The 56,627-nt window shown below is 55.3% G+C and carries 53 protein-coding genes and 1 tRNA gene (2 of these 54 running past the window's edge); 23 read left to right on the top strand and 31 right to left on the bottom strand.

Annotation, left to right across the window (positions count from 1 at the left end; genetic code table 11):
* Positions 1-309, bottom strand: the 5' portion of a protein-coding gene (gene rfbC, locus KCG46_RS01700) for a dTDP-4-dehydrorhamnose 3,5-epimerase (protein ID WP_218403621.1). Its footprint begins 237 nt before the window's first position; the window shows 309 of its 546 coding nt (coding positions 1-309); it begins with the start codon at positions 307-309; its stop codon lies off the left edge, out of view.
* Positions 306-1,196, bottom strand: coding sequence for a glucose-1-phosphate thymidylyltransferase RfbA (gene rfbA, locus KCG46_RS01705; RefSeq protein ID WP_218403622.1), 891 nt, complete (start codon positions 1,194-1,196; stop codon positions 306-308). The genes rfbC and rfbA overlap by 4 nt, the downstream gene beginning before the upstream one ends.
* 183 nt (positions 1,197-1,379) lie before the next feature.
* On the opposite strand from rfbA, the gene KCG46_RS01710 reads away from it, so the two are divergent.
* Both KCG46_RS01710 and KCG46_RS01715 read left to right on the top strand, forming a co-directional pair.
* A complete protein-coding gene (locus tag KCG46_RS01710; RefSeq protein WP_218403623.1) occupies positions 1,380-2,537 on the top strand; it encodes a nucleotidyltransferase family protein in 1,158 nt (385 codons plus the stop codon).
* The gene (locus KCG46_RS01715; RefSeq protein WP_218403624.1) at positions 2,534-4,201 is read left to right on the top strand and encodes an ABC transporter ATP-binding protein; all 1,668 of its coding nucleotides are present in this window, start codon (positions 2,534-2,536) and stop codon (positions 4,199-4,201) included. The genes KCG46_RS01710 and KCG46_RS01715 overlap by 4 nt, the downstream gene beginning before the upstream one ends.
* A gap of 9 nt (positions 4,202-4,210) precedes the next feature.
* Here KCG46_RS01715 and KCG46_RS01720 read toward each other — a convergent pair whose 3' ends face one another.
* The 5 genes from KCG46_RS01720 to KCG46_RS01740 all read right to left on the bottom strand — a co-directional run bounded on the left by KCG46_RS01720 (position 4,211) and on the right by KCG46_RS01740 (position 8,571).
* The gene (locus KCG46_RS01720) at positions 4,211-4,492 is read right to left on the bottom strand and encodes a PqqD family protein (RefSeq protein WP_218403625.1); all 282 of its coding nucleotides are present in this window, start codon (positions 4,490-4,492) and stop codon (positions 4,211-4,213) included.
* Complete coding sequence (locus KCG46_RS01725) at positions 4,479-5,339, bottom strand: phosphoenolpyruvate carboxykinase (ATP) (protein WP_218403626.1); 861 nt, start codon at positions 5,337-5,339, stop codon at positions 4,479-4,481. Before KCG46_RS01725 ends, KCG46_RS01720 begins: the two co-directional genes overlap by 14 nt.
* Positions 5,336-6,457 carry a 50S ribosomal protein L11 methyltransferase gene (locus tag KCG46_RS01730; RefSeq protein ID WP_218403627.1) on the bottom strand — a complete coding sequence of 374 codons (1,122 nt, stop codon included), beginning with the start codon at positions 6,455-6,457 and terminating at the stop codon, positions 5,336-5,338. Before KCG46_RS01730 ends, KCG46_RS01725 begins: the two co-directional genes overlap by 4 nt.
* A gap of 71 nt (positions 6,458-6,528) precedes the next feature.
* Positions 6,529-6,666 carry a lasso RiPP family leader peptide-containing protein gene (locus KCG46_RS01735; RefSeq protein ID WP_218403628.1) on the bottom strand — a complete coding sequence of 46 codons (138 nt, stop codon included), beginning with the start codon at positions 6,664-6,666 and terminating at the stop codon, positions 6,529-6,531.
* A gap of 45 nt (positions 6,667-6,711) precedes the next feature.
* Positions 6,712-8,571: an asparagine synthetase B family protein gene (locus tag KCG46_RS01740; protein ID WP_218403629.1), complete on the bottom strand. Its 1,860-nt coding sequence runs from the start codon at positions 8,569-8,571 to the stop codon at positions 6,712-6,714.
* A gap of 260 nt (positions 8,572-8,831) precedes the next feature.
* Between KCG46_RS01740 and KCG46_RS01745 the strand changes: the two genes are divergently transcribed.
* The 3 genes from KCG46_RS01745 to KCG46_RS01755 are packed head-to-tail and all read left to right on the top strand — an operon-like array spanning position 8,832 to position 11,240.
* Positions 8,832-9,119, top strand: coding sequence for a hypothetical protein (locus KCG46_RS01745; RefSeq protein WP_218403630.1), 288 nt, complete (start codon positions 8,832-8,834; stop codon positions 9,117-9,119).
* A 56-nt stretch (positions 9,120-9,175) separates the two neighbouring features.
* Positions 9,176-10,531, top strand: a complete 1,356-nt coding sequence (locus KCG46_RS01750) for an O-antigen ligase family protein (protein WP_218403631.1) — start codon at positions 9,176-9,178, stop codon at positions 10,529-10,531.
* Positions 10,521-11,240 (top strand): tetratricopeptide repeat protein, encoded by a 720-nt coding sequence (locus KCG46_RS01755; protein WP_218403632.1) that lies wholly within the window; start codon positions 10,521-10,523, stop codon positions 11,238-11,240. The genes KCG46_RS01750 and KCG46_RS01755 overlap by 11 nt, the downstream gene beginning before the upstream one ends.
* Positions 11,241-11,492: 252 nt before the next feature.
* Here KCG46_RS01755 and KCG46_RS01760 read toward each other — a convergent pair.
* Positions 11,493-11,578, bottom strand: a tRNA-Leu gene (locus KCG46_RS01760).
* Between the two features lie 167 nt (positions 11,579-11,745).
* Between KCG46_RS01760 and KCG46_RS01765 the strand changes: the two genes are divergently transcribed.
* The gene (locus tag KCG46_RS01765; RefSeq protein WP_439648804.1) at positions 11,746-12,735 is read left to right on the top strand and encodes a complex I NDUFA9 subunit family protein; all 990 of its coding nucleotides are present in this window, start codon (positions 11,746-11,748) and stop codon (positions 12,733-12,735) included.
* Positions 12,736-12,753: 18 nt separating this feature from the next.
* Here the strand turns inward: KCG46_RS01765 and KCG46_RS01770 are convergent, their stop codons facing one another.
* Positions 12,754-13,638, bottom strand: coding sequence for a dienelactone hydrolase family protein (locus KCG46_RS01770; protein WP_218403633.1), 885 nt, complete (start codon positions 13,636-13,638; stop codon positions 12,754-12,756).
* A gap of 116 nt (positions 13,639-13,754) precedes the next feature.
* Here KCG46_RS01770 and KCG46_RS01775 point away from each other — a divergent pair, with 116 nt between their 5' ends.
* The gene (locus KCG46_RS01775) at positions 13,755-15,914 is read left to right on the top strand and encodes a PQQ-dependent dehydrogenase, methanol/ethanol family (protein ID WP_218405242.1); all 2,160 of its coding nucleotides are present in this window, start codon (positions 13,755-13,757) and stop codon (positions 15,912-15,914) included.
* Between the two features lie 9 nt (positions 15,915-15,923).
* On the opposite strand, the gene KCG46_RS01780 is transcribed toward KCG46_RS01775, so the two are convergent.
* From KCG46_RS01780 to KCG46_RS01790, 3 genes are read right to left on the bottom strand one after another with little or no spacing between them, the layout of a single operon-like run.
* Positions 15,924-16,325, bottom strand: a complete 402-nt coding sequence (locus tag KCG46_RS01780) for a VOC family protein (RefSeq protein WP_218405243.1) — start codon at positions 16,323-16,325, stop codon at positions 15,924-15,926.
* Between the two features lie 13 nt (positions 16,326-16,338).
* Positions 16,339-17,205, bottom strand: a complete 867-nt coding sequence (gene purU / locus KCG46_RS01785; protein WP_218403634.1) for a formyltetrahydrofolate deformylase — start codon at positions 17,203-17,205, stop codon at positions 16,339-16,341.
* 1 nt (position 17,206) lies between these two features.
* On the bottom strand, positions 17,207-18,217 hold the full coding sequence (locus KCG46_RS01790; RefSeq protein ID WP_218403635.1) for an NAD(P)H-dependent flavin oxidoreductase: 1,011 nt from the start codon (positions 18,215-18,217) through the stop codon (positions 17,207-17,209).
* A gap of 229 nt (positions 18,218-18,446) precedes the next feature.
* Here KCG46_RS01790 and KCG46_RS01795 point away from each other — a divergent pair, with 229 nt between their 5' ends.
* The gene (locus tag KCG46_RS01795; protein ID WP_218403636.1) at positions 18,447-18,806 is read left to right on the top strand and encodes a UrcA family protein; all 360 of its coding nucleotides are present in this window, start codon (positions 18,447-18,449) and stop codon (positions 18,804-18,806) included.
* Positions 18,807-18,824: 18 nt separating this feature from the next.
* On the opposite strand, the gene purT is transcribed toward KCG46_RS01795, so the two are convergent.
* The 4 genes from purT to KCG46_RS01815 all read right to left on the bottom strand — a co-directional run bounded on the left by purT (position 18,825) and on the right by KCG46_RS01815 (position 23,370).
* Complete coding sequence (gene purT, locus KCG46_RS01800) at positions 18,825-20,003, bottom strand: formate-dependent phosphoribosylglycinamide formyltransferase (protein ID WP_218403637.1); 1,179 nt, start codon at positions 20,001-20,003, stop codon at positions 18,825-18,827.
* A gap of 11 nt (positions 20,004-20,014) precedes the next feature.
* On the bottom strand, positions 20,015-21,004 hold the full coding sequence (locus tag KCG46_RS01805) for a sensor domain-containing diguanylate cyclase (protein WP_218403638.1): 990 nt from the start codon (positions 21,002-21,004) through the stop codon (positions 20,015-20,017).
* Positions 21,005-21,244: 240 nt separating this feature from the next.
* The gene (locus KCG46_RS01810; RefSeq protein ID WP_218403639.1) at positions 21,245-21,913 is read right to left on the bottom strand and encodes a helix-turn-helix domain-containing protein; all 669 of its coding nucleotides are present in this window, start codon (positions 21,911-21,913) and stop codon (positions 21,245-21,247) included.
* A gap of 185 nt (positions 21,914-22,098) precedes the next feature.
* Positions 22,099-23,370, bottom strand: a complete 1,272-nt coding sequence (locus tag KCG46_RS01815) for an aspartate kinase (protein ID WP_218405244.1) — start codon at positions 23,368-23,370, stop codon at positions 22,099-22,101.
* A 77-nt stretch (positions 23,371-23,447) separates the two neighbouring features.
* Here KCG46_RS01815 and ubiG point away from each other — a divergent pair, with 77 nt between their 5' ends.
* The gene (gene ubiG / locus KCG46_RS01820) at positions 23,448-24,188 is read left to right on the top strand and encodes a bifunctional 2-polyprenyl-6-hydroxyphenol methylase/3-demethylubiquinol 3-O-methyltransferase UbiG (protein ID WP_218403640.1); all 741 of its coding nucleotides are present in this window, start codon (positions 23,448-23,450) and stop codon (positions 24,186-24,188) included.
* Here ubiG and KCG46_RS01825 read toward each other — a convergent pair.
* From KCG46_RS01825 to KCG46_RS01845, 5 genes are all read right to left on the bottom strand, one after another.
* Complete coding sequence (locus tag KCG46_RS01825) at positions 24,185-24,616, bottom strand: thiol-disulfide oxidoreductase DCC family protein (RefSeq protein ID WP_218403641.1); 432 nt, start codon at positions 24,614-24,616, stop codon at positions 24,185-24,187. The genes ubiG and KCG46_RS01825 overlap by 4 nt on opposite strands.
* Positions 24,613-25,650: a glycerophosphodiester phosphodiesterase family protein gene (locus KCG46_RS01830; RefSeq protein WP_218403642.1), complete on the bottom strand. Its 1,038-nt coding sequence runs from the start codon at positions 25,648-25,650 to the stop codon at positions 24,613-24,615. Before KCG46_RS01830 ends, KCG46_RS01825 begins: the two co-directional genes overlap by 4 nt.
* Complete coding sequence (locus KCG46_RS01835) at positions 25,629-25,976, bottom strand: ArsC family reductase (protein ID WP_218403643.1); 348 nt, start codon at positions 25,974-25,976, stop codon at positions 25,629-25,631. The genes KCG46_RS01830 and KCG46_RS01835 overlap by 22 nt, the downstream gene beginning before the upstream one ends.
* Positions 25,973-26,470 (bottom strand): crossover junction endodeoxyribonuclease RuvC, encoded by a 498-nt coding sequence (gene ruvC, locus KCG46_RS01840; RefSeq protein ID WP_218403644.1) that lies wholly within the window; start codon positions 26,468-26,470, stop codon positions 25,973-25,975. Before ruvC ends, KCG46_RS01835 begins: the two co-directional genes overlap by 4 nt.
* Positions 26,471-26,569: 99 nt before the next feature.
* The gene (locus KCG46_RS01845) at positions 26,570-27,316 is read right to left on the bottom strand and encodes a YebC/PmpR family DNA-binding transcriptional regulator (protein ID WP_218403645.1); all 747 of its coding nucleotides are present in this window, start codon (positions 27,314-27,316) and stop codon (positions 26,570-26,572) included.
* A 55-nt stretch (positions 27,317-27,371) separates the two neighbouring features.
* Between KCG46_RS01845 and KCG46_RS01850 the strand changes: the two genes are divergently transcribed.
* Entirely contained in the window at positions 27,372-28,181 is an 810-nt protein-coding gene (locus KCG46_RS01850) for a CPBP family intramembrane glutamic endopeptidase (protein ID WP_218403646.1), read from the top strand.
* Here KCG46_RS01850 and KCG46_RS01855 read toward each other — a convergent pair.
* The 3 genes from KCG46_RS01855 to KCG46_RS01865 form a co-directional block, all read right to left on the bottom strand.
* Positions 28,178-28,525: a heavy metal-binding domain-containing protein gene (locus KCG46_RS01855; RefSeq protein WP_218403647.1), complete on the bottom strand. Its 348-nt coding sequence runs from the start codon at positions 28,523-28,525 to the stop codon at positions 28,178-28,180. The genes KCG46_RS01850 and KCG46_RS01855 overlap by 4 nt on opposite strands.
* A 74-nt stretch (positions 28,526-28,599) precedes the next feature.
* The gene (locus KCG46_RS01860; protein WP_142787856.1) at positions 28,600-28,836 is read right to left on the bottom strand and encodes a DUF2312 domain-containing protein; all 237 of its coding nucleotides are present in this window, start codon (positions 28,834-28,836) and stop codon (positions 28,600-28,602) included.
* Positions 28,837-28,930: 94 nt separating this feature from the next.
* The gene (locus KCG46_RS01865; RefSeq protein WP_218403648.1) at positions 28,931-29,266 is read right to left on the bottom strand and encodes a DUF1244 domain-containing protein; all 336 of its coding nucleotides are present in this window, start codon (positions 29,264-29,266) and stop codon (positions 28,931-28,933) included.
* Between the two features lie 66 nt (positions 29,267-29,332).
* On the opposite strand from KCG46_RS01865, the gene pyk reads away from it, so the two are divergent.
* Positions 29,333-30,814 carry a pyruvate kinase gene (gene pyk, locus KCG46_RS01870; protein ID WP_218403649.1) on the top strand — a complete coding sequence of 494 codons (1,482 nt, stop codon included), beginning with the start codon at positions 29,333-29,335 and terminating at the stop codon, positions 30,812-30,814.
* A gap of 22 nt (positions 30,815-30,836) precedes the next feature.
* Here pyk and KCG46_RS01875 read toward each other — a convergent pair whose 3' ends face one another.
* The 3 genes from KCG46_RS01875 to KCG46_RS01885 are packed head-to-tail and all read right to left on the bottom strand — an operon-like array spanning position 30,837 to position 33,026.
* A complete protein-coding gene (locus tag KCG46_RS01875; RefSeq protein WP_218403650.1) occupies positions 30,837-31,217 on the bottom strand; it encodes a nuclear transport factor 2 family protein in 381 nt (126 codons plus the stop codon).
* Entirely contained in the window at positions 31,214-32,539 is a 1,326-nt protein-coding gene (gene gltX / locus KCG46_RS01880; RefSeq protein ID WP_218403651.1) for a glutamate--tRNA ligase, read from the bottom strand. The genes KCG46_RS01875 and gltX overlap by 4 nt, the downstream gene beginning before the upstream one ends.
* A gap of 49 nt (positions 32,540-32,588) precedes the next feature.
* Positions 32,589-33,026, bottom strand: a complete 438-nt coding sequence (locus tag KCG46_RS01885; RefSeq protein WP_218403652.1) for a DNA-directed RNA polymerase subunit beta' — start codon at positions 33,024-33,026, stop codon at positions 32,589-32,591.
* Positions 33,027-33,185: 159 nt separating this feature from the next.
* Between KCG46_RS01885 and KCG46_RS01890 the strand changes: the two genes are divergently transcribed.
* Complete coding sequence (locus KCG46_RS01890; protein WP_218403653.1) at positions 33,186-34,244, top strand: polysaccharide lyase family 7 protein; 1,059 nt, start codon at positions 33,186-33,188, stop codon at positions 34,242-34,244.
* Positions 34,245-34,251: 7 nt separating this feature from the next.
* On the opposite strand, the gene KCG46_RS01895 is transcribed toward KCG46_RS01890, so the two are convergent.
* The 3 genes from KCG46_RS01895 to rpoB all read right to left on the bottom strand — a co-directional run bounded on the left by KCG46_RS01895 (position 34,252) and on the right by rpoB (position 43,648).
* Positions 34,252-34,965, bottom strand: coding sequence for a hypothetical protein (locus KCG46_RS01895; protein WP_218403654.1), 714 nt, complete (start codon positions 34,963-34,965; stop codon positions 34,252-34,254).
* A gap of 129 nt (positions 34,966-35,094) precedes the next feature.
* Positions 35,095-39,375 (bottom strand): DNA-directed RNA polymerase subunit beta', encoded by a 4,281-nt coding sequence (gene rpoC / locus KCG46_RS01900; protein ID WP_218403655.1) that lies wholly within the window; start codon positions 39,373-39,375, stop codon positions 35,095-35,097.
* 70 nt (positions 39,376-39,445) lie between these two features.
* Positions 39,446-43,648 carry a DNA-directed RNA polymerase subunit beta gene (gene rpoB, locus KCG46_RS01905; RefSeq protein ID WP_218403656.1) on the bottom strand — a complete coding sequence of 1,401 codons (4,203 nt, stop codon included), beginning with the start codon at positions 43,646-43,648 and terminating at the stop codon, positions 39,446-39,448.
* Positions 43,649-44,230: 582 nt separating this feature from the next.
* Between rpoB and KCG46_RS01910 the strand changes: the two genes are divergently transcribed.
* The 11 genes from KCG46_RS01910 (at position 44,231) to KCG46_RS01960 (ending at position 54,293) form a co-directional block, all read left to right on the top strand.
* Positions 44,231-44,371: a hypothetical protein gene (locus tag KCG46_RS01910; protein WP_218403657.1), complete on the top strand. Its 141-nt coding sequence runs from the start codon at positions 44,231-44,233 to the stop codon at positions 44,369-44,371.
* A gap of 22 nt (positions 44,372-44,393) precedes the next feature.
* Positions 44,394-44,939 (top strand): DUF2975 domain-containing protein, encoded by a 546-nt coding sequence (locus KCG46_RS01915; RefSeq protein WP_218403658.1) that lies wholly within the window; start codon positions 44,394-44,396, stop codon positions 44,937-44,939.
* Positions 44,939-45,166: a helix-turn-helix domain-containing protein gene (locus KCG46_RS01920; protein WP_218403659.1), complete on the top strand. Its 228-nt coding sequence runs from the start codon at positions 44,939-44,941 to the stop codon at positions 45,164-45,166. The genes KCG46_RS01915 and KCG46_RS01920 overlap by 1 nt, the downstream gene beginning before the upstream one ends.
* Before the next feature lie 112 nt (positions 45,167-45,278).
* A complete protein-coding gene (locus KCG46_RS01925; protein WP_218403660.1) occupies positions 45,279-45,686 on the top strand; it encodes a hypothetical protein in 408 nt (135 codons plus the stop codon).
* Positions 45,687-45,995: 309 nt separating this feature from the next.
* Complete coding sequence (rplJ, locus tag KCG46_RS01930) at positions 45,996-46,511, top strand: 50S ribosomal protein L10 (RefSeq protein ID WP_218403661.1); 516 nt, start codon at positions 45,996-45,998, stop codon at positions 46,509-46,511.
* A gap of 81 nt (positions 46,512-46,592) precedes the next feature.
* Positions 46,593-46,967 (top strand): 50S ribosomal protein L7/L12, encoded by a 375-nt coding sequence (rplL, locus tag KCG46_RS01935; protein WP_218403662.1) that lies wholly within the window; start codon positions 46,593-46,595, stop codon positions 46,965-46,967.
* A gap of 181 nt (positions 46,968-47,148) precedes the next feature.
* Complete coding sequence (locus tag KCG46_RS01940; protein WP_218403663.1) at positions 47,149-48,540, top strand: MATE family efflux transporter; 1,392 nt, start codon at positions 47,149-47,151, stop codon at positions 48,538-48,540.
* Positions 48,541-48,675: 135 nt separating this feature from the next.
* Positions 48,676-48,963: a co-chaperone GroES gene (groES, locus tag KCG46_RS01945; protein ID WP_218403664.1), complete on the top strand. Its 288-nt coding sequence runs from the start codon at positions 48,676-48,678 to the stop codon at positions 48,961-48,963.
* A gap of 51 nt (positions 48,964-49,014) precedes the next feature.
* Entirely contained in the window at positions 49,015-50,670 is a 1,656-nt protein-coding gene (groL, locus tag KCG46_RS01950; protein ID WP_218403665.1) for a chaperonin GroEL, read from the top strand.
* 197 nt (positions 50,671-50,867) lie between these two features.
* Positions 50,868-52,331, top strand: coding sequence for an FAD-binding protein (locus tag KCG46_RS01955; RefSeq protein ID WP_218403666.1), 1,464 nt, complete (start codon positions 50,868-50,870; stop codon positions 52,329-52,331).
* A 120-nt stretch (positions 52,332-52,451) separates the two neighbouring features.
* Positions 52,452-54,293, top strand: a complete 1,842-nt coding sequence (locus KCG46_RS01960; RefSeq protein ID WP_218403667.1) for a DUF885 domain-containing protein — start codon at positions 52,452-52,454, stop codon at positions 54,291-54,293.
* 79 nt (positions 54,294-54,372) lie between these two features.
* Here KCG46_RS01960 and KCG46_RS01965 read toward each other — a convergent pair whose 3' ends face one another.
* Positions 54,373-56,627, bottom strand: the 3' portion of a protein-coding gene (locus KCG46_RS01965) for a DUF305 domain-containing protein (protein ID WP_218403668.1). 52 nt of this gene lie beyond the right edge of the window; 2,255 of the gene's 2,307 nt are visible here — the last part of the coding sequence; the start codon falls outside the window, past its right edge; its stop codon occupies positions 54,373-54,375.

Genomic DNA, 56,627 nt, shown 5'->3' on the forward strand with positions numbered 1-56,627 from the left:
CGCTGAAAGCTCGACACCCGTCCACTTGCCGAAATGGGCCGAAGATTGCCGCAGATCGACCACAACGTCGAACACTGCCCCGCTTGTCACACGGACCAATTTTCCTTGCGGATCGGGGTTCTGGAAATGCAGCCCTCGCAGCACACCTTTTTGCGAGCGAGAATGGTTGTCCTGAACAAATGTCAGATCAAAACCGGCATCGCGAAAATGGCTCTCGTTCCATGTCTCCATGAAAAAGCCGCGCTCATCGCCAAAAACGCGCGGCTCGATAATCATCGGTCCGGGAATGTCGCAAGGCACCAGCTTCATGGTAGTGTCGGATTTTCCAAAAGGGCGAGCAGGTATTCACCGTAACCTGACTTACGCAGTGGTTCTGCAATCCGCGCAAGTTCGGCATCGTTGATGAAATTCTGGCGCCAAGCGATCTCTTCGGGGCAGGCGATTTTAAGGCCCTGACGCTCTTCGGTGATACGAACATAAGTCGCAGCGTCCAAAAGCGAAGAATGTGTGCCGGTATCCAACCAAGCGAACCCTCGCCCCATGATTTCTACCGAGAGCGCGCTGTCATCGAGATACAGACGGTTGAGATCTGTAATTTCTAACTCGCCGCGCGGAGAGGGCTTTAGGCTACGCGCTCGTTCCACAACTGTCTCATCATAGAAATAGAGCCCGGTGACGGCGTAGTTCGACTTGGGCGATTTGGGCTTTTCCTCAATCGACCTTGCATTGCCCTTTCCATCAAAGTCCACCACCCCAAAGCTTTCGGGATTGGTGACCCGGTAGGCGAATACACTCGCGCCGCTCTCTTTCGTATCAGCGTTCTGCAACAAATCCGGCAGACCGTGCCCGTAAAAAATGTTGTCGCCCAGAATTAGCGCGCTTGGCCCGTCAGCAACAAAATCTGCACCGATATGAAACGCCTGGGCAAGACCTTCGGGGTCGGGCTGAACGGCATAGCTAAGAGCCACCCCGAAATCGGAACCATCGCCCAAAACCCGCTGGAATTGGTCAGCATCTTCAGGGGTGGTTATGATCAAGATGTCCTGAATACCCGCGAGCATCAGCGTGCTGAGCGGATAATAGATCATCGGCTTGTCATAGATTGGCATCAACTGCTTTGAGACACCGCGCGTGAGCGGATAAAGGCGCGTGCCTGACCCACCTGCCAGAATGATGCCTTTGCGGGCCGCTGTCATTCTACTTCGTCCCCAGAATTGATCGTAAGCCTATGCTGGATTGCATTGCAGCAGGGTAAGTGGCGGTCAATGCCTATCGCCTGCCTTACGGAGCGCCGCCCACAGCCGTGCAGCACTGGCCAAACCGCGCCGAGTTCATCATAATCGGGTGCTCCGCTTCGGGAATGAGCAGCCACCCTTCACATGATGACGCAAGTCGAAGCTATAGATCGGTACTTTGCAGGGTGCATACGCTGCGTTCTGAATGGCCAAACCGCACCCGCGTGGCCGGTTGGGCTGGACACGCAATCTTCGGCGGCAAAGCAGCGCCTTGAATATCACGGTATTGCACTGCTTCTTGCTCAAAGTGCGCCGCCCTTGACCGGCTGGCCCAAGGACCTGGCTGATACTTTGCAAGACGAAGCTCGGCTTCAGGCGCTTTGGGAAGCTGACCACATTGTTGCAGTTGCCCGATTGATCGAGAGTTTGCATCAAGCGGATATCACCTCGCTGGTTATGAAAGGCACCGCTCTCGCCTATTCAATCTATCCCGAACCGGCGCTTCGCCGCCGCGGCGATACGGATCTTTTGATTGAGAGCGACAAACGAGACGAGGTCCGCGAGGTTTTCCGACAATGCGGTTTCGACCCCGGGGCCGATCGCCGCGTCCTCCAAGAAGACTGGGTGTTTCACTCACCCGCAGGCTTTTCCCATCAAATCGATCTGCACTGGGCGCCCAGTTCGAGCATGGCAATTTCGGGCGGCATTGCGTGCGACCACCCGCGCCAACGCGCGATTGCGCTCCCTTCGCTTTCTCCCAACGCGATGGGGACAGGCCTGATTGATACCTTTGTCCAAACTTGCATCAATCGCACCGCGCACGAAGCATTTGGTTACTTGATCGAGGGCGAAAAGCTTTTCGAAGGGGATAGGCTGATCTGGGCAGTCGATCTGCATAGTCTTGCGCTCCGATTTTCGGCGGCAGACTGGCAGGCGCTTACGCGTATTGCGGCGCGGTGGGGCGCGGCACAATCAGTACTATCAGGGATCAACTTTGCACAAAGGGCATTGGATACTGAAATTCCGCGGACTGTCATTCGTGAGCTCACGAGCAGCGCACAATCTGCGAACTCGGTCTCAACCCATTACAACGAGGCAAGCCCGCTCCGGAGACTTACCGACGACCTGGAAGCTGCGGCGGGTATGTCGCTAAAACTAGCAGTCTTAACCGAGCACACACTACCAAGCCGCCGGTTCATGCAAAGCCGCTATCCCGGTTCTGCATCTTGGCCACTCCCGGCTCTGCACTTAAGGCGCTTTCTTGACGGCACAGTAAGAATGTTGCTGGGCAGTAGGCGATGAAGCTCGCATTTCTTTGGCAACGCGCGAAACAGTTTCGCGGCGAACTGATACTGATCAGCAGTCTGTCGATTGCAAGCTCGCTTGTGACACTAGCAATCCCATGGCTTGCCGGTCAGTTGTTGGGCGGCGTGGTCGGCGGCTTTCAACAGGACCTGAAAGTAACTCTAGGGCTGCTGGTCTCCGCCCTTGTCAGCATGACAGTGCTGAACATCACCTCATCGATAGTCTCGTCCGCGGCCTCGCTCAGAATTCTCGTGCAGCTTCGAGAAGAAGTCTACAACCACGTTAATCTGATGCCGATGGCGTTTCATGACAGGCGCAAGAGCGGTGACGTGTTGGCGCTCATGACGTCAGAAGTCGGCGGTTTGAGCGGCTTTCTTGCCACCACACTTACAAACGTTCCTTCGATGATGCTGACTGCAGCCGGAGCAGTCGTCCTTCTGTTTCTCATCGATCCGACTGTGGCAATTCTGGTGCCTATCCTTGTGCCGCTATTCTTCATCGTGATGAAGCTTGTCGGGCGGAATCTGAGAGTGATCGCGCAGCAGGCGAGAAAAGCCGAGGTGTCTGTTTTTGCGACTGCGGAAAGTGACCTCGGGATGGTTTCCGCAATCAAGGCATTTGCCACAGAAAGATATCACCGCGGCGCCTATTCAAAGGCGGTCAAAACTTCGCAAAAGATATCATTCCGTCAGGCTCGGATAAGAGCTTTCATTGGCCCGATTGTAGCTCTGATCGCGGCACTTGCTGCCATCGCTGTACTCATCATCGGCAGTGACGCGCTTGCAACCGGAGACCGGACACCGGGCGAGCTATTTGCATTTCTCTTATACGCAGCGTTGCTGACACGGCCCGTGGGCGGCCTAGCCGATATATACGGCAGCTATCAGGTGGCACGGGGAACGCTTTCACGCCTTGAGGCGGTCCTCGAATTGGAGCCTGAGCCTGGCCACAACAGCGGATCAAAGCTGGATCGCGCTGCGGGGGGCATCATCTTCGAGAATGTTCAGTTTTCTTACCCAGCGCGACCTCAGGTGCTCAATGGGCTCAACTTATCGATAAAACCGGGCGAAATCGTCGCTCTTATGGGAGACAATGGCGTTGGTAAGTCGACCCTCGTGAAGCTGCTGCTCAGGTACTACCGTGCGGATGGTGGCCGGATCATGCTCGACGGGACAGACATCACCGAAATCCAGATTCAGGATTTGCGCCGCCAATTTGGTTACGTCCCTCAGAGGCCAATGTTGTTCAATGGCACCATCGCGCGCAACATCGCCTTTGGACAGCCAAGCATATCTGGCGACCAAGCAACGGATGCGATGTCTCGCGCCGTGAAACTCTCCCAGGCAGAAAATTTCATCGCCGATCTGCCCAAAGGTCTTGAGACGGAAATTGGTGATCACGGCGTTCGCCTTTCAGGCGGGCAAGGACAGAGGATTGCCTTGGCGCGTGCGCTCTATCGCGATCCGCCGATCTATATTCTCGATGAAGCCACCAGCATGTATGATCTGGATAGCGAAGCAGCCTTTGTAGAGGACTGTATTGACGCCCTTAGAGATCGCACCGTTATCTTGATTACGCACCGCCCTGCGAGCCTCGCTCTTGCTGACAGGGTGCTGGAAGTCTCGTACAACGAGGTCACCGATGTGACAGGAAAATTCTAGCAGTCGCCCTCAAGCAGACTTTAGAGCAACCAATTCTCGCTCTTTAAGGTCGTTAAGAAGAGCAAGCATATCCCGTTCAATCAGATCACGCGATGCGTCAAATTCCTCTTCGATGACGTCACACATTTCCGTCAAGCTGCGAGACTTCTCGCTCAGCAAGGACCAAATGCGCCCGCCTACAGAATCGAGCCCAAAATACTGCCCGCTCTTGAGATCAAGCAGGACTGTCTCGCCGCTAACCTCGCGGGCAACGACATCTTCGGATGCAGAGTATCGATCAGTTAGTTTCATGCGGGGCCAGTCCTTGCGAGACGTTAAATATCGCGCTGATTACGTTAGGCAAAGTCGAATAATCTCGCGGATAGTCCAAACTGAATGTCGGTATTGCTTCAACCAACTCGCCTATACGATTGAAATGTGATTCCAGGCGCTGACGGTCTTCGACATCTAGGATGAAGCCGTGCTGCATCAATCCTTGCAATGCAGCGGACGAAGACAATGGTTCAAGCGCAAGCGCGGCTTCATGGTCTGCGCCCAGCATAAACATCGCACACAGATTGTGCGGCTGATCGGCGAACGGAAGATGATCCGCAGCGTCAATGCGCTGCTTGCCGTCGACGTCAGAGAAACCGACGTCGCTACCTAACAAATATTCGGCACTATCTTTGAAAAGGCGAAGGCCCGCACTGTTTGGCAATAGGCGGTAGCCATTTGCCCTTTGGTCCAGTTCCACGACATCCTCAGCCATGAACGGATAGCCCGATTTTGCAAAGGCACCGGCAAGTGTCGTTTTCCCGCTACGTGAATGGCCGAGAAAGGCAATCGCGCCTGACGGTGTTCGAACGCCGCTCCCGTGGAGGAACACGCCGCCATTATGATTGCCTAGAAGCGGAACGATTGAATTGTCGAACAGCTTTTGAACAAGATTTTCGCTGCCCTCTGAAACGGGAACGGCCGCGACTGCCCCAGTCTCCCCATCAATTTCAAAATCGGCTTCGTCAGGAAATCTAAGTTTGAAACCGCCGCTCGTGCGATGAAACTCGCAAACACAATCACCATTCGGCGAAATCCAGCGATCGTAAGGACTGGTGGCCAATTGTGCTTGCTTGCGAGGCTGCCCCATCGTCAAATGGGTCATGAAACGGCGCAACGTTTTAGAATGTCTCTTACCAGATTGCGGGTGCCCTGCTGACTAGGCATCAAATCAGGGCGGTCGCGCATTACGGTTTCTTCAATTTGCGCCGCAGTGCGCTGGCCATCGACCAGCGATAATATGTACTGGCTTGCCTGTGCGTTGTCATTCAAACGAAGCGGCCCGTCCAGTGTCGCACGATCAGCCTCGGCCAAAATAGTGGTCGCCCAGTTCGATTGCTTTTGCGTTGGGCCGCCGCGCGGTGTGATATCCCACGCCAAGAAGTTGCCCTCAGGCCTCGCTCTGATCGTAACTGAAATGCGATCACCTCTCTGCACATCGAAAGGTCGGGCAATGGGGAAAAATGCCTGAGAACGCTTGATGCCGTTCGGGTCCAGAGGCGAATTCGTCATCCAGACATCATTACCAAGATGCGACTTGAACCATCCCGCCAAACCATCGAAGCGGCCTGACGAGGTAATCTCTATCTCAGCTTCGAAAGAAAAGTATTCTGGCGTGTCAGCGTTCAGAGTTATCTGGCCCAGCTCAACCGGCGCACTGCACAATTCTCCCGGAGCAAACTCATGTGGGTATTTCGTATTTCGCGCCTGCTCATCAATCCAATGAAACACTTTCGGAACGATATCATCAGACCAAGCCGCTGCCTTTTCATGGCAAGCATCCGATGACACACCCGCAATTTGCAAAACCAGTTTGTCCGGCATGATCGCGCCGCCGGGTTTGAGCATGCGCTTTGCTGCATCGCGGACCATGTCGATGATACCGTAATCGATCCCGAAATAGCCGATATGATCACAGATCAGCGCATCGACGGGCTCGGCCAGTTCTGCGCGAAATGTGCTGCTGGCGATACAGGTATAGTGTTTGTCTAGCCCCGCTTTACGCACGGTCTCTTGCGCCAAATAGATCGCGTCGCTGCTGTCTATGCCCCAAACGTGGCTGGCCCCCACCTCAAGGCAAAAAATGCCGAGCACTCCGACCCCGCAGCCCAGATCGGCAACGGTATCATCAGGTGCAATGCAATCTGAAATCGCTGAGCGGTAAAGATCGCTGCGGTTGGCTAAACCAAGGTAGTGGACATGTTCGGCAAGACTATCCGACATAAAGACTCACCCACTCTCAAAATCTATGTCGCTACGGGCAAACTACTGTCCGGATTGAACAGGTGAGAGATTTACATCATCATGTCTACGCCGCCAACCATGCTGCCGCCCGAGTCATTTGAAAGCGTGCTGACGCTTCCGCCGGTCAGATTGCGGACCGAGCCATAGGCATTCAGTTTTGGCGAGGAATATGTGCGCTTTTTTGTCATGGTTAAAACCTTTGCCAGCTCAGTTATTCTACTGTGCAACGTAGTCTATCGTTCATTGGAATTCTGCAAAAAACTTGTAACAAGATAACAGCCCCAATACGGCCAGTCCCAGATATCGTCAAAATCGTGTTCTATCCGTAACGTGTTAAACGCGCTGAACTGTTCAGAATTAACCAGCGGCGCGAGGACACCAGACATTTCTGTCTGACACATCCTCAGTATAGCCTGATCATGCTTCGCCTCTGGAAAAGATGCCTTGTCTGGCCGGTCCACCACAGCATCAGGCATAAATCCTCTCATCGCTTCCCTGTGTAGCCACTTGGTTTGCCCGTTTCGAAACTTCACGTCTTCGGGCACCGAAGCTGCAAACTCGATAAACTGACGGGTGCACATCGGGCTTCTGCCCTCAAGGCCAAGCCGCGCTCTCTGACGCGCCATAAGATCGAATGATCTTTGGTTTAGCTTCGCATCCAGCGTCCGCGCATTGGCGTTAGCAATTTCGTCAAAAGGCAGCGCTGCCAAATAACTGGTCTTGGTCGAGCGGACAGAAGCGGCATACTCCGCATCAAGGTATTGGACCGGATCTACCATCAGGCTGCCGTAGTCAGAACGAGATCGCTTTAATGCCAAGCGAACCGGTTTAGGAAGAGCCGCCAAGATCATTTTGCGCAGCGCAAACCCTACCGAAGAACGCGTGCCATAGGTGGCTATGTCGCGGCGCAGATTCTTGAGAAATCGCCGAACCTGACGCGATTGGATTGTTTGATGATAATATCCGAAACTACCATCCAGCCATTGATCACCGCCCTGCCCATTCAGCGTAACTCTCGCCCCGTCTTTTGCCATTGCTTGCTCCATCAAGATGGAGTGCGAAGCGTTGGTGTAGGTTGGTAGATCACGCTCACGTTTGCCTTCGGCATCAAACCAGTCGAGGTCAGGCCGGAACAACTCACTTTCAGTCAGATCGCTATCTGTGAAATCCGTCACAGACCGGGCAAAGGCGATCTCATCAGATTCAGCGCCCGCCTCACCGCGTAGGGTATAGGCTCTGATTTCGGGTGCAGGCAGCGTACCCATCATATCGTGGGCTAAGGCATAGATTGCCGATGAATCGAGGCCCCCGCTGACTTCGATCGCAAGTGGTAAATGAGTGCGTGATGTTCGGCGGATCGCATCGCGGAGCACATCGCGGTATGCCTCGATATATTCCTCATCAGAGCGATAATGCCTGATCGGCTGTGACGGCAGGCTGTAGTACCGACGGACCTCTATTTGCCCCGGGGAGGTTATGAGACAATGCGATGCATTCAGCCGCTTCACCCCTTTCCAAGGCGTCCTGTCTACCGAATACGTTTCGCCTACCATTGCCTCGGCCAAGTAGTCATAATCGAAGTCAGGCTGGCGATCGAGCCCAGCCAAAACTGCGGCGATGCTAGAGGCCGCAATAAGAGCCTCGCCGTTTTGACAATAGAATAGCGGGCGCAGACCCTGATGGTCGCGGGCACAGAACAAAGTCTGACGGCGACAGTCCGCAATCACAAACGCAAATTCGCCTTCGGTCCTTAGAGCACAATCGTCTCCCCATTCTTCATAGGATCGCAGGACCAGTTCTTCATCTGAGCGGTTTCTTAAGCTGGCACCTCGATCAAGCAATTCTCGGCGCAGTTCTGCGCAATTGGTCAGGAAACCGTCGAACACCAACGCTCGCTGGCCATCTTCGGAGCAATGCGGTTGATTGGCATCTTTGGCTTCAGCAGTTGTGAAAAGGGTGCAAGCTGAAAGCCCCATTTTCCCATTGGACCATTGGTCGCGCGCATCGTGCGGATTGCGGGACAGGACATCTGTCATCGATTGCATCCGCACCGATAGAAGACCGTCTGCAAAGACTGCAGCAATTCCGGTCATTGGAAACCCGATCCTCTCCTTAACGCCGATCCGGCCGGCGTGATCGCTTTAACGAAGCGCGTCGTTGAACTTCCGCATATGCGTCTCAAAAGATTCAGTCCATCTCTGCAGGAATTGCCCCGCTGACTGAATCGCGGCAAACATCACTTTGAACCTCATGACAAAGAACCTCTGTTGTTTTCTGCCTCCTTAGGCTTGCGTTGAGTTCTTCTGTGTATTGCCCTAATGTGATTTTAGTTATCGCAAGAAAGACGTTTACGATGATCAAAACCGCATCTCGTTTGACCCTTACGGTTGCAACCGTAAGCATGGCCTTTCTGCCGGTTGCGGCGCACGCCAACACGCGTGCCGGCGACAATGGCACCGTCTACGGTGCCGAAGCATCATCGGCAGGCGCAATTTTCGGCGCTGTCTATGATGATGAAGAGATTTCTTTCGCTCTCGGTGACGTCTTGGCTGTCGTCGCAGGAATCCTCGCTGGCACTGCGATTATCACGCTCCTTTCCGGCACTGCTGACAATAGCCCGGATCAATCCCGCGGGACCTGAAACCTCGGCATTGTGTCCGGCAAGGCTGATCAGCCCCAAGGATTGGCGCCTCTCGATTGACTAATTCTGCTCTGTCCAAGCAATCAGCCCTGATTGCGATTGCCGCAATCATTTGCATTGCAGCCGTGATGGGCGGAGGCGGCGTGCGCTATGGCATAGCGAACCTCACAGTCCAGTTGACGGCTCTCGCATTTGCGGCGTTCCATTGCCCTGCAATCTTTGCATTTTGGAAAACTGCACCTGCATCTTTACGGGTCTTGATCGCTCTTTCAGCTCTTCTTCCTCTTGCTCAACTCATCCCACTTCCGGAGAGCGTTTGGACTTCTTTGCCCGGCCGCGAGCTGGTGCAGCAATCGTTTGCGCTAACCGGTCACAGCGGCTGGGTTCCTCTCAGCGTTGACCCAATTCGTACGACAGTCGCACTAACCGGCATCATCGTCCCGCTTGCCATATTGATGGTCGGTTGGTCATTGAAACGCCGCCAGTTGCTGATGCTAGGCTGGCTGATCGTCGCGATCGGCTTGGTCAATGTTCTGATCGGCATTCCACAAGTTTTGGCCGGAGTGTCGGCCCTCCCGATCTACCCCGAGCCTGGACCAGATGATGTACTCTACGGGTTGTTTGCCAATCGAAACTCCACGGGACTGTTTCTAGTGGCTGCATTTACGCTTGCCGCGATCCTGCCCTCACCAAAGAAGCATGCCGCCGTGCTTCCTGTCCGTCTGGCTCTCTGCTTGCTGTTCCTTGTCGCGATTGTGCTGACCCGATCTCGCACCGCCCTAGTGTTGGCTATGATACCAATCGCGATGGCCATGCTTCGCTCAGTATTGGTCTTTCGCAGCAGCACCAACGGCCAGACCAGAAAATCGCCGTCTGTTCGCTTTGTGACGTTTGGAGCAATTGCACTGTGTATCGCTGCCGCTGCCACAACTTTAAGCATGGCCCCGGGCAGGGTCGCCGATACTATGGAGCGGTTTCAGGCCCAAAGCGATGCACGCGCCTATATCTGGAAGGATGCGACTTATTCCGCTTCTCGCTACTGGCCGGCGGGAACGGGCATGGGCACGTTCGACGAAGTTTTTCAGACGGACGAGTCGTTAGAAAACGTGACCGAGCGGCGCGCCGGACGCGCTCATAACGACTATCTAGAGGTCGCGATCGAAGCCGGAGCAACGGGGATCATCCTGATCGCGGCGTGGCTGATAATGATTGCCTGGCTTGCATGGCGCGCTCGCAATTCCGAGCGGCGCTGGGCCGCATGGGCTGGAGGAGCAATTCTGCTAGCCATCGCCCTTCAATCGATAACTGACTACCCCTTGCGCAACCAATCCATGCTGGCTCTGGCAAGCTTTGCATTCCTTCTACTGGCGCGCATCGGAACCCGCCGCGGTGAGAATGAACATGATCGGTAAGATGATCTGGTATGCGGCCATCTTGCTGATCGGCGCGGTCACTACTGCGGTACAGCTAGATCGCCAGTCTGCAGCGACACCCACATTGGCAGAATTTGTCCCGAAGCCTGCACGTGGATTTGCGCAGGCTCAATTGGCCGCACGCGCGCTGCAATCCGGACCTTCGGAACTGGCTGTGAAAGAAGCTGAATTGTTGGTCGAGCGCCGTCCGATACCGGCTGAACCCCTCAGACTGCTAGCGCAGGCCAAATTCTCAGCAGGCCAGTCCGAAGCGGGACTCCTTACCATCCAGATCGCCGCTCGACGCGGCTGGCGCGACCCTGCCGCGCAAGAAACGATGCTTCGCCTTGCCATTGCGGCGGGAGATGAGGCCGAGGCCGCCAGGCGTTATACAGCCCTCTTCCTCCAAAGCGGAACACAAGATGCTCTCCTAGTGGAATTGGGTGCTACGCTATTCGAGACGACAGATGGACCGGCGGCGCGAACCCTCATCGAAATCGTCAGCGCGAACGACCGATGGCCCGACACATTCCTCAGGCGCGGCCAAAGGGTGTTGCGACCAGGAACATTTGTCGAGATTGTTGGAGAAGCAGCTTGGCACGGCGCAGATTTCTCCTGCGAAATTCTGATCGACTTGGGCCCGTCGCTAACTCGCCGAGATACAACCGCAGGTAAAAAATGGACCGAATTGATGCAAAAACACTGCTGAGCCACTAAGAATTCAAATTAATGGCCGCGCTCATCATGTATCGGCCTTGGCTTTGCACCGAGTCTAGATTACGTATCGCTCTATCGGTTAAAGCAATATGGCCCCCACTTTCATTGGCCGTCCAAATGTGTCCCTATTGGCTTGGCATGCGATTGCAGGCAAACGCTGGCGAACAATCGCGATTAAAAACGGTCACTTCTTTGCAATTTCTGGGCTTTTTACAACCGTAGCGATCAGAGATGAATGAGTAAATGGTGCCAGAAGAGGACTCGAACCTCCACATCCTTGCGAATACGTGCACCTGAAGCACGCGCGTCTACCAATTCCGCCATCTGGGCACCGGAGCGGCGAGTCGTCTAGGGCAGGCCGCTGGGTAGGAGCGCGCCAATAGCTATCCGCGCGCAGCTCTGTCAACGTCATTCGTATAACAGAAATTGCGATTCAGAGCGCGGGAACGCTTGCCCAACGCGCCGCGTTGAAGCATTGGCACCCCGACACGAATTGCATGAACGCACGGGATCACACGATCATGACCAACACTTCGCCTCTCTCCGAAAAGCTCGTCACTGTTTTTGGTGGCGGCGGTTATATTGGCAACTATGTCGCGCAAAGCCTTTTGGAGCGTGGCGCACGCTTGCGCATTGCCAGCCGCAATCCGGAGAAAGCGCACTCTTTGCAGCCTCTGGCTAATCTGGGCCAACTGCAATTTGCACGCTGCGATATCACAAAAGAAGAAAACGTCGCAGCGGCCCTGCACGGAGCCGACTACGTCGTGAACCTTGTTGGTGCGTTTTCCGGTGATCTGGAAGAACTGATGGGTGAAGCGCCGGGCACGATGGCTCGGCTTGCCAAAGGCGCCGGTGTGGCCGGTTTCGTTCATGTCAGTGCAATTGGCCCAGACGCCCAATCGAGCGCAGCCTATGCCCGTGGGAAAGCGCAGGGCGAAACGGCTGTACTTGAAGCCTTTCCCGAAGCGACAATCATGCGCCCGTCGATTGTCTTCGGCAAAGACGACAATTTCCTCAACATGTTCGGCCAAATGATCGAAATGATGCCGGTGCTTCCGGTGTTCGGTCCCGACGCCAAACTGCAGCTGGTGTTTGCCGATGATGTTGCAGAAGCAATCGCCGTCGCTTTGGAAAACCCCACAAAACACGGCGGTCAAATTTTCGAACTGGGTGGGCCAGAACAGCTTTCGATGATGCAGATCAATGAGCGGATTGCTGAAGCACAGGGACGCAGCCGCCGCTTTATCGCGATGCCGGATGGTATTTCGTCAATCTTTGCAAGCCTTCCGGGCACCCCGATGAGTAAGGACCAATGGACCCTACTTAAACCGGGCAGCACAGTTTCAGGCGAGCATAAGACCTTCGCTGATCTTGGTATCGAGCCACGCCCGCTTGGTGCGTTCCTCGACAAATGGATGACACGCTACCGCAAGTTCGGCCGTTTTGGCCGGAGCAATGATCGCGCCAAGGACCGTGCGGCTGTTTAACGCCGCGAGGTCACCGGGTTACAAATTCGCCGAATATAGCGTCAGCAGGTCGGCATAGGCCTTTTCTGCGGCTGGTTCAGCGTATGCGGGGCTGTCCGGAACGGTCCACCCGTGATCGCCAGCATACACTTCTACCTTGGCCTGACGGTCAGCAGCCGCAGCGGCATTCGCAAAGTCAGTCTTCACCTCTGGCGCCTCTGCATCGTCATCCTGAGCGACCGCAATAAGGAATGCTGCGGTTGCCGAGCCAAGGGTGTTGTGCGGGCTCAACGGATCATCACCGCGCACTAGCCCGCCGCCGTGAAAGCTTGCAGCGGCTTTGACCCGACTAGGCGCGGCAGCCGCGCTCCACACTGTAAATGGCCCGCCCATGCAATAGCCTTGCGTGCCAATTCCTCGCGATGTGTCGACCTGAGGTTGGGCATCGAGCCATGTGACAATGCTTTGCGCATCACGCTGAATTGCTTCGGCAGTGAGCTTCTCACGCCATGGGCCAACTTTGGAGAAGCCCTCAGCCTCAATGAAACTTGCAAAATCAGCAAACTGTTCACCCGCTACATCGCGGTAATAGGGGTTCACTACGAGCACGGCATACCCCTCGCTCGCGAGGCGCATGGCCATTTCGAGTTTGGATTGCCGCACTCCGGCAATGTCTGGCCACATGATAATTGCGGGGTATTCTTCGCCTTGCTCGGGATAGACAAGAAACCCGTCCATGGTGCCATCTTCTGTCGCGAAGGATACCTCGTCACTGAACATGGATAGGCCGCTTGGCTGTTCTTCACCCTCACCGCCAGATGTTGGCGCACAGGCCGCGACAGCGGCAGCCCCCGCAAGCGCCCCAAACTGCCGGCGACTAATTGCTTCTTTCGCCCAGTCCTTAAGTTTCGCCTCATCGCACATGGTGATCGCTCCTGCAGTTTGTGTTTCCAGCCTTCAATAGGCCGCAGGCTTACCGATGGACAAGTGACGATTGACGCGGCAACATGCTCTACGAGAGGGAGAACTACCAAATGTCGATGAGGAAATGGGCCTTGCCCGTGCTGGCGCTTGGCGCCCTGTCGGTGACCGCTTGCAACGAAATGTTCGAGGCGGAAACAGGAGGCGGCATTACAAGCGCAATGTTGGTTGGTGCGGATAGCGATCATGCCAACTGGATCACGCATGGCCGGAACTATTCCGAGCAACGGTTTTCCCCGCTTGATGAAATCAACGCTGAAAATGTCGGTGAGCTGGGTTTGGCATGGTTCTCCGATATGGACACCGCACGCGGTCAGGAAGCGACCCCGCTTGTGATGGATGGAAAGCTCTATGTCACAACCGCATGGAGCAAGGTGAAAGCCTTCAATGCAGCCACTGGCGAACCGCTGTGGGATTACGATCCGAAAGTTCCGGGTGAAACCGCCGTCAAAGCCTGCTGCGACACTGTAAATCGCGGATTGGCTGCTTACGGCGACAGCCTGTTTCTCGGCACGTTAGATGGCCGTCTGGTCGCGCTGGATCGCGACAGCGGCGATGTGAAATGGGAAACAGTGACTGTTGACCAAAGCCAAAGTTACACAGTGACCGGCGCCCCGCGGGTCATCGACGGCAAAGTAATCATCGGCAATGGCGGCGCTGAATTTGGCGTGCGCGGTTACATTGCTGCCTATGATGTGAATGACGGCAGCGAGCTATGGCGCTTTTACACCGTGCCCGATGGCAATGAGGGCGGTGAAAGCCCGCAATATATGCAAGACGCAGCCGAAACTTGGAACACCGAAGTTCTCGCCGGAAACGACGCCATTGGCGGCGGCGGTACGGTGTGGGATTCAATGGCTTACGATCCCGATCTCGACTTGCTGTATATCGGTGTTGGTAATGGGTCTCCTTGGAACCGCGCATACCGGTCTCCGGGCGAAGATGGCACAGGCGAAGGCGACAATCTCTACCTATCGAGCATAGTCGCGATCCGTCCGAGCACCGGCGAATATGTCTGGCATTATCAGACCACACCGGGCGAAACGTGGGATTACACCGCGACCCAGCACATCATCTTGGCTGATATGGAAATCGATGGAGAAGAGCGTCAGGTTCTGATGCAGGCCCCGAAAAACGGCTTCTTCTACGTGATCGACCGGGCGACAGGAGAATTCATAAGCGGCGAACCTTATGTAGCGGTAAACTGGGCGACCGGCATAGGCGAAGACGGGCGTCCAATCGAAAACCCCGAAACGCGGATCGACAAGACAGGTCAGCCTGCGATTGTTACGCCGGGCGCACTGGGCGGCCACAACTGGCATCCGATGGCGTATCACCCTGATGAAAACCTTGTCTACATTCCCGCGTTCGAAGCCGGGATGGTTTACGCTCCTGAAGAAAACTGGAAGCCGGACCGCGCGCGCGGTTTCAACGTTGGTTTCGACCTTGGCGCAGGCGATCTGCCTCCTGATTTGGGCATCCGACGCGAAGTCGCAGGAACGCTGCGCGGCATGCTGGTTGCTTGGGATCCGGTAGCTCAGGAAGCGAAATGGACAGTCGAGCATCCCGGTCCTTGGAACGGCGGCTTGCTCGCGACAGCTGGCGGCCTGGTGTTCCAAGGCACAGCTGGAAGCGAGTTCAATGCATATTCGGCAAATTCAGGCGAAAAACTTTGGAGCTTTGGCGCGCAAACCGGTGTCGTTGCACCGCCGATCACCTACACAGTCGATGGCGAGCAATATGTGGCTGTTCTGGCTGGTTGGGGCGGCGCCTATGCGATCACAGTAGATGGTGAGCTTTTGGATGCAAAAGCACCTGTCCGCAATGTCTCACGGCTGCTTGTATTCAAGCTGGGTGCTGATGGCGAATTGCCTGCAGAAATGGAACTCGCCAAGCTACCGCTTGACCCACCACCAAGCCGCGCGAGCGCAGAAACGATTGCACTCGGAGCCGAGAAATACGCGCGCTATTGCACCGTATGCCATGCGCCTGCAGCGGTAGGCTCAACTGTGTTACCTGATCTGCGCCGTGCTGGTTCACTTGGCAATGCAGGAGCGTGGGAAGCTGTCGTGCATGGCGGTATCCTAAAGGATAACGGAATGGTTTCTTTCGCTGACTCGCTCAGCAAAGAGGAGATTCAGGCTATCCGTGAATATGTTATCTTCCGTGCTAATCAGGACAAAGTGATGGAACAGCCAGGGGATGTTGCAAGGCGTTGAAGCCGCCGGTTACGCGCTGGAAAAATTCAGTTCGAGCAGCACGTTGTTCGGGTCAGAGGTGAATATCTGCTTCAGCCCTGCCGATGGTACCTCGTTGATCTTGTAATTCGCCCTGCGCGCATCGAGCCGCGATTTCACTTCGTCAAAATCGGCACATCGCAAAGCGACATGATGGATCGCGCCAGTTTCTGCACCGGGATCAACTTCCCGGTCATATTGACGCGGGAAATCGACCGAATTGAGATGCAGGATGGCGATGCCATTCTGGTCGTACATCCAGCGCACCTGATCTGGGCGCATGTGCGGCGGTCCATCGCGCTCTTCAAGATCAAGCAAGTCGGCGTAGAAACGTGCAGTTTCGAATAGCCGGTCGGTGATTATGTTCACGTGATCCAATCGTTCGACAATCATCACTATCCCCGCCTTATGCTCTGAAAATCACCGTCCGGCCGCCATTCATAAGCACACGTTCTTCGACAAAAAGGCGTACTGCTTCGGCCAGCACCCGTCGCTCGATATCGCGCCCTTTGCATACAAGGTCTGCCGCGCTGTCGGCGTGAGTGATGCGTTCGACGTCCTGATGGATGATCGGCCCTTCATCCAGATCAGCGGTCACGAAATGAGCCGTTGCACCGATAATTTTGACCCCGCGCTCGTGTGCCTGATGGTATGGCCGCGCACCCTTGAAGCCGGGCAGGAAGCTGTGGTGGATATTGATGCAGCGCCCTGAAAAATGCGCGGATTGCTCATCGGAGAAAATCTGCATGTAGCGGGCCAGCACGACCAACTCGGCATCGGCTTCACTAGCGATCTGGCGGACCTGTGCCTCCTGATCCGCCTTTGTGTCTTTCGAAACAGGCAGGTGATGATACGGGATACCAGCAAGGTCGATATCGGTCGTCGCTTCGCGTGGATGGTTGGAAATTATCGCAACCGGATCGATATTCAGCTCGCCCGTACGCCAGCGATAGAGCAAATCGACAAGGCAATGGTCGAATTTGCTGACCATGATGATTGTCCGACGGGGCCGATCTTGCGATACAATCGTCCAATCCATCGCATAGTCAGCAGCGAACTTTGAAAAGGCTGCGCGAAGGGTGTCTGGACCAGTACCGATCGGATCAAAAGCGACGCGCATAAAGAACCGATCAACCGAGACTGCGCCGGTCCGGTCGCAAAACTGCTGCGCGTCAACGATGTTGCATCCGCGCTCAAATAGAAACCCGGTTACGCGTGCCGTGATACCGGGACGATCTTCGCAACTCAGCGTCAGGATCAGCGGATCGGCCATCTTACCGACCAATCAAGGCCGCTTCACATTGCTGCATCAGTTGGGCGATAATATCAGCGGCTGGCTCTTCTGCTTTGACCATACCAACGCTTTGTCCGGCCATCAAAGAACCGTTCTCGATATCACCGTCAATCACCGCGCGGCGCAGTGCGCCTGCCCAATAATGTTCGATCTGCAGCTGCGCCTCGCCCATATTGACCTCTTCGCGGTCCAGCAGACCGGCCACTTCGATCTGTTTTGCTGTGAATTCTTCTGTGCCCTTGTTCTTTAGCGCACGCACAGGGATCACCGGCAGTCGCGGATCAACCTGAACGCTGGCTTCGGCATCGCGAGCCTTGGCTCGGAAAAATGCTTTCTTAAAATCCGCATGCGCGATGCTTTCGGATGCACAGGCGAACCGTGTGCCGAGCTGAACCCCGCAAGCGCCCATTTCAAGATAGCTTGCGATGGCTTCGCCGCGGCCAATACCGCCCGCCACAAACACCACGTGATCATCAGCCAGCTCCGGCAAAAATTCCTGTGCCAGCACGCTGGTGGATACTGGGCCGATATGGCCACCAGCTTCCATTCCTTCGATCACCAAAGCGTCTCCGCCCGACCGAAGTAGTTTTTTCGCAAGCGCAAGCGTCGGCGCAAAAACAATGACCTTGGCGCCAAATTCCTTGATCGCTTCGACGCTTCCTTTGGGCGGGATCCCACCGGCAAGAACAACATGCGTGACGCCGTGCTTTTTGCAGACGGCGATCAAGTCAAACAATTGCGGGTGCATGGTGATCAGGTTCACACCGAACGGCTTGTCCGTCATCGCCCTGGTCGCCGCGATTTCTCCATCGAGCAGTTCTGGCGTCATCGCACCGCAGGCGATCACGCCAAATCCGCCAGCGTTGGAAATCGCCGATACAAGGTTACGTTCGGAAACCCAGCTCATCGCACCGCAAAGGATTGCAGTCTCGCAGCCTAGGAATTCAGTGCCGCGCTGCATCATTGCTGCGCTCTTTGGAAATTTACTCATGGTAGCGGCGATTAGTCAGGAAATTGACATATGGCAATGCGCTGAAAAGTGGGACGGCAACCACCAGAGCGCACAATTATTACAGCGCAGAGTAACCAAATGTTGAACACCCTCGAACTGCTCAACGTCGGGTCGGCATCACCCTCCCCCCTGAAAAAGCTGGCCCGACAGTCTTCTTGCACCGCCGAAACAAAACCCCGTTCAAGTTTGAGAGAGAGAGTATCCTGACATGTTCAATCGTAAGACCCTAACCGCCGTCGCAATTGGTTTTGCTGCACTCAATGCAGCCCCCTTGGCCGCTCAATCGAATGCGCAGACCAGCATAGAAGTTCAGACCGGCGCCTATAACCTCGCCAGCAAAGAAGGCCAAAGAGCATTGGATGCCGAACTAAAATCTGCGGTACGCGAAGTTTGCGGCGTGCATCCCACATTGCGCGATATCCATGAGATTCGGGACTACCGCAGCTGCGTGACCAATGCAGAGGCCAGTTTCCAGCAGGATCGCGATTTCGTCATCGCTCAAGCAGAGGCGCGCGATGCTGCACGTATGGCGATCAGCGAAGAAGATCGCACGTCCACCGACGGCTGATCTCAACCGGTCCATAACTCAGTTTGAATAGCTGATCTTGATCCGCTTGGCCGCTTCACCGGCGAGGCTTCGTGCCTCGTCGGTGTTGTCTCCTAAAGCCAGCGCGACACCCATCCGCCGAAAGGGCCGTGTGATGGGTTTGCCGAAAATTCGAATGTCGACATCGGCATCCACTTCGAGAGCCTCGGCAACACCCTCAAACCCAAAATCTGTGCTATCTCGGTCGGCCAGAACAACCGCGGAGGCACCAGGCTTTGCCAGAATTGCAGGCTCAACAGGAAGCCCCATGATCGCGCGCGCATGCAGGTCGAATTCAGACAGTTCCTGCGAAATTAAAGTCACCATGCCGGTATCATGCGGACGGGGTGACAATTCCGAGAAGATGACATCTTCACCGCGCACGAAGAATTCAACTCCGTAAAGGCCCCAGCCGCGGCCATTACCTTGCAATGCCTCAACTACCGTCGTCGCCATTTGCTGAGCTTTCGACAAGGCATCATTGCTCATCGCTGCGGGCTGCCAGCTTTCCTGATAATCGCCCCGTTCTTGCCGGTGGCCGATTGGAGGACAAAAGCTGATCCCCGCTTTGTGCCGGACTGTAAGGACAGCTATTTCGTAATCGAAGGCAATGAATTCCTCTACGATTACTCGCGGCCGATCGCCGCGCATATTAGCAACCGCATAGTTCCACGCGGCTTCCAAACCATCCGGATCATCAATTTTACTTTGGCCTTTGCCAGAGGATGACATCACCGGTTTGATCACACAGGGAAAACCCGCATATTCGGCTCCGATGCAGACCTCTTCAAAACTTTCTGCATAGCGATAGCGAGAGGTCACCAGACCCAATTCTTGCGCGGCAAGGTCGCGGATTGCATCGCGATTCATTGTAAGCTGTGTAGCTCGAGCGGAAGGGACCACGTTGAAGCCCTCGCCTTCAAGATCGGCGAGCACTTCTGTTCGGATGGCCTCAACCTCGGGCACTATGTAATCCGGCTTATGTTTGAGAGCTGCTGCACGCAGAGCCTCACCATCAAGCATGGAGAAGACCTCGCGTCCGTCGGCCATCTGCATGGCAGGTGCATCGTCATAGGCATCGCATGCGATCACACGCGCGCCTAGCCGTTTCGCAGAAATCACAAACTCACGGCCCAATTCGCCTGAGCCGAGTAACAGAATCGTTGCAGTAAGAGCCATGGCCGGCAGGCCTAGCGCGAGGAGACTGCAACTCCAACCGCGTTGTGAATGCATGCGCTGTCATTGCTGGCGCCCGGATAACTAACACCCCCGTGGTATCCACATTCGCCAACTTGCCTGCCACCGCCAGCCCGCGCCATCACCAATGCCAACTCAGCTTGCCGCAACGTCCAATCGACGGTGCATTCTAGACGAGCAAGGCCTGCGCTAGCTGTCAGTTTCGGCGAGCGCGACGAGGCAGGCAGAGCAAGTTCACCGAACGTCTTGAGGACATCTTCTGCCCAAAGGCGGGTGGATGTCGCCGTCATTTCCGGCACAATTACAGCGAGCCGTTCATTGTCGAATTGTGCGATTTCATAACCTGGAAGTGCCATCGCCTCTATGAACTTGGCAAAGCCCCACATGATCTCGTCTGCGGTCCGCTGGCCGTATTGCATGATCAACGAGCGCATCCGGTCGACCGCAAAGATCACCACGTTCTCGGTTCCGCCTCTCGCGAGGCGGCGGCGCAAATTCTCGCAAAAGGCGTGTCGGTTCAAAAGGCCGGTAAGCGGATCGGTAACGGCGCGGCTATGCAGTTCACCTTCTACCGCACGTTTATACTGAACGGAGCGGATGAGCCCGAGCGCACCTTGGACCTGACCATGCTCATCATCGATCCGGCGGATGCTCAAGGCGTACCATCGCCGGCAATCAATCGCGCCAAATTCGTATGCTGGATCGGCAACGACAACCGGAAATTCAAACCAGCCTTGCGAAGTACTACCCGCCGTCACCTGCTCGACGAATGCTCCCAGCGCAGAACCGTGCTCGCCCTCCGCCAGATCGGATATGTGCGGCATAACCAGCATTGATGATAAATCATGGCCCAAATGAACCACATTTTCCGACGCAAATACAATAAACCCATTTGCATCCAATCTGACGACAACGTCACCCGAACACTCTTCAACCAGACCGTGCAGCACACGGCCCTCCACATCACTCAAACCAATTTTCATGCCGAAATGCCCCCGGCGTTAGCGACCAAACCTATGCCCATCCATCAATCAGAGAATCAATAGTTAGCTAACACTTGACTTATCTAAAATGCAGAACCCCTTAAATTTCCGCACTTTCAAGTATTATCTGTTAGTCTATTGACTTTTATTGACTAAAAAACGAATCAACATTGATTTTTGTTTACCATAAAATCGGATTTTTTCGCGTTTCCTAATTGTAAAACTCTGAAAAAGGCTCTCTCAAACCTCGATCATTATGCGAATGCTGCGGGGGTCCGCTCCGTAAGTAGTCGCAATACGTAAGCGAGCATCCTCGATAACGCTTCGCCCTTTATCGCCATCCCGACTGTCGGACAGTTCGTCGATTGATACGTCCAAAGCAGACGCAATTGCTTCGATCCGCTCTGGAAGCGGCCTCGCCTTACCTTTCTCCCATGCCCAAACCGTCGGCTTGCTGACCTCCAGAGAGGCGGCGACATTCGCCAATGTGAGGCCGCGCTCACGCCGCAAACGGTTCAATCGGACGCCGAAAGGCTCGGCCGGGGTCGATGGGAAAGGCAGGCTACCGGCAGGCTCATTATGATCGATCAAACTGTGCAATTGTGCAGCGGCCAAAGCGCCTTCCGGCAGGGCATCGGTAAAAGCACATCCGAAAAGATGCTCACTCTGCCAGACAATTGCTGCGTCGACCGGTCCCACATCAGGCAGCGCAATCGACAACACTTCCCCAGCATTTAATGTCAGATCGGTTTCCAGCAAAAGTCCAACCGCGGACAGGTTGTGGACTATAACATTTGCATCGGTCCCGCCTGGCAGGACCCCGCTCGTCTCAAGCTGCATGGCACGGCGCGCATCGCGCCTCTCGTCAAACACTGCGGCGACCGGATCAAGGTGGGCTTTGAGAACCATTGTATGCGACTCCTGAAATGAGCGCATAAGTTCGCGTTAGCAGTCTTAAACAGATGCTATCAAATATGGTTAACGGCGACCAAATATGGGCCGCAAAGCGACGAGTTGCCCGATGTTAACCGATCAAGCTTGCGCAGTTGGCTAAACGGGCACATTTATCGGCATCCCGAGCGCTATGGACGTATTTAGTCGACAGCATCCAGCCCATACGCAGTATGCAACACGCGCACGGCCAATTCAGTCTCATCTTCATCGATTAAAACGCTGACTTTGATCTCGGACGTAGATATGGCCTGAATGTTGATCCCGCGATCGGATAGCGCGCGGAACATCGTGCTAGCGACACCGGCGTGGCTCTTCATGCCAACGCCAACTACGCTGATTTTCGCGATATGACTGTCGGTGATGATACGGTTGAACCCGATTAGATCGGCTTTGTCTTCCAACATTGCCTGAGCGCGCGCTAGGTCTGCTTGTGGCACCGTAAAGGTCACGTCAGTCTCGCCTTTATCGCGGCCAACGTTCTGAATAATCATGTCGACATTGATGCTGGCATCGGCAAGCGGTTCAAAGATATGTGCCACAGCGCCCGGCTTATCGGGAACCCGGGTCAGGATAATCTTTGCCTCGTTCTTGTCGTGCGCGATGCCTGTTACAAGCTGACGTTCCATCAGGCCCTTCTCCACCAATTCATCCATTTCTTCATCCGAGACGATCATCGTCCCGGGCAATTCGTCCGCCGATACCGCATCATCGCCAACAAAGCTGGAGAGGACTTGAAGTCGTACTCCTTCCTTCATGGCTAGGCCGACAGAGCGGGTTTGCAGCACCTTTGCGCCGACACTGGCAAGCTCCAGCATCTCTTCATAGGTGACCGCCTTTAGCTTGCGCGCTTTCGCAACGATGCGCGGGTCCGTCGTGTAGACACCGTCAACGTCGGTATAGATGTCGCAGCGATCCGCGCCCACGGCTGCTGCAACCGCCACGGCCGACGTATCTGATCCGCCACGGCCAAGCGTTGCGATGCGACCTTCAAGAGAGAGACCCTGAAATCCGGGCACCACCGCGACTTCGCCTGCCTCTATGCTCGCGACCATTTCAGGCGCGTCGATCGTTTCAATCCGGGCTTTCGAGTGCGCGCCGATCGTCTTCATTGGCATTTGCCAGCCGAGCCAACTGCGCGCCTTACACCCAAGCGATTGAAGCGTAAGCGAAAGCAATCCGCTCGTGACCTGCTCTCCGCTGGCGACGACGACATCATATTCCGCTGGGTCATAAATCGCATTTGCCTCGCGGCAGAAATTGATGAGCCGATCCGTCTCACCCGCCATCGCGCTTACAACAACAGCGACTTCGCTCGAAACACCTTCCGAGTTTTCAGCCGCTTGAGCGCGCACGATATTGGCCACCCGGCGGATTCTCTCCGTCCCGGCCATCGACGTTCCGCCGAATTTCATAACAATACGTTGCTTGCTCTTGGCCAAGGCCGAAGCTCCCGCTGGTTAGTGCGCGTTCGCGCTGTTAAGGAGCCTCAATGGGAAACGCAAACGTATCAAATGTTACTATCCGCCCAGAGGAAGCCGAGTTCTTCTCTGGCTTGGCCCGCGATTGGTGGAATCCAAAGGGGAAAATGGCCTCGCTGCATCAGGTCAATCCGGTGCGCATGGAGTTTATTCGCGATGCAATTGATGCGCATTGGGGCGGAGACTCCCGTTCGATCAAACCTTTAGATGGCAAGAGCGCTCTGGATATCGGATGCGGTGCTGGCTTGGTTTGCGAGCCGCTTTCCCGTCTCGGGGCCAATGTGACCGGGGTTGATGCGTCGGCTGAAAATGTATCTGTTGCTGCCACGCATGCCGAAGCGGGCGGCTTGGATGTCCGATACATGGCTGGCGAAGTGGCTGGCCTGGATATCGGCCAGTTCGATCTGGTCACATGCCTTGAGGTGATTGAGCATGTTGCGGACAAGCAAGCATTCCTAGCCGATGTCGCAGCAAGGCTCGCGCCCGGAGGGGTGCTTGTTATGTCGACACCCAATCGCACTGCGGCGAGCCGCGTCTTGCTGGTTGGTGCGGCCGAAGCCGTTGGCTATGTGCCCAAAGGCACGCATCATTGGTCTGATTTTATCACGCCAGAGGAATTTGAAGAGCTGCTTTCCGGAGTCAGGCTGGAGGTGACTCAGCGCCGCGGCATCGCCTACGGCATCGGCAAGGGACTGCATTTGTCAGATAACGAAGCGCTCAATTACATTCTCAGCGCGCGGCGCAAAGACTAAAGAATCCGGCTCGCCTGCTCTGGTGTCGGCACCCAGCAAGTCTCTCGCTTGCCGAATATTCTGTACCGATTGCGTGCGATGAGATGATAAAGCGGATCGCGCACAACACGCGGAACCAATGATCCAATGCGAGCGATGCGCCATGGCCATCCCATACGATCATAGATCCGGATGACTGCATCACTGTCGCGCCAGATCCGGTCAGAATCGAAGACAACAAGGCTCATCGGATCTTTCGGATCCAGCCCGGCACGCCGCATCAATTCGGCGCCTACCTCATCCTGCATAGCAGCAAGACGAAACACCTGCCGTCTATCATATTTAAGGACAAACTGAGCGTTCGCGGAGCAGAGCACACACATTCCATCAAAAACAATTACGGGATCGTCAGGAACCGGAATTTCGTGTTCGCCCTTAATCAGCGTCATTCGCCAGCGAGCTCAATGAACTCCCGAACATTGTCCGTGAAGAAGCCGTCGGCCCCGCTGGCAATCGCCTTGCTCCAAAGCAGCTTGTACTGACCATCAGCTTCTGGACCGCCCGCGCCCTGAAGTGCTGCAGGAAGAAAACCGTTCTCTTTGCGTAGCGTCCATGGATGGACTTTCAGGCCAAGAGCGTGGGCATCTGAAACGAATGACGTTTCTTCCATGGTAACGGGATCAAGCACGTAACCAATCCATGGGCCCACCCCATCAGCATATAAGGCGATCTCGGTAAGACCGGTCGGCGTGATCATTTCTGCATAGCGCATATCTGTTTCGTCCGCCGGACCACCTTCGGGGTGGAGTAATTGGACAAGCTTATAGTCGCTACGCTGGTCGAGCCGCTGCAAAACGCCGACTTCAAAGCTCTGAATATAGATCGGATCTTCAGCGCTGATGCCGAGATTGCGCAGTTCGAGCAGGACCAGATCGACTATGTCGATGCCCGAGTCTTCAAGTAGGAACGTCGGATGCTTCAGCTCTGGATAGAGCCCGATCGTGCGGCCGGTTTCGTCTTCCTTGGCACGAATGAGTTGCACGATTTCTTCGAGCGTCGGCACCTGATACAGACCGTTGTAGCGGGTGTTATCAGGCCGTGATCCGGGCACTCGCTCCTTCGCGCGCAATGTCCGCAATTCGGCTAATGTGAAGTCTTCTGCGAACCAGCCCGCAACGCGTTGGCCATCGATCGTCTTGTCACGGCGCAGATGCTCGAATTCTTCGCGGTCCGCGACATCAGTCGTGCCTGAAAGTTCGTTTTCGTGGCGCGAAACCAGCTTGAGGTCTTTTGTCACCACAAGGTCTGGCTCGATATAGTCTGCGCCTAGCTCAATCGCTAGCTCATAGGCTGTGAGCGTGTGTTCGGGCCGCTCACCGCTTGCACCGCGATGCGCGATCACAAGGGGACCATCATCAGCCACTACGGGCACTGGAAATATGAGAGCGACTGCACATGCGCTCAGGATAAGACTGCGGACCATTCATCTTCCTTGAAACCAACCAGTATGCCATTTGGAGCCTCGATCACTGGACGTTTGATCATTGAAGGGTGCTGAACCAACAAGGCTACTGCTTTGTGACCATCTGAAGCATCGGCTTTTTCTGGGTCGGAAAGCTTACGGTATGTCGTACCTCGCTTGTTGAGCACCGTCTCTACGCCTTTCTCGGCAATCCATGCCTCCAGCTTGGACGCCTCGGCACCTTCTTTTTTATAGTCGTGAAAGACATATTCGAGGTCATTCGCCTCAAGCCATTTGCGCGCCTTCTTAACCGTGTCGCAATTGGGAATGCCGTAAAAATGGATCATCGATAACCTCGTTTTCGAATCGACATTGCACCGCTCAGATGCGCGTCTGCAATTGCCACTGCGAGCGCATCCGCTGCATCAGCACCTACTATCTCTGCGCCCGGCAGCAATATTTTGAGCATTGCCTGCACTTGTGCCTTGTCGGCGGCGCCAGTTCCTACAACCGCTTTCTTCACCAGCCGGGCCGAATGTTCGTTGACCTTCAAACCATTTGCACCGCATCCGGCAAGTACGCTGCCCCGCGCCTGTGCAAGCTTGAGGGTTGATTGCGGGTTCTTGTTGACGAATACCTCCTCACAAGCTGCCCGGTCAGGGGAGTGTGCGATAAGGACAGAGCGCACCGCGTCATGAAGATGATGGAGTCTTTCGACCATCGGTGCCTTTGCGTCGGTTTTGATTTGACCATTCGCAATATGGGCGATGCGCGAACCTTCGGAACGGATTACTCCCCATCCGGTGCAGCTGAGTGATGGATCAAGACCAAGAATAATCACGATCTCTTCCTCATAGGCCGATCCTAAAACCCAATCGCCAGAAGATAGCGGTCAAAAACGCCAGGCCTAAAGCAGCCGCGAACAGCCACTCGCGCCAACTCACGCGTCCAGTTTATCCATCACTTCGTCGCTGATCTCGTAATTGCCCCAAACGGTCTGCACATCATCATCATCATCGAGCACGTCGATAAGCTTGAGCAAGGTGCCCGCGCCTTTCTCGTCCATCTCAACGGTAATGTTGGGCTTCCACGCGAGCTTTACGTTGGACGCTTCGCCGAGAGCCTTTTCAAGATCACTCGCGACCTGATGCAGGTCATCGGATGCGGTCCAGATCGTGTGGCCATCGTCAGAGCTTTCGATATCATCAGCGCCAGCTTCCATGGCTGCTTCCAGCACGGTGTCTTCGTCACCGGCGTCCGCCGAATATTCGATCAGGCCAAGCCGTTCAAAGCCGTGCTGAACGGACCCTTCTGTGCCGAGATTACCGCCATGCTTACTGAAAGCGGTGCGCACAGCAGTAGCGGTGCGATTGCGGTTGTCTGTCAGCGTTTCGACAATGATTGCGCTGCCGCCTGGGCCATAACCCTCATACCGAACCTCTTCGTAGCTTTCGTCATCACCAGCGTTTGCCTTATCAATGGCGCGCTGGATGTTGTCTTTTGGCATAGACTGCGACTTGGCAGTGTTTACGGCCAAACGCAGGCGCGGATTCATATCGGGATCGGGCGTGCCCATTTTCGCCGCCACCGTGATTTCACGCGATAGTTTGGAAAACAGGTTTGAACGCTTTTTGTCCTGCGCGCCCTTGCGGTGCATGATGTTTTTGAATTTGGAATGGCCTGCCATGGGAACTCTTTTTTGTTTGGCTTAAGCGGAATGAAACTGGCATCGCATTAGCCCGATGAGCGATATGACCACAACCCCTGATACACCCGCAGAAATCGATGCCGTTTTCGGCGATGGCATTGCTGCCTCTTTTCCGCAGCCCAGTTCAGCCAGAGAAGAATGGCGTGCCTTCGGAACGTTTCTGAAAAACCCGACCCTTCCCGATCACAAGAAGCGCATGGGCAGCGGTGCGCGCGCCATACTACGGATGCTTGGTCTTGATCTGATTTTCTTGCTGATCTTTATCGCTGCATTGATGACTTTGGTTGCCATCGGCATCAAGCTACCCGAGAATCTGAATAGCTCACTCGAAATGTCCATAGGGACCGTGGTCCTCGTGGTGATCGCGGCACCATTGATCGAAGAACTTATCTTTCGCAGCTGGCTGTCGGGCCGCCCGCGTTACCTAATCGTGCTCCCGATTTTGTTTGTCGCGGGAACAGTCGCGGCGGTCATGGGCGTGTCGAAGACTGGGGAAGAGGCGGAACTTGGCGTTGGATTGTCGCTTCTAGGCGGCGCTCTCTTCGCGGCAATTGCTACGGCTGTGGTCTGGAAACGCCCCACGCCGCAATGGTTCAAAACGATATTCCCCGGCGCATTCTGGCTTAGCAGTATTGCTTTCGCGCTGGTGCACTTCGCCAATTATACCGAGGGGTCAATCCTTGTCTTGCTGCCGTTGGTGTTGCCGCAATTTGTGCTCGGCTCAATCGCGGCATACCTACGCGTTCACTATGGATTGTGGACCGCCGTTGCCCTCCACGCCGTCCATAACGGGATCGCCATTGGCGTCGCGTTTCTGGCGATGGCGAGCGAGGGAAGCGCCTAGACTTTGACTGCAGTACCGCTGGCCGACACCATCAGCATTGAACCATTTGCGCCGATCACCTCGTAGTCGAGATCAATCCCGACCACAGCATTTCCGCCGCGGCTCGCGGCCTCAGCCTGTAGCTCCTCGATGGCCTGATTTCGTGCATCAGCCAAGATGCGTTCATAGCTACCCGAACGACCGCCAACGATATCGCGCACACTTGCGAACAGATCACGGAAAACGTTTGCGCCAACAATAACTTCACCGGTTATGACCCCAAGATATTCTTGGATCGGCATCCCTTCGAGCGTGGGTGTTGTGCTAACGATAATCCCGCGCGCATCTTTCCAAGGTCCGGCCATCAAATCTCTCCCATCTTTAGTGTGTTATTGATATAATACAGACTGAACAGAATTCAACGGTAGGAAACGCAAGGTTAGCCCATGCCAAGCGCGGCCTTGTAAGTTTCAAGGATGATTTCCTGCTCGCTTCGATCATCGGGCTTCATTTTGCGCAGACGCACGATCTGACGCATGATTTTCGCGTCATAACCAACCGCTTTCGCCTCTGCATAGACATCGCGAATGTCGTCGGCGATGCCTTTCTTTTCTTCTTCAAGACGTTCGATGCGCTCGATCAAAAGGCGCAGGCGGTCATCGGTGGCTTCAGCCATTGTATTCAGTCTCCGGTGGATTGAGAATCAGTTGGTGCACCGAATACGCGCAGCGGCGGACGCGCGAAAGGGTGCAATCCACATTGATTTAGAATTAGAGCAAGCCTGCCTTGTTCTTGACTACACTCGCTTCCATCGCTTCGATCTGTTCTGCGGTAGCAGGAGTTTGTTTGGCCGCCTTCCACTCCTCCATCGGCATCCCGTGAATCAGCTCCCGCGACGCAGCTTTGTCGCCTTCGTACCCGGCATCGCGTATCCAATCGGACAGGCAATTGCGGCAGAACCCCGAAAGCCCCATCAAATCGATGTTTTGCGCATCATGGCGATGACGCAAATGCCGGACCAACCTGCGAAAGGCCGCTGCAGCGATCGCATCATCCAATTCTTCCAGTGGATCGGGTGAATTCGTATCCGCTATACCGGTTTGCATGAGACTATTCCTTGAGTTGCAACACTTCCGTGTCATAGCATCAAATCAAAGAGGGACACGGGATCAATGACGAAACGCGATCATACACGGATCGACCCGCGCGGGCGCAAGGTCAAAATTTTGGCAACTATCGGTCCGGCGAGCCGATCACCAGAAATGCTACGCCGATTGTTCAAAGCAGGCGCAGACGCCTTCCGTGTGAACATGAGCCATGGCGATCACGCCGACCATGAGCAAGCGATCACCGCTATCCGGGCGTTGGAGAAGGAATTTCACCGTCCCATCGCAATTCTGGCTGATCTTCAGGGGCCGAAACTGCGTGTCGGTACGTTCAAAGATGGCAAAGCAGTCATCAAGCACTCAGCGCATTTCACTCTCGATCGCGATCCCACACCTGGAGACGAGAACCGAGTTTGTCTGCCGCATCCCGAGCTGTTCGGGATTATGGAGCGCGGGCAACGGTTGCTCATCAATGACGGAAAAATCCGCTTGAAAGTGAAAGAAGCGGACGAAAACCGCATCTTCTGCACCGCGGAAGTCGGCGGCGTCATATCGGATCGCAAGGGCGTGAATGTGCCCGATGCCGAAGTCCCGATTCCTGCACTCACTGAAAAGGACCGAAAGGACCTAGCCTTTGCAGTCGAGCAAGGTGCGGACTGGATCGCGCTCAGCTTTGTCCAGCGTCCCGATGATATGGCCGAAGCGCGTAAGCTCGTTACTGCACACGGCGGGAAATCGGTTGCTCTGTGCGCCAAGATCGAAAAGCCAATGGCGGTCAATCGCCTGAACGAAATCATCGAAATGTCGGACGGCATAATGGTCGCGCGCGGCGATCTTGGCGTCGAACTGGAGCCGCACGAGGTTCCGCCGCTTCAGAAGAAGATTGTCAACTCGTCACGCCGTGCAGGCAAACCGGTAATCGTCGCAACACAAATGCTTGAGTCGATGATTGAAAGCCCGATACCGACCCGTGCAGAAGTCTCTGATGTTGCAAATGCAGTCTATGACGGTGCCGATGCTGTTATGCTGTCGGCCGAAAGTGCGGCGGGCGATTGGCCGCAAGAATCCGTGGCAATGATGCACAGTATTGCACGGCAGGTTGAAGGTGATGAAGATTATCTGAAACGCGTTCGCTTCCTCGAAACACCGCCGGATTCGACCACGTCAGATGCTCTTGCGCACAGCTGTATGACTATTGCCGACACGGTTTCGATCAGCGCGATTACTGTCTTCACCGATTCCGGTTCAACCGCTCGCCGCGTCGCGCGTGAGCGTCCCGATACGCCGGTCTTGGTTCTAACGCCATCTATGCGGACGGCGCGGCGCGTGGCTTTGCTCTGGGGCACCCATGCCGTTGCGACCAAGGATATCGGCAGCTTTGAAGAGATGATTGCGAAAGGCAAACGTATGGCTTTGCGGCACGGATTTGGCGAAGCCGGGTCGAAACAGATTGTTTTGGCTGGCGTGCCGTTTGGCACTCCGGGTTCGACCAACCTGCTCCATGTGGTGACACTTTCAGGTAACGAGCTGGATCAGCACAGCGAGTGACGTTGGACCGATGCGCAACCGACTAGCCGCGGCCGAGCGCTTTACCCAAAGCTGCGGCAGCGGCAGTGTCGAAATATTCACGTAATGCGGTGATCTTGCCGCCGCTTACGTCAGCGACAATACAGATGAGCAGATCAAGGTCACCATGCTTGCCAAAGCTGGCGCGAACGCGGTGCTCTTCAACGAAGCCAGATGCAGTTTCCGCACAAACAATGTTTTCATAACGAAAATCTGGCGCGGCTTCCTTCACCGCAACGGCGAAGTGAAGGATAGTTTCGAGAGGCATCTTTGGGCCGCCATTTTGGCAACCTGTCATGTCGGAAGAGCAAACTGCCCTTGCGGCATCGGCATCGCCCGCTTGGAAAGCGTCAAAAAGCTGGCGGGCAAGTATGGTGTTGCTCATTTCGCAGCGCGCTCCAATCGAGCCTTTGCTTCAGCTTCACCGATAAGCGGCAACAATTCGCCCATATCCGGTCCATGGTTCATGCCAGTGAGCGCTTGGCGCAGCGGCAAGAACAATGTTTTCCCTTTGCGGCCAGTGCTCTCTTTGAGCGCAGAGGTGAGAGCCGACCAAGGATCATCGCTCCATCTCAATGTCCGTGCGGCCTCGGCAAGGTATGCTTTGTCGTCGTCGGCAAACTCGGGCTGCTCAATCGGTCCAGTAACCAGCCGCCACCATTCGGCAACCTCGCCGACGGTCGCGATGTTGGGCTGTACAGCATGCCAACCGGCCTGATCGATATCTTCCGGCAACCTCTCTTTGACGGCCTCATATGGCATTGCATGGACAATGGCGGTGTTGATCCGGTCGAGATCGGCATCGTCAAATCTTGCAGGCGCACGTCCGAATGTCGAAAGGTCGAATGTGTCGAGCAGAATGGCCCGATCAGTAATTGGTTCTACGGGGAGCGAAGTACCGAGCCGGGAAAGCAGCGCCAGAATGGCTTCAGGCTCAATCCCTTTCTCCCGGAACACATCACAGCCAAGTGAGCCAAGGCGCTTCGACAGCTTGCCCTCTTTGCCGACAAGCAACGCTTCGTGCGCGAAGCTTGGGACAGCGGCGTCCATTGCGGTAAACATCTGAATCTGAACTGCCGTGTTCGAAACATGATCTTCGCCGCGCAGCACCTGCGTCACTCCCATATCCACATCATCGACCGTGCTGGGCAGCATATAAAGCCAAGAACCGTCAGCGCGTCTAATTACCGGATCAGATAGCAGCTTGGGGTCAAACTTGGCCGTTCCGCGAACGCCGTCTTCCCAAACAATCGCTTCGTCATGATCAAGCTTAAACCGCCAGTGAGGTTCAATGCCCGCAGCTTGCTTTGCTTCCCGCTCTTCCTCGGTCAAATCCAGCGCGCCGCGATCATAGATTGGCGGCAGACCGCGCCCGAGAAGCACTTTCCTTTTCAGCTCCAATTCCTGCTGCGTCTCGTATGCGGGGTATATCCGGCCCGCATCCTTCAACTGATTGAAGGCAACTTCGTAGCGATCCAATCGCTCAGACTGTCGCTCCTCGCGATCCGCTGCGATGCCAAGCCACGCAAGGTCAGTGCGGATTGCCTCAACATATTCTTCTTTGCTGCGAGCAGCATCGGTATCGTCGATGCGTAGTATGAATTCTCCGCCCGCTTTTTCAGCAAGCATCCAATTGTGAAGTGCGGTGCGGATATTGCCGACATGCAGGCGGCCCGTGGGTGATGGTGCGAAGCGGGTAATGGTCATGCCGAATGCGGTAGCCAGACGAGCGCGGTGCGGCAAGGTATTCAATTGGTCATAGCGCGCGCGCTTCTGCTGCGATCAGCGCCAGTGTCTTGTCCCAAAGACGGTGCATTCGATCAGGGCGGATTAGGCCTGCGATAGCGTTCTCGAAACCGGTGCGATCACATTGAGATGCACTGTCTAGCAAAGCACCTATTGCCGTTTCATCGTAAGATAGGAAATGGCAACAGAAACGCGAGACATGGATCGGGTCTGGCCAGATATTTGACACTGCTTGCGCGAGTGCCAGCGCCTTGGCCGCCACTTCAACACTGCCGAGCCGTACGACGAGTTCCGGCAACGGATCCTCCTTGGCCCGCTCGTGCAAGGCAATCAGCCTGAGCGAGTACACAAAGCGCGCCGCTATAGGCGAAAGCGCATTTGTCTGTTTCGGGCGCTGTAATTCCTTTATCCACGCGGCGGCAGAAGCCGAGTGTGCGCTTTCTCGCATTGTACATCTCCGTTATCAGACATGCTGATCTATAGCCTTACTGCGAATACGTCGCAATAGCATTACTACACTTTTTGTGCTTTGTGAGTTGGGCATTGGTGGTTCAGGAAAAATGTCCTACCAATATGTAAGACAAATTTCCGGAGATGATGCAGACCAATGGCTTTCGACGAAACTTTTTCACGCGCCTTCACCATCGCCTCAGTGGCGTTTCTGGCGGCCTCTGTTCCGGCAGCAGCAGGTGACGACGCTCAATTGCCATCGAGTCAATTCGACTTGAGCCATTGGAAAATTACCCTTCCGATGGACGCAAATAAGGATGGCAAGGTTGACGAGAAATCCGTCTCCGAGATCAAAAAGTACCATCACCCGGACTATTTCTACTTGAATAACGAAGGCGGACTTGTCTTTGCGGCGCCAAACAAAGCGACAACTACGGCGAACTCAAGCAATACACGCAGTGAATTGCGCCAGATGATCCGCGGAAAGAATACGCGGATCGACACCCATGATCCGCGCAACAATTTTGCGGTCGAAGCGCGCAAAGGGGCGGACAAATTTGGTTCCATAGGCGGCAAACTCAATGCGACGCTGACCGTCGATCATGTCGCTCTGAATGCAGGCGAACCCAGCGCGAAAGCGGCATATTCCGTTGTCGTCGGGCAAATTCATGCGGTCAAACTAAAGAGCACTGCAAGCGGATTTGGATACGGAAACGAGCCGATCAAGATTTACTTCAAGAAGCTGCCCGGTCACGAAGCTGGCGTTGTATTCTGGAATTATGAGCGGAATTTGGCGAAAGACGACCCGGACCGAAATGACCTTTCGGTGCCAGTATTCGGCGGGAACTGGGAAACGAAGGAAGACCCTGGCGAAAACGGCATCAAGCTAGGCGAAGAATTCAGCTATGAGATAAACGTCCATCGCAACACGATGTATCTGACCTTTCACAACGAACGCTTGGGAACTGTCACTCAATCCCGCAGCTTGGTCCGCGGTGCAGACGCTAAGGACAACCCATACGCATACGGTGGGGATTCGCTCTACTTCAAAGCGGGCGTCTACAACCAGTGCAGCACGAAAAGTGGCGGCGGCAACTGGTACGCAGCGTGTGCTGGCACGGGCGACTGGGCGGTGGACAAAGCCAACGGAGATTACGCGCAAGCGACGTTTTCACGCATTGAATTAAGCGATTCAACGCCGCCTGACAGCGAATAGCCAGAAGCTATTTTGGCTGGATCGTAAAGTCATGCTCGATGTAGAGAAAGACTTCGGTCTCGCTTGACTGCTGCCAATACAGATCGCCCTCTAGGCCGCTTATTTCGACCCCGTATCCGCTGCCAAACATCGCGGCATAGCGGGTCGATTCCTTAGCGATGTGGCGCACGACATCAGCGCGATATTGTTCGGGATCATCGATCGCCAAACCCGTCGTGCCGACATCAATGAAGGAGCGTCCTGTTGCAGGAATTCCTTTGACGAATTCTGCGATATCCTTGGCCGTTGCGCGAACACTCGCAGCCTCTCCCTGCAATGGGATGCGGGCGTAGATTTGCACCCTGCTCGTGTCTGGGCGGTTTCCGCCTCTAACCGGCAGTTCTCGCATGTTGGCGCGGGTCACTGGTTTTAGAGTGTAGCTGCCTGCGACGAGCGTAATGCCTTCGTTTGCGGCGCGGTCGATTGTCGCAGATAGCATCGCGAAAAGCTCTTCGGCACGGGCATCTCGGTCGCGCGAATCCGAGCTGACATAAAGTGGGGTGACAAAGTAATCCGCCTTGCGCGTGACGCCTATCGCGGACGGGCCATTATTTGCTGTGAAATAGGCATTCCCAACCGAGCGATCTTGCCGTGATCCGGTGACAACAATCGTATCTTGCGCGGCGGCAGGTAGCGGCATTGCAACCGCCATAATCGCGGCGGTTAAAATCAGTCTCTTCATCTGTCCCTCCCCTTTTGAGTGATCCTGATCCTAAGACTGCAATTCCGACTGCACAATGAACGGCAAAGAAAAGCCCCGCCGGCGCGCTATGCTCCGGCGGGGCCTATCGGTTTAGCTTTTCAGCTTTGCCTATTCAGCGGCAGGGGCGTCTCCGCCTCCCATAGCAGCCTTCATCGCTTCTTCGCTTGAAACCGGATCAGCCGCGGGCTCTGGCTCAACAGCTTTTTCAGCGGCAAGCTTGTCCTGCTGTTTCTTCCACGCGGCTTTAAGCGCAGCATCACGGCTCGATGCGGTAACCCGCATACGATTCATGCCCGCGCCTGTACCAGCCGGTATCAGACGGCCCACGATCACGTTCTCTTTTAGACCGATCAGTGTGTCCTTCTTCCCTTCAACCGAAGCCTGCGTCAGCACGCGAGTGGTTTCTTGGAACGAAGCAGCTGAAATGAAGCTGCGAGTTTGCAGCGACGCCTTGGTAATGCCGAGCAGGATCGGTGTGCCTTCGGCGCGTTCCTTTCCTTTACCCAGCTTCGCGTTGACTTCGTCCATCTCTTCGCGGTCAACCTGCTCACCAGGGAGCAATACCGTGTCACCGCCTTTGGTGATCTCAACTTTCTGCAGCATCTGGCGAACAATCACCTCGATGTGCTTGTCGTTGATCTTCACGCCCTGCAGTCGGTAGACTTCCTGAATTTCATTGACGAGATATTCGGCCAGAGCTTCGACGCCCATAACTTCAAGGATGTCGTGCGGGTTAGGCGAGCCTGAAACAAGGGTATCACCCTTCTTCACGAAGTCGCCTTCCTGCACATCAATCACTTTGGTCTTCGCGATCAGATACTCGACTGCATCACCTTCCTCGGGAACAATCGCAATCTTACGCTTGGCTTTGTATTCGCGCACAAACTCGATCTTGCCAGAAGTCTTAGCAATAACCGACATATCCTTCGGCAGACGCGCCTCGAACAGTTCGGCGACACGCGGAAGACCACCGGTGATGTCGCGGGTCTTAGCAGCTTCACGCGATGCACGCGCAAGGATGTCACCCGCTTCAACTGTCTGGCCATCTTCAACCGAAAGCGTTGTACCTGGCGCGAGCATATAGCGCTGCGCTTCGGTCTCATCAGCATCGGTCTGACCCTCGCCGAGAAGAGTCATGCGCGGACGCAATTCCTCTTTCTTCTTCCGGCCGGTCGCCCGGTTTTCGGTCACGACACGCTGGGCGATACCCGTTGCATCATCAGTCTGCTCTTCGAGCGTGGTACCCTCAACGAGGTCCTGATACTTCACAACACCCGATTGCTCGGTGATGATTGGCAGGGTGAACGGATCCCATTCAGCCAGACGGTCGCCTTCTTTGACCTTCTCGCCATCCTTGAACATGAGCACGGTACCGTAAGGCACTTTGTGCATTTCCCGCTCACGGCCTTCGGCATCGATAACCGCAATTTCACCGCTACGTGCGAGCGATAGAATGCGGCCCTTCTTATCGGTGATAGTCGGCATGCCGCGCAATTCGACTTTACCGGTCGAGATCGATTCAAGGTGCGATGTTTCGTTGAGCTGCGCTGCGCCGCCGATGTGGAATGTCCGCATCGTAAGCTGGGTGCCCGGTTCACCGATTGACTGAGCAGCGATGACGCCGACAGCTTCACCGATGTTGACCGGAGTACCGCGCGCCAAGTCACGTCCATAGCAAGTACCACAAACGCCTTGATCAGCTTCACAAACCAGCGGCGAACGGATCTTGGCAGACTGTGTTTCAGCCGCTTCGATTTCTTTCACCATTGGCTCATCAATCAAAGTGCCCGCCTTCACGATCACTTCATCGGTCGCTGCGTTCACAATGTCCTCAGCCACGGTGCGGCCTAGAATCCGCTCACCAAGCGATGCAATTACCGAACCACCTTGAACGATAGCGCGCATTTCTAGCGCGTTTTCAGTCTTACAATCGTTTTCGACGATCGTGCAGTCTTGCGACACGTCGACCAGACGGCGGGTCAGGTAACCCGAGTTCGCCGTTTTTAGCGCGGTATCGGCAAGACCTTTACGCGCACCGTGGGTCGAGTTGAAGTATTCAAGGACGGACAGTCCTTCCTTAAAGTTCGAAATAATCGGCGTTTCGATAATCTCGCCCGAAGGCTTGGCCATCAGACCGCGCATACCCGCAAGCTGCTTCATCTGCGCTGGCGAGCCACGCGCACCGGAGTGGCTCATCATGTAGATCGAGTTGATCTGCGCTTCTTTGCCATCCTTGCCGATTGGCGTCGCCTTAATCTCGGCCATCATCGCATCAGCAACCAGGTCACCACACTTGGACCAAGCGTCGATGACTTTGTTGTACTTTTCCTGCTGGGTGATGAGACCGTCCTGATATTGCTGCTCGTAACCGGCAACCAGATCTTTCGTGTCCTGTACCATCTTCACCTTTGAGTCCGGGATGATCATGTCATCCTTACCAAAGGAGATACCGGCCTTAAACGCGTGACGGAAACCGAGAACCATGATGGCATCGGCAAACAGCACAGTGTCTTTCTGACCGGTGTGACGATAAACTTCGTCAATCACGTCGCCGATGTCTTTCTTCGTCAGAAGACGGTTGATGATGTCGAACGGAACCTTGTGGTTCGTCGGCAAACACTCACCGATCAGCATACGGCCCGGAGTGGTTTCAAAGCGCTTCATCACCACTTTACCCTTTTCATCAGCCTGCGGAACACGGGCGAGAATCTTGGTGTGGAGCGTAACAGCTTTGGTTTCGAGAGCCTGATGCACTTCGGCCATGTCGGCAAAACGCGGCAGCCTTTCGACCTTGGTGCCATCTTCATTCTCAAGGAATTCAGGAGTTTTTTCCTGACGTTCCATCGAGAGATAATAGAGACCGAGGACCATATCCTGCGAAGGCACGATGATTGGCTTACCATTGGCGGGCGACAGGATATTGTTGGTCGACATCATCAGGACGCGCGCTTCCAGCTGCGCCTCGAGCGACAGCGGGACGTGAACGGCCATTTGGTCGCCATCAAAGTCAGCGTTAAACGCCGAGCAGACCAGCGGGTGAAGCTGAATTGCCTTACCTTCGATCAGAACGGGCTCAAACGCCTGAATGCCAAGACGGTGAAGCGTCGGCGCACGGTTCAGTAGAACCGGGTGCTCGCGGATAACCTCGTCAAGGATGTCCCAGACCTCCTTGCGTTCTTTCTCAACCCACTTTTTCGCTTGCTTAAGGGTCATGGAAAGACCCTTCGCATCGAGACGGGCGTAGATGAACGGCTTGAACAGCTCGAGAGCCATCTTCTTTGGAAGACCGCACTGGTGCAGTTTCAATTCCGGGCCGGTCACGATGACCGAACGACCAGAATAGTCGACACGTTTACCGAGCAAGTTCTGACGGAAACGACCCTGCTTACCCTTGAGCATGTCGCTCAAAGACTTCAGCGGACGCTTGTTCGCACCGGTGATGACACGGCCGCGGCGACCGTTATCAAACAGCGCATCCACAGCTTCCTGCAGCATACGCTTCTCGTTGCGGACGATGATGTCCGGCGCGCGCAGTTCAATCAGACGCTTCAAACGATTGTTACGGTTGATCACGCGGCGATAGAGATCGTTGAGATCGGACGTCGCGAAACGGCCACCATCCAGCGGCACCAGCGGGCGCAGCTCTGGCGGGATCACAGGGATCACTTCGAGGATCATCCACTCCGGGCGGTTGCCCGAGTCAATGAAGCTCTCGACAACCTTGAGACGCTTGATGATCTTCTTCGGCTTGAGCGTCGATTTGGTAACCGCCAGCTCTTCCATCAGATCGTCGCGCTCTTGCTCCAGATCGAGGTCCATCAGCATAACTTTGACTGCTTCTGCACCGATGTCGGCGGAGAACGCATCTTCGCCATACTCGTCCTGCGCTTCGAGCAGTTCGTCTTCGGTCAGCAGCTGGAACTTCTCAAGCGGGGTCAGGCCCGGCTCGATCACAACGTAGCTTTCGAAGTAGAGAATGCGCTCAAGCTGCTTAAGCTGGATGTCGAGCAGAAGGCCGATGCGCGATGGCAGCGATTTTAGATACCAGATGTGCGCAACCGGCGCGGCCAGTTCGATGTGGCCCATGCGCTCACGGCGCACCTTGGTAACGGTAACTTCAACGCCGCATTTTTCGCAAACGACGCCCTTGTACTTCATCCGCTTGTACTTGCCGCACAGGCATTCGTAGTCCTTCACAGGGCCGAAGATGCGCGCACAGAACAAGCCGTCACGCTCAGGCTTGAACGTACGATAGTTGATGGTTTCCGGCTTTTTAATCTCGCCGAATGACCACGAACGGATGCGCTCTGGCGAGGCGATGCCGATCTGGATTTGGTCGAATGTTTCCGGCTTAGCGAGCTGGTTGGTGAATTTGGTCAGTTCATTCATGACTTGGTTCCCTCAGGGGGTGAAATCTCTTGGGTAGCGAAGGTAGGAGGGGCTTTTGAGCCCGCTCCCTCTATTCCGCTGCCTCCGGCCAATCGTCGCCGTCTTCGCCATCGCCAAGCGATGTGAGTTCGACGTTCATGCCCAGCGAGCGCATTTCCTTCACGAGAACGTTAAAGCTCTCCGGAATGCCCGCCTCGAAGGTGTCATCACCTTTGACGATCGCTTCGTAGACCTTGGTACGGCCGACGACGTCATCCGATTTGACAGTGAGCATTTCCTGCAAGGTGTAGGCGGCGCCGTATGCTTGCAGTGCCCAGACTTCCATCTCACCAAAACGCTGTCCACCGAACTGCGCTTTACCACCCAGCGGCTGCTGAGTGACAAGCGAGTATGGACCGATCGAACGGGCGTGGATTTTGTCATCGACGAGGTGGTGTAGCTTGAGCATGTAGATGATGCCCACGGTAACCTTACGATCGAACGCGTCTCCAGTGCGGCCATCGAACAGGGTCGATTGACCCGAACTGTCGATGCCTGCCTTGATCAGCATATCCGAGACATCCGGCTCACGCGCGCCATCAAACACTGGCGTACCCATTGGGACACCGGCTGACAGGTTACCGGCAAGCTCTACGATCTGCTCAGCCGAACGGCTTTCGAGATCTTCGAAATACTGCTCGCCGTAAACATCCTTAAGGCGCTCAACGACCGCTTCGGGTGGCTTCACGTTCTTATAGTCTTCGGCAGCATTCGGGTTGGCGCGATGCCACTCTTCGAGCTTGTCCGCGATATCCATACCAAGGCCGCGCGCTGCAAAGCCAAGATGCGTTTCGAAAATCTGACCGACGTTCATACGCGATGGAACACCCAGCGGGTTGAGCACGAGGTCAACCGCTGTGCCGTCTTCAAGGAACGGCATGTCTTCCACCGGCAGGATGCGTGAAATCACACCTTTGTTTCCGTGACGACCCGCCATTTTGTCGCCCGGCTGAAGCTTACGCTTCACAGCAACAAAGACTTTGACCATCTTCAGAACGCCAGGAGCGAGTTCATCACCGCGCTCCAGTTTTTCCTTACGGTCTTCGAATTTAGCGTCGATGCCGCCAACAGCTTCATCATACTGCGTTTTGATCGCTTCGATCTGAGCCTGACGGCCATCATCAGCTACCGCGAATTTGAACCACTCATGGCGATCAAGGCCTTCAAGCACTTCTGAAGTGATCTCTGACCCCTTCTTAATGCCCTTCGGTGCAGCAGAAGCCGTTTGACCCAGCAACATGTCACGCAGACGGTTATACGTCGCACGGTTCAGAATGCCGCGTTCATCGGCGCTATCCTTGCGCAGACGTTCGATTTCTTCGTTCTGAATCGCGCGGGTACGGTCATCGATTTCAATACCGTGACGGTTGAAGACACGGACTTCGACGATGGTACCAGCAACACCCGGCGGCAGGCGCAGCGACGTATCGCGAACGTCGGACGCTTTCTCGCCAAAGATAGCGCGCAGAAGCTTTTCTTCCGGCGTCATCGGGCTTTCGCCTTTTGGCGTGATCTTGCCGACCAGAATATCGCCCGGATGCACTTCCGCACCGATATAGACGATGCCAGCCTCATCGAGGTTACGAAGGGCTTCCTCGCCAACATTCGGAATATCGCGGGTAATGTCTTCAGGTCCAAGCTTCGTATCACGAGCCATGACTTCGAATTCATCGATATGGATCGATGTGAACACATCGTCTTTCACGATGCGTTCACTGATCAGGATCGAATCTTCGTAGTTGTAGCCATTCCACGGCATAAACGCGACGAGGCTGTTCTTACCCAGCGCCAGTTCACCGATGTCAGTCGAAGGACCGTCAGCAATGATGTCGCCTGCTTCGATTGTCTCACCAACTTTCACCAGCGGACGCTGGTTGATGCAGGTGTTCTGGTTCGAACGCTGGAATTTCTGAAGCGTGTAGATGTCGACGCCGGACTGACCAGCTTCGACATCGCCGATTGCGCGGATAACGATACGGGTCGCATCCACTTGGTCGACAATACCGCCACGCTTGGCAGCAATCGCAGCACCAGAATCGCGCGCCACGGTTTCTTCCATGCCGGTTCCTACCCACGGTGCCTCTGCTTTCACAAGTGGCACAGCCTGACGTTGCATGTTCGAGCCCATCAGAGCGCGGTTGGCGTCATCGTTTTCAAGGAACGGGATCAGCGAAGCCGCAACCGAAACGAGCTGTTTCGGCGATACGTCCATCAATGTGACCGTTTCGCTCGGCGCCATAAGGTTGTCGCCAGCCTGACGTGCCGAGATCAGTTCTTCGACGAAAGTACCATCAGGGTTCAGTTCGGCCGATGCCTGCGCAACGGTGTGCTTCTGCTCTTCCATTGCGGAAAGGTAGATCACATCGCCGGTGACGCTGTTGCCATCAACTTTACGATACGGCGTTTCGATAAAGCCGTATTTGTTTACCCGGCTGAATGAGGCCAGCGAGTTGATCAAACCGATGTTCGGGCCTTCCGGCGTTTCAATCGGACAGATACGGCCATAGTGAGTCGGGTGAACGTCGCGGACTTCAAAGCCGGCACGCTCGCGGGTCAAACCGCCTGGGCCAAGCGCTGAGACGCGGCGTTTGTGGGTGACTTCGGACAGCGGGTTGGTCTGATCCATAAATTGCGACAGCTGCGAAGAGCCGAAGAATTCACGAACAGCAGCAACAGCCGGTTTCGCGTTGATCAGATCGTTTGGCATCACAGTCGAAACATCGACGCTCGACATACGCTCTTTAACGGCGCGCTCCATGCGGAGCAGACCGACGCGGTACTGGTTTTCCAAGAGCTCACCGACCGAACGAACACGGCGGTTGCCGAGGTTGTCGATATCATCGACGTCGCCCTTGCCGTCTTTCAGACCGACAAGTTCCTTCACCACAGCAAGGATGTCTTCCTTGCGCAGGGTCGTCACAGTGTCCTCAGCGTCAAGCTCAAGACGCATATTGAGCTTCACACGGCCAACCGCAGAAAGGTCATAGCGTTCACCATCGAAGAACAGGCCCTCGAACAGAGCGTCAGCGGTTTCCTTAGTTGGCGGTTCGCCAGGACGCATAACCTTGTAGATGGCCTCTAGGCCCTCGTCACGGTTTTCGGCCTTGTCGACTTTCAGCGTGTTACGGATCCATGGTCCGGTGTTGATTTCGTCGATGTCGAGCAGCTCGAGGCTGTCGATACCGGCATTGTCGAGAGTTTCGATATGCTCAAGCGTCAACTCGTCACCGGCTTCAACGTAAATCTTACCGGTGCTCTCATCGATCATGTCAACCGATGCATAACGGCTGACGACTTCTTCGGTCGGCAGCAGCAGAGTGGTGAGACCATCTTTGGCCGCTTTGTTAGCAGCGCGCGGGCTGATCTTCTGACCGGCGGCGAAGATTTCTTCACCCGTCTTTGCATCGACAAGCGCAAATGCAGGCTTCTGACCGCGCCAGTTTTCTGCGTTGAATGGAATCTTCCAACCGTCCTTTGCACGCTCCCAAGTGACCGTGTCATAGAAGTGGTGGAGGATTTCTTCGCTGTCGAGGCCAAGCGCATAAAGCAGCGCGGTGACGGGCAGCTTACGCTTACGGTCGATGCGGACATTGACGATGTCTTTGGCGTCAAATTCAAAATCGAGCCACGAACCGCGATACGGAATGACGCGCGCCGCGAACAGCAGCTTGCCCGAAGAGTGGGTCTTGCCGCGATCGTGATCGAACAGAACACCCGGCGAACGGTGCATCTGCGAAACGATCACACGCTCGGTTCCGTTGATGATGAAGGTGCCGTTGTCGGTCATGAGCGGCATATCACCCATGTAAACGTCTTGCTCTTTGATATCGAGGACGCTTCGAGTTTCGGTTTCTTGATCGACTTCGAACACGATCAGACGAAGGGTCACCTTCATCGGCGCAGCATAGGTGATGCCGCGCTGGCGGCACTCGGTCGTGTCGTATTTCGGCGGCTCAAGTTCGTAGTTTACGAAATCAAGCTCGGCAGTCCCTGCAAAGTCGCGGATCGGGAATACGCTGCGCAGCGTCTTTTCAAGGCCCGAAACATAATCGATCGATGGATCAGAGCGGAGGAACTGTTCATAGCTCTCGCGCTGGACCTCGATCAGGTTCGGCATGTCCACGACTTCGTGGATGTCGCCGAAAATTTTCCGGATACGCTTTTTCGCGGTGCCCTGCGCCTTACGGCTGCGGAGCTTGTTCGAGGTTTTTGGGGCCTTCGCCTTGGTCGCCATGGAAGAGATATGCCTCTTTGTTGGTCGCACACGATGCGGATGCCCGCGTGCTAAGAATTAATGTCACGTCGCGCGAAACATGATTGCCATCCGGACGCAAAAAGAGCCGCATTCCTCGGAACCAGCTCTTCAGATGGTCGGGATGCAGCTGATATTATCGTCGCGAATAATGCAAAGCGCACCTTCTATTCTGGAACCGATTCCCGCGTATGAATCGGCCTGTCTCGAAGGCGGCGTAGATGAGCCATGTAGGAAGCCTCTTGGCCGGTGTCAAATGAGTCTTTTTATGCCGCACGCCATCCGGCGCTGCGGGCGGGTGATAACCCTTGCGGCGCTTCGCGCCGTGCTCCGCCACCCTGCTTCACCGTTCGCGCCAATTCGAAACTGCTAGGTTTCGCAAGCGCGGCTGCGCGCCCGAGCTCATGCGAGGAAGCCAAGCGGGCCGGATGGCCCGCGCCCGGCGCTTTAGGCCGCAAAACAACAAACTACATATTGTTTTTCAATATTATTGATTGACAATAAATCGAATCGCTCATAGACCGAAATTATCGAAAAACAATATCACACATCAAGGAGTTCGATATGACTGATGCAATGACCCAATCGCTCGCCGTTTGCGCCGCCCTGTTCCTTACGCTTGGAACTATCGGAACAATCATCACCGTCCCACCTGCCCAAGCCCACACTGCTGCAGCATTCCCCACGAGCATTGAACTGGCCTAATTGAGTGGCAAGGAGAATAGAAATGCAGACCAAACCCAACGACGTACTTCTGTTAGCCGGGAAGGTACTGACCGTTTTGATGCAGTGCTTCATGGCGATAGCTGCTCTGGCCATACCTATTGGCGCGGCGGTCGTAGTCTTCATGTCCGACACCATTAATGCGGAAATCGCGGCAGAGTTTTCGGGTGCGGTTGGGCCACTGCCGGTTATTCCCGTGCTCGGGCTGTTCGCACTCGCTCTGGCCGCAGTCGCCTTGATCTTCCTGTTTTTCGGCAGATTGCGTGCGATCATCGAAACGGTAGGAGAGGGTGATCCGTTCGCGCCCGAAAATGCCGAGCGGCTTTCTTTCATGGCGTGGCTTTTGCTGTTGGTTCAGGCACTTTCGATCCCGATTGCCGGACTCGCGCTAATAGTCGCAAAATGGACTGAACCGATGGAAAACGCAGACGTAACAGTGGACGCCGGCATCGATCTGGTCGGGATCACTATGGTCGTCGTGCTCTTCATCCTCGCCCGGGTGTTCAAACATGGCGCCGCGATGCGCGAAGACCTCGAAGGGACCGTGTAATGCCTGCTGATGATGAAGGAGCAACCATTATGGTCAAACTCGATGACCTGCTGCACGAACGCCGCATGACCCTTACCGAACTGGCTGAAAGAGTGGGCCTGACGCTGGCCAATCTCTCGATCCTGAAAACCGGCAAAGCCAAAGCGATCCGGTTCTCCACCCTCGCAGCGATCTGCCGCGAGCTAGGTTGCCAACCGGGCGATTTGCTCAGCTACGAGACTGAGTAGCACCAAAGAAAATGGATGGGGTATTCGCCCCATACAGCCCAAACAGGCTGCTCTTTAGAAGGGTTGGCAGGAACACTGAGTGGTTTCTGCCAACCCTTTTAGGAGAGACACAATGAACACCCATACTTTTACAAAGACCGCCGCCCTTACGCTCGCCGCAGCAGCCGCATTCGGCACAGCGGCACCAGCGATGGCCGCGAATACATGCAAAAATGTACAGCTTGAAGTCATCAACGACACTGGCGCCAAAATCAATCTTGTCGATATTGATTACTGGGATCCGGCAAAGGGCCGCGATGGCGGCTGGCGGTCAGAACCGATCCCCAACGAGACTATCAATGATGGCGACAACTGGCGCGAGACCCGCAACCTTGAGAAAGTAAACAAGCGCAGCACGAAAATACGCGTCGAGTATCGGATCAAGGGCCGGTTTGGCGGCTGGTCAGTAAAAAAGTACAAAAAGAACAGCGGATCGTTCACTTGCGATGCCCGTGACACCGTGTCGGTCACTCTCGACTAGAACTGCAGCTCAAAGAACTGACACCTCAATTCGCTTGACTCTCGAGGCGCGCACTATAAATGCGCGCTTCGACTGCTTTCGGGTGGTCATCCGTCCAAGACAGTTGGTGGAGGCAATCGGGTCTCCTTAATTTCCAGCCGAGGCGGGGAAAAGAGATTTTCGCAGCGCTTTAATAGCGTTTGCAACCGTGCCATCTGGCACACCCTCCTTCCCCATCATTTGGACTTTGCCTTGTCGGTTAGCGGCAGGGTGAAATGTGAGCCGGTCGTACGGAACGTATCCGCACGGCCATTAGTGAAGGAGTAAGGCATGGATCGTTCGCAAAAAGCCGACGCGGTTGCTCAGCTCAATGCAGCTTTCAACGAGGTTGGCGTGGTTGTTGTAACCCGCAATCTTGGCCTGACGGTGGACCAGTCCACCGAACTGCGCGGAAAGATGCGTGAAGCCGGAGCTTCCTATAAGGTTGCGAAGAACCGTCTCGCCAAGCTCGCCCTGAAAGACACCGATTACGTTGGCCTCGAAGAGTATCTCTCCGGTCCAACCGCGCTGGCATGGTCGGAAGACCCTGTCGCGGCTGCCAAAGCCGCTGTTGAGTTCGCAAAGTCGAACGACAAGCTGGAAATCGTCGGTGGCTCGATGGGCACGCAGGTGCTTGACGAAGCTGGGGTCAAGGCACTCGCCTCGATGCCAAGCCTCGACGAACTCCGCGGCAAACTCGTTGGTCTCGTCAACGCACCGGCAACCAAGGTTGCTCAGGTCGTCAACGCACCAGCGAACAAGTTGGCCCGGGTGTTTGGCGCATATGCCGCCAAGGACGCTGCTTAAGAGACGTTTCTCGCAAGAGACGAAACATACTTTGGGGACGGACCAACTTTAATCCGCCCCGCATTTATTGGAGTGAACATCATGGCTGATATTGCCAAGCTTGTTGAAGAACTTTCGAAGCTGACCGTCCTTGAGGCGGCTGAACTTGCAACTGCTCTCGAAGAAGAGTGGGGCGTAAGCGCCGCAGCTGCTGTTGCAGTTGCTGGTCCGGCTGCTGGCGGCGGCGAAGCTGCTGCTGAAGAAAAAGACGAATTCGACGTTGTCCTCACCGGCGATGGCGGCAAGAAAATCCAGGTCATCAAAGAAGTCCGCGCCATCACTGGTCTGGGCCTCACCGAAGCCAAGGGTCTTGTTGAAGGCGCACCGAAGGCCGTCAAAGAAGGCGTTGCCAAGGCAGAAGCCGAAGAAATCAAAGCCAAGATCGAAGCAGCCGGCGGTACCGTTGAGCTGAAGTAATCTTGAATACGATTTTGCGGGTGTCTTGAAGCGCCCGTAGAAGGGGGCGATGTCAGCAATGGCATCGCCCTTTTTTCGTGTGTCCCGTGTGTCCCGTGTGCCTCACGAATTTACCGTCTCAGTTGATTTCGCTAGCCCCCTCTTTCTTCAATTAGCCAGCAAGCCTATCCTGAACGGCTTTATGCGCGAGACAGGCACTCTTGAGACGCCCAGCTGGGGCCAAGAACTGCGCGAGACGACCATGCTCGCCGCGCCGCTTGCGGCTGCCAATCTCCTACAGATGCTGACCTATGCAGTGGATGTAATTTTCATCGCGCGGTTGGGCGACGAACCGCTAGCGGCATCGGCTTTGGCAGTCTCCCTATTCGGTCTGGTGCTTTGGGCGATGACCTCTTTGATAGGGGCTGTCGCGCCTTTGATAGCAGAAGCGCTCGGCTCTCGCTCGCCGTCATTTCGACCAGTGCGGCGTTCGACACGCATGGCGTTGTGGCTTGCTGTCATCGCGGGCACAGTGGGAATGGGTATATGCTTGTTACTTGAGCCGTTGATGCGGGTAACCGGCCAACAAGCCTCGATAATCGCGCTCGCGCGAGAATATAATGTCGTGATCATCTATTCGATGGTGCCGATGTTGCTTGCGGCAGTGCTTCGCTATTATGTATCGGCGCTTGGTCGCCCGATCTTTGCGACGGCGATCACAGGCCTCGGCATCTTTGTGAATGCAGCTGCCAATTACGCATTTATCTTCGGTAACTTTGGCGCGCCCGAGCTGGGATTAACCGGTGCCGCAGTCGCGACGATCATCACATCTGTCTTCACTCTACTTGTCTACGTCGTCGTAATCCTTCGTGACCCCGCCTTGGCCAAATACCGGATTTTCTACCGCTTTTGGCGGCCGGATTGGCAACGCTTTGCGCAGATCATCAGAATTGGAACTCCGATCGCACTCACAGTAACCGCCGAAGCCGGAATTTTCGGCGCAGCGGCCTTTATGATGGGCCGGTTCGGTGCCGCTGAACTGGCCGGGCACACGGTCGCCCTTCAGCTCGCTGCACTGGCGTTCCAGATACCGTTCGGCGTCGGCCAGGCTGCGACCATCCGTGTCGGCTATTTTTACGGCGCGCGCGATCCGGTCGGGGCGCAGAGAGCAGGTTGGGTCGCCATGGCGATTGGCACCGGGTTTATGGCTCTGACAGCTAGCGCAATGGTGCTGGCACCTTACACTCTACTGTCGATTTATGTTGATCCTTACGCCGCCAAAAATGCCGCACTTGTGGGTTTTGCATTGCAATATTTGGTGCTCGCCGCAGCATTCCAGTTGGTCGACGGGGTGCAGGCAGTCGCGGCAGGCGCTTTACGCGGATTGCAGGACACTCGCGTCCCGATGTGGATCGCAATCTTCAGCTACTGGGTGCCAGGGATTGGTCTATCCATTTGGCTTGGATTTTTTACTCCTCTCGAAGGTGTCGGGGTCTGGATCGGCCTTGCGGTTGGCCTTGCATCTGCCGCGCTATTGCTGACGTGGCGCTGGATGCTGCGCGAAAAGTTAGGCCTGACCCGGCATCCGAACTGACCTCGGACCAAAACTGCAAAAATTCGTAAGCCGCCTGTTGACTCATGCAGGTCGCACAACCACATGCGCTTCGCTGGCACTCTCGATAGGGGAGTGCTAATTTATTCATCAACCTAAGAAGAAAGGTCATCGATTATGGCATTTCGTCCGTTGCACGACCGCGTAGTGGTCCGCCGCATCGAAGCCGACCAGAAAACCGCTGGCGGCATCATCATTCCTGATTCAGCCCAAGAAAAACCTAGCGAAGGCGAAGTGGTCTCCGTCGGTGAAGGTGCCCGCGACGACAGCGGCAATCGCGTCGCACTAGACGTCAAAGCTGGCGACCGCGTGCTCTTCGGCAAATGGTCTGGCACCGAAGTCAAGATCGACGGGGAAGACCTGCTGATCATGAAGGAAAGCGATATCATGGGCGTGATTGGCTGAGCCGAACGCTAACGCTTTTCCCAATTCCAATATCTTTCAGGAGAAACAATCATGGCTGCAAAGGACGTAAAGTTCGGCCGCGATGCCCGCGAAGGCATCCTTAAGGGCGTCGACACGCTCGCAAACGCTGTAAAAGTTACACTCGGCCCGAAAGGCCGCAACGTTGTCATCGACAAGAGCTTTGGCGCACCGCGCATCACCAAAGACGGTGTTACCGTCGCCAAGGAAATCGAACTTTCAGACAAGTTCGAAAACATGGGCGCGCAAATGCTCAAGGAAGTTGCGTCGAAGACCAACGACCTCGCCGGTGACGGCACCACCACTGCAACCGTTCTGGGCCAAGCGATCATCCGCGAAGGCATGACCGCCGTGGCCGCTGGCATGAACCCGATGGATCTTAAGCGCGGCATTGACGCTGCGGTGACTAAGGTTGTTGCCGACCTCGTCGGTCGCTCGAAAGAAGTCTCTGGCTCTTCCGAAGTTGCACAGGTTGGCGTGATCTCTGCCAATGGCGACAAAGAAGTAGGCGAGAAGATCGCTGAAGCCATGGAGAAGGTCGGCAAAGAAGGCGTTATTACTGTCGAAGAAGCCAAAGGCCTCGAGTTTGAACTCGACGTTGTCGAAGGCATGCAGTTCGACCGCGGTTATCTGTCGCCATACTTCATCACCAACCCTGACAAGATGACGGTGGAACTGGAAAACCCATACATCCTCATCAACGAAGGCAAGCTCTCAAGCCTGCAAGCGATGCTGCCTGTTCTCGAAGCGGCTATGCAGAGCGGCCGTCCGCTTCTGATCATTGCTGAAGACATTGAAGGCGAAGCGCTTGCGACCCTCGTGGTGAACAAGCTGCGCGGCGGCCTGAAAGTTGCTGCCGTTAAAGCACCTGGCTTCGGCGATCGCCGTAAAGCCATGCTTCAAGACATTTCGATCCTCACCAAGGGCGAGCTGGTCAGCGAAGAGCTCGGCATCACGCTTGATAAAGTCACACTCGACATGCTCGGCGAAGCCAAGCGCGTCACCATCGACAAAGACAACACCACCATCGTAGACGGTGCCGGTTCGGCAGACGACATCAAAGCCCGCGTCGGTGAGATCAAAGCGCAGATGGAAACAACCACCAGCGACTATGACCGTGAGAAGCTGCAAGAGCGTCTCGCGAAACTGGCTGGCGGCGTTGCCGTGATCAAGGTTGGCGGCGCTTCGGAAGTCGAAGTGAAAGAGCGCAAAGACCGCGTTGATGATGCGCTGCACGCGACCCGTGCTGCTGTCGAAGAAGGCATCGTCCCTGGCGGCGGTACTGCGCTTCTGTACGCTTCGAAAGTTCTCGAAGGCCTGAAGGGCGACAACGATGACCAGACCCGCGGCATGGACATCGTCCGCCGTGCAATCCTGGCACCGGTTCGTCAGATTGCTGAAAACGCAGGCCACGACGGCGCTGTTGTTTCGGGCAACCTCCTTCGCGAAGGCGACGAAACGCAAGGCTTCAACGCTGCGACTGACGTTTACGAAAACCTGGTGGAAGCCGGCGTGATCGACCCGACAAAGGTTGTTCGTACCGCACTTCAGGATGCTGCTTCGGTTGCTGGCCTGCTGATCACCACTGAAGCGGCGATCACCGACGCTCCGGAAAAAGACGGCGCAGGCGCCCCTGCTATGCCTGATATGGGCGGCATGGGCGGTATGGGCGGCGGCATGGGCTTCTAAGCCAACCGCTCAGCATCACGCTTACAGAAAGCCCCGCTGGATCTCGGTTCAGCGGGGCTTTTCTTTGTCCCGCGATTGCCCACAGCTGAGTTATCCGCTTGAAGCTGGAGTGAATATTTTACAACATAACTGTCAGATATTCATTGCCTTATCGTACCACCCGGAGGATATGCGGTGCGTGCAATTGGGGGATTGTCATGGGGATACTCGATAAAGTCCTGCCGGGACGGTCGAAGAAGGACATTCTGTCAGAAAAGGCAGCCGAACGCATCCATTCTTGGATGAAGGTGTTCTTTGGCGATGTCTATCCGCATCGCTTCACATCAGACGAAAAACTGGCCGATTTCATACGTGAGAACGAATATTCCTGCGTCGGACAATCGCACAGCTATAACGGAGTCCAAGTCGTACCCGGCATGAATGCCGTTCTGATGGGTAAATCAACTCTGGATGAATGCGACTGCAACGTTTCATCTGGGACGATAACGTGCGGCCCCTCAACCACAATCGAAGAGCTGAAACGCGTCCTGCTTGAACATGATTTGAAGATGTTCAACAGCGGCAATTACATGGCGCAAACGGTCATTGGCGCGCTTGTCACGGGCACCCATGGTTACGGCGAGAAAGCAACCATGGCTGATGGGATTACGGAGCTCACATTTCTCAATGGTCGGGGTATGCCGGTTACTCTCAAACGCGGCGACCCTGACTTTCCTTACGCAGCCATTTCGTTCGGAACGATTGGGCCGATCATTAGCGTAACCTTGGAAGCAACCGAGTTGGTCAGCTATCAATCTGACGCCTGGATCACTCGATTGTCGAAAAAGGATCTGCTGAAGAAGGGTTCAGTCGCCACATCGTGGGCTGTGGTCCCTTACAGTGACCCTGAAGACCCACTTATCATGCTCCATAGCTTGCGACCGGCAAGCGAAGGCAAGCAGGCTCAAAAAACAAAGCCGAAACTGTTCTCCTGGTCTTGGTTGGCGATGCTGATCATCGAAAGATATTGGGCAATCGACCGTATGTTCCCGCGTTTCCGGCGCCCGCTTCAACGGTTGGCAAACCGGCTGAATATTCGCAGTCACCGCCGGACCATCACAGATAAGCGTGACCTCGATTACCTGTACGATCCGGAACCTCTGCTAAAAAGCCAGCGCTCGCCTGATATCCTGACCGGTCTGTTTTCGACCACGCATACGGCATACAATCTGGCGTTCCATGTTCCACTTGACCGGGCAGAGGACGTCGTCAAATTCATCATGATCGAAGTTGAAAAGTGGCAATCGCTTCGGTTCTATATGAAAAGCCTGATCGGCGTTCGTGAGCTCAGCGACAAATCATCCCTACCTCTCGCAGGGAACTTTCGCGGGCCAACGGCGGCCATCGATCTGTTTGCGGACACCCGCGACTATGCCTGGCTGGAACGTCTCCAGCGCGAAGTTCTAAGCTATTTTGATGATGTCCGTCCGCATTGGGGCAAGAGCGCAATCGTGCCCGAATTCGCGGGAAGCCTCGGCTATGAGGAAATGGAACGACTCAGCGACCTGCACCGGCACCACTATCCAGAGGGCAATTTGAAACCCAATGAACGGGTCCGCAAACTGTTTGATTTGGGCAGGCCGATGGCATCTGCTTCAATCGAAATGGTCAGATCTGATTAAGCCAACCACCGCCACTCATACACTCCGCCCAGATGCTTCGACGAACGGTACTTTTCATTTTCGCTCGCTTGCCGCACAACTGGGGAAACAGACTAAAATAATCTGGGGAACTCGAGCATCATGAAAACGAAATTTGCGGCACTTTTGTTGGCATCGGTCGCTGTGACCGGATGCGACATGCTGAACCCTACCGTACAAACACTCGAATGCTCCACGACGCAGACAGAGTGTCTAAACGCGTGGTTCGATGAGAAATTTCAGGAGGAATTGGCATTTAGCCCGCTCCGCCAGACTTCGCTCGGAATGAAAACCGATTACGACAAGATCGACGATCTGAGTCTCGATGCTCAACGAGAGCAGCTTCGTTGGTGGCAGGCGGCGACGGCTGAGATGGAAGCCAACTTCGAATACGATGAGTTATCTGACGAAGCCAAACTGTCATGGGACATGTGGCAATTCCGCAAAGACCAGGCCGAATTGGCGCTCGAATACGCTGATCACGACTACATTCTGACCCAAATGGGCGGCACCCATGCCGCGCTGCCCAGCTTCTTGCTGAGCCAACATACAGTTGAAAGCGACAGCGACATGGTCGCCTTTATTGCCAGAATTGGCGGTATTGGAACTGCAATGGATCAACTGCTCGAACGCGCTCAAAACAATGCGGAGGCAGGCACACGACCGCCGCGTTTTGCGTATGACGCCGTCATATCTGAATCGCAAAAGCTGATCAGCGGTGCGCCGTTTGATGAAAGCGGGGAAGACTCGGCGCTGTGGACGGGCAGTGAAGAGCACCTAACCAATCTGGTTGAATCTGGTTCGATCACTGAAGAACGCGCAGGCGAATTGCGCGAAGAAGCCCGCGCGGCGCTCACTGGGCAATTCGCCCCGGCCTACACCCGCGTGATCGATTGGTTCACCAATGACCGAGCGAACACATCCGAAGAAGCGCAAGGGGTCAGCGAGCTCGCGAAAGGCGGCGAATTCTACAACTACAACCTTGGTGTGATGACGACGACGAAGCTTACCGCCGATGAAATTCACGATATTGGCTTGAACGAAGTCGCCCGGATCCGCTCCGAAATGGAAGCGGTTAAAGATCAGGTCGGGTTCGAAGGTTCGCTACAGGAATTCTTCGTATTCACGCGCGAAGACAACCAATTCTTCTTCTCAAATGATGAGGCAGGTGCGCAGGATTATATTGATCGCGCGACGATGCACATTGACGAACTCACCGAGCGGCTACCCGAATTTTTCGGCACATTGCCGAAAGCTCCTTTGGAGGTTCGCCGTGTCGAACCATTCCGCGAACAAGACGGTGCGGCCCAGCACTATCGAGCTGGAACGCCTGATGGCTCGCGGCCTGGGATCTACTACGCGCACCTGTCGGATATGAACGCGATGCCGATCCCTCCATTGGAGGCAATCGCGTACCATGAGGGCAATCCGGGTCACCACATGCAGGTTTCGATTGCTCAGGAGCTCGAAGGCATCCCTAAATTCCGGTCGCAAGGCGGCTTTATCTCTGCCTACGGCGAAGGTTGGGCGCTCTATTCCGAAGCATTGGCCAAGGAAATGGGCGGATACAAAGATCCATACTCAGAATTCGGCCGCCTCCAAAGCGAGATGTGGCGTGCGATCCGGTTGGTCGTTGATACCGGCATTCACGCCAAGGGGTGGACCGAGGATCAGGCAGTTGCTTATTGCCTTGAAAACTCGCCTAATCCGGAAACCGTAGCGCGGTCCGAAGTGCAGCGTTACTTTGTGCTGCCTGGACAAGCGACGTCTTACAAAATCGGGATGATCCGCATTCAGGAACTTCGCGGTAAAGCCGAGAAGGAACTGGGTGAAGACTTCGATGTTCGCGGCTTCCACGATACCGTTCTAGGTGCAGGAGCACTGCCACTATCGATCCTAGAGAAGCGGGTCGATCAATGGATCGCCAGCGTTAAGCCAGCCTGATCTGCAGAGTGAGCAACGCAAAAGGGCGGGATGGTTAAATGCCATCCCGCCCTTTTCTACGTGAGTATGTGAGCGAAGCTCAGCCGCCTTTGCGGCTCGCTGCTGCGGCTTCGATCGCTTCGGCGTCCCATGAGACCTGGGTTTGCGTCTGCGGGTTGAACCGCGTGTTGGCATAAGATGCTGCTTCGGCTGCTGCGATCTCTTCAGCGGTCAGAAACTCGCTTGGCTCAAGCGCGAAGACATCAATGCCCCGAGTAATCTCGGTGCCGTAGACGCGGCCATTGTACCAGTATGATGACCAGTATCCGCCCACAACAAGCTGCTTGTCGCTGATCGCACCGCGATCGAAATACGCGATCTCTTTCGGTTTTGAACTGTCGGTGAAGTCCATCACGCTGATGCCGCCCTGATACCAGGACTGAACAAATAGATCGCGGCCCGGGACGGGAATGATCGATCCGTTGTGCGCGACGCAGTTTTCAGTATCGCCCTGCGGACCCGGCATCTTGTAGTGGCTGCGGAATTCTAGCTTGCCGTCTGTGATGTCGTAGACTGCGTTCGCACCCCACGTCATCGGATCCGAAGCCTTGCACCGCGGGCGGCCACCGCCGCCCCACTCGTCTGTAAAGATGACTTTGGTGCCATCATTGTTGAACGTTGCCGAATGCCAATAGGCAAAGCCTTTGTCGAACACGGCATCAATACGGACCGGGTTCATTGGATCAGAGATATCCATCAGGATACCATTGCCCGAACAAGCACCAGCCGCGAGATTGAGGCACGGAAACACTGTAATGTCGTGGCACTGATTTGTTTGCGATGTCCGTTGGGTGCCTTCGCCACTATCACCGCCGAGCCAAAGGCCAGCGATCTCGCCGGTTTCCTGATCCGCGAATACGCGCGGACTGCTGATGATGCGCGAGGCAGCAGGGTTGGCGACAGGAATTTCGATCACATCAATGCTGAACAAAGCTGTGCGACTGTCAGAAGGGTTATCGATGCAACGCGCGAGCTCTTCTTGCTTGCGAACGCGCGACGTACCTGAATTGTAAACGATGATCTTTTCAGCATCAGCGCTGACAATCGAATGCGTATGACTGCCACGGCAGGTCTGCACGCCGCCTACTTGGCGAGGTCGCGTAAGATCAGAGATATCGAAAATACGAAGGCCGCGGAAACGGTCTTCGCTGACTTCCTCTTCGACACCCTGAAGACCGCAATCAACGCGGCCACGGGTTTGTTCGACACTCATGACCAGAATGTCGCCAACCACAGAAACGTCGCCTTGTCCGCCGGGACAGACAACTGAGCTCAATAGGTTGGGCGCGCCGTCATCACCAAGACGGTAGATGTTGAAACCGTGGTAATTGCCGGCGACCATGATGTCGTCGAAAAACGCCATGTCGGTGTTTGCAAAGTCGAGCAATGGAGTGCGCTCGGCAAATTGTGTGAGACTTTCATCGCCGTCCCGCTCAGGTGTCGCTTCTTCGGCGCCTTCTGCGTCACCGCTGCTAAGCGCTCCTAATACCGCACTAACCACAGCTTTCGCTGCTTCTTCAGCGACATCTTCCGTTTTTTCCTCTTCGCGTGGAGGAACAACCGCACGAAGATCGGAAGGGTTTTCCGGGTCGAAGAAGCCTGCAGGTTTGCGGAAGCTTGCCACTTTGCGCAAGTTCATGATGGCCTCTTCAGCATCGTCGAAACCCGACGCGAGCGTAGCGCGCGGATCTGCTGAGAGACTGGCCAGAATGCCGTCCATCCGTTCAATCTCTGTCGTTTGGTCGTTGTCGATATCGCCAACGAAACGGAACAGGATTGGATCAGAAGCGCTTCCCGGCTGACGCAAAAGGGCATCCACCATGTCAATCGCGCCTTCGTGATGAGCGATCATCAATGTCAGGAATTGCCGGTCAAAATCTGTGCCCTGAGAAGCGGCCAAGGCAGCCAGCTGATCTGGCGATGCCATGCCTGCCATCATGTGGTGCATGTGCTCTTTGTGCCCCGCCATGCCGGGCATTGCAGATGGCTCACCGCGTTCAGCGAGCCATTCCTTCATAAACTCGATCTCATCCGCCTGGCTGGAAAGGATCCGTCCTGCGATCGCCACAACATCTTCATTATTCGTACGATCATTGACAAGCTCAGACATAGTCACGGCCTGTTTGTGGTGGACGATCATACCTTGCATGAACTTCACGTCTGCCTGCGTGTATTTCGAAGCTGCGAGCTCGGTCGCTTCATCAGCGCTTAGCGTCTTACTAGCCTGGCCGGGCGCTCCTGGTTGAACAATCGGCGCGCTTTGAGCGAATGCCAAGCTCGAACTGCCAAGCAGCA

Origin of the sequence: Erythrobacter crassostreae (genome assembly GCF_019204045.1) — a bacterium.
Taxonomy (GTDB): Bacteria; Pseudomonadota; Alphaproteobacteria; order Sphingomonadales; family Sphingomonadaceae; genus Erythrobacter; species Erythrobacter crassostreae.

What these genes read in the sequence shown, in the direction of transcription:
- KCG46_RS01775 (WP_218405242.1), top strand. Translation starts at nt 13,755, where the DNA reads ATGAGGAAATGGGCCTTGCCCGTGCTGGCGCTTGGCGCCCTGTCGGTG.
- KCG46_RS01890 (WP_218403653.1), top strand. Translation starts at nt 33,186, where the DNA reads ATGGCTTTCGACGAAACTTTTTCACGCGCCTTCACCATCGCCTCAGTG.
- KCG46_RS01835 (WP_218403643.1), bottom strand. Translation starts at nt 25,976, where the DNA reads ATGATCCATTTTTACGGCATTCCCAATTGCGACACGGTTAAGAAGGCG.
- purT (WP_218403637.1), bottom strand. Translation starts at nt 20,003, where the DNA reads ATGGCTCTTACTGCAACGATTCTGTTACTCGGCTCAGGCGAATTGGGC.
- KCG46_RS01825 (WP_218403641.1), bottom strand. Translation starts at nt 24,616, where the DNA reads ATGACGCTGATTAAGGGCGAACACGAAATTCCGGTTCCTGACGATCCC.
- rplL (WP_218403662.1), top strand. Translation starts at nt 46,593, where the DNA reads ATGGCTGATATTGCCAAGCTTGTTGAAGAACTTTCGAAGCTGACCGTC.
- KCG46_RS01815 (WP_218405244.1), bottom strand. Translation starts at nt 23,370, where the DNA reads ATGAAATTCGGCGGAACGTCGATGGCCGGGACGGAGAGAATCCGCCGG.
- KCG46_RS01730 (WP_218403627.1), bottom strand. Translation starts at nt 6,457, where the DNA reads ATGTCGGATAGTCTTGCCGAACATGTCCACTACCTTGGTTTAGCCAAC.
- KCG46_RS01915 (WP_218403658.1), top strand. Translation starts at nt 44,394, where the DNA reads ATGCAGACCAAACCCAACGACGTACTTCTGTTAGCCGGGAAGGTACTG.
- KCG46_RS01790 (WP_218403635.1), bottom strand. Translation starts at nt 18,217, where the DNA reads ATGAGTAAATTTCCAAAGAGCGCAGCAATGATGCAGCGCGGCACTGAA.
- KCG46_RS01710 (WP_218403623.1), top strand. Translation starts at nt 1,380, where the DNA reads ATGATGACGCAAGTCGAAGCTATAGATCGGTACTTTGCAGGGTGCATA.
- KCG46_RS01805 (WP_218403638.1), bottom strand. Translation starts at nt 21,004, where the DNA reads ATGAAAATTGGTTTGAGTGATGTGGAGGGCCGTGTGCTGCACGGTCTG.
- KCG46_RS01795 (WP_218403636.1), top strand. Translation starts at nt 18,447, where the DNA reads ATGTTCAATCGTAAGACCCTAACCGCCGTCGCAATTGGTTTTGCTGCA.
- ubiG (WP_218403640.1), top strand. Translation starts at nt 23,448, where the DNA reads ATGGGAAACGCAAACGTATCAAATGTTACTATCCGCCCAGAGGAAGCC.
- KCG46_RS01860 (WP_142787856.1), bottom strand. Translation starts at nt 28,836, where the DNA reads ATGGCTGAAGCCACCGATGACCGCCTGCGCCTTTTGATCGAGCGCATC.
- KCG46_RS01920 (WP_218403659.1), top strand. Translation starts at nt 44,939, where the DNA reads ATGCCTGCTGATGATGAAGGAGCAACCATTATGGTCAAACTCGATGAC.
- KCG46_RS01845 (WP_218403645.1), bottom strand. Translation starts at nt 27,316, where the DNA reads ATGGCAGGCCATTCCAAATTCAAAAACATCATGCACCGCAAGGGCGCG.
- groES (WP_218403664.1), top strand. Translation starts at nt 48,676, where the DNA reads ATGGCATTTCGTCCGTTGCACGACCGCGTAGTGGTCCGCCGCATCGAA.
- KCG46_RS01755 (WP_218403632.1), top strand. Translation starts at nt 10,521, where the DNA reads ATGATCGGTAAGATGATCTGGTATGCGGCCATCTTGCTGATCGGCGCG.
- KCG46_RS01780 (WP_218405243.1), bottom strand. Translation starts at nt 16,325, where the DNA reads ATGATTGTCGAACGATTGGATCACGTGAACATAATCACCGACCGGCTA.
- gltX (WP_218403651.1), bottom strand. Translation starts at nt 32,539, where the DNA reads ATGACCATTACCCGCTTCGCACCATCACCCACGGGCCGCCTGCATGTC.
- KCG46_RS01720 (WP_218403625.1), bottom strand. Translation starts at nt 4,492, where the DNA reads ATGAAACTAACTGATCGATACTCTGCATCCGAAGATGTCGTTGCCCGC.
- KCG46_RS01955 (WP_218403666.1), top strand. Translation starts at nt 50,868, where the DNA reads ATGGGGATACTCGATAAAGTCCTGCCGGGACGGTCGAAGAAGGACATT.
- KCG46_RS01810 (WP_218403639.1), bottom strand. Translation starts at nt 21,913, where the DNA reads ATGGTTCTCAAAGCCCACCTTGATCCGGTCGCCGCAGTGTTTGACGAG.
- KCG46_RS01850 (WP_218403646.1), top strand. Translation starts at nt 27,372, where the DNA reads ATGAGCGATATGACCACAACCCCTGATACACCCGCAGAAATCGATGCC.
- pyk (WP_218403649.1), top strand. Translation starts at nt 29,333, where the DNA reads ATGACGAAACGCGATCATACACGGATCGACCCGCGCGGGCGCAAGGTC.
- KCG46_RS01925 (WP_218403660.1), top strand. Translation starts at nt 45,279, where the DNA reads ATGAACACCCATACTTTTACAAAGACCGCCGCCCTTACGCTCGCCGCA.
- KCG46_RS01940 (WP_218403663.1), top strand. Translation starts at nt 47,149, where the DNA reads ATGCGCGAGACAGGCACTCTTGAGACGCCCAGCTGGGGCCAAGAACTG.
- KCG46_RS01910 (WP_218403657.1), top strand. Translation starts at nt 44,231, where the DNA reads ATGACTGATGCAATGACCCAATCGCTCGCCGTTTGCGCCGCCCTGTTC.
- KCG46_RS01895 (WP_218403654.1), bottom strand. Translation starts at nt 34,965, where the DNA reads ATGAAGAGACTGATTTTAACCGCCGCGATTATGGCGGTTGCAATGCCG.
- groL (WP_218403665.1), top strand. Translation starts at nt 49,015, where the DNA reads ATGGCTGCAAAGGACGTAAAGTTCGGCCGCGATGCCCGCGAAGGCATC.
- KCG46_RS01830 (WP_218403642.1), bottom strand. Translation starts at nt 25,650, where the DNA reads ATGGTCCGCAGTCTTATCCTGAGCGCATGTGCAGTCGCTCTCATATTT.
- KCG46_RS01855 (WP_218403647.1), bottom strand. Translation starts at nt 28,525, where the DNA reads ATGGCCGGACCTTGGAAAGATGCGCGCGGGATTATCGTTAGCACAACA.
- KCG46_RS01740 (WP_218403629.1), bottom strand. Translation starts at nt 8,571, where the DNA reads ATGACCGGAATTGCTGCAGTCTTTGCAGACGGTCTTCTATCGGTGCGG.
- KCG46_RS01770 (WP_218403633.1), bottom strand. Translation starts at nt 13,638, where the DNA reads ATGTGCGATGAGGCGAAACTTAAGGACTGGGCGAAAGAAGCAATTAGT.
- KCG46_RS01765 (WP_439648804.1), top strand. Translation starts at nt 11,746, where the DNA reads ATGAACGCACGGGATCACACGATCATGACCAACACTTCGCCTCTCTCC.
- KCG46_RS01960 (WP_218403667.1), top strand. Translation starts at nt 52,452, where the DNA reads ATGAAAACGAAATTTGCGGCACTTTTGTTGGCATCGGTCGCTGTGACC.
- rpoB (WP_218403656.1), bottom strand. Translation starts at nt 43,648, where the DNA reads ATGGCGACCAAGGCGAAGGCCCCAAAAACCTCGAACAAGCTCCGCAGC.
- rfbA (WP_218403622.1), bottom strand. Translation starts at nt 1,196, where the DNA reads ATGACAGCGGCCCGCAAAGGCATCATTCTGGCAGGTGGGTCAGGCACG.
- KCG46_RS01885 (WP_218403652.1), bottom strand. Translation starts at nt 33,026, where the DNA reads ATGCGAGAAAGCGCACACTCGGCTTCTGCCGCCGCGTGGATAAAGGAA.
- KCG46_RS01735 (WP_218403628.1), bottom strand. Translation starts at nt 6,666, where the DNA reads ATGACAAAAAAGCGCACATATTCCTCGCCAAAACTGAATGCCTATGGC.
- KCG46_RS01715 (WP_218403624.1), top strand. Translation starts at nt 2,534, where the DNA reads ATGAAGCTCGCATTTCTTTGGCAACGCGCGAAACAGTTTCGCGGCGAA.
- KCG46_RS01865 (WP_218403648.1), bottom strand. Translation starts at nt 29,266, where the DNA reads ATGCAAACCGGTATAGCGGATACGAATTCACCCGATCCACTGGAAGAA.
- rplJ (WP_218403661.1), top strand. Translation starts at nt 45,996, where the DNA reads ATGGATCGTTCGCAAAAAGCCGACGCGGTTGCTCAGCTCAATGCAGCT.
- KCG46_RS01875 (WP_218403650.1), bottom strand. Translation starts at nt 31,217, where the DNA reads ATGAGCAACACCATACTTGCCCGCCAGCTTTTTGACGCTTTCCAAGCG.
- KCG46_RS01725 (WP_218403626.1), bottom strand. Translation starts at nt 5,339, where the DNA reads ATGACCCATTTGACGATGGGGCAGCCTCGCAAGCAAGCACAATTGGCC.
- KCG46_RS01745 (WP_218403630.1), top strand. Translation starts at nt 8,832, where the DNA reads ATGATCAAAACCGCATCTCGTTTGACCCTTACGGTTGCAACCGTAAGC.
- purU (WP_218403634.1), bottom strand. Translation starts at nt 17,205, where the DNA reads ATGGCCGATCCGCTGATCCTGACGCTGAGTTGCGAAGATCGTCCCGGT.
- rpoC (WP_218403655.1), bottom strand. Translation starts at nt 39,375, where the DNA reads ATGAATGAACTGACCAAATTCACCAACCAGCTCGCTAAGCCGGAAACA.